Consider the following 57,671-nt stretch of genomic DNA (forward strand, 5'->3'; position numbering starts at 1 on the left):
AAGCCGGTGGTATCGGCGGCCACGTCGAGGTCAACAATTACGGCGGCATTCTCACCCACGCCGATGATTCCGTTGGAATTTTCGCCCAGTCGATCGGCGGCGGCGGAGGTGCCGGCGGTTCGCTCGGCATCAGCGCGATCGCTGTCGGCGGCGCCGGCGGGGCAAGTGGTAACGGTGGCCAGGTGGATGTCGTCAACAGTGCGATGATCGAGACGCATGGCATCGATTCCTACGCGATCCAGGCGCAGTCGGTGGGCGGCGGCGGCGGTTCGGGCGGCGGCAAGAATGGCGGTATAACCGGCTCGATCCCGGCCCTGATCTCGATCGGCGGCGCCGGCGGCTCGTCCGGTATCGGCGGCATCGTCAACGTCACCAACAACAACAGCCTGCACACCTATGGCGCCGGCGCCGACGGCATCAATGCCCAGTCGATCGGCGGCGGCGGCGGTTCCGGCGGCCGCGCGATCGGCTTTATCGCCGTTGGCGGCAAGGGCGGCGATGTCGGCAACGGCACCATGGCCGGCAGCAACGGCGGGGGCGGCGCGGTCACCGTCAACAATAGCGCCAATGGCACGATCACCGTCGAAGGCGTCGGCGCGCATGGCATCTTCGCGCAGTCGGTCGGTGCCGGCGGCGGCTCGGGCGGTGGCGCCTTCGGCGTCAGCATCGTGCCTGTCGCGATCGGCGTCGGCGGCGGCGGCGGCAGTTCGGGCGATGGCGGCGTCGTCACCGTCAACAACCATGGCGACATCACGACGGTGTCGGCCTCGTCGGTCGCGATCTTCGCCGAATCCATCGGCGGCGGCGGCGGCACGGGCGCCATGAGCGTGGCGGCAAGCCCGGCGCCTGGCGCCTTCACCTTCGGCATCGGCGGCGATGGCGGCGCCAATGGCAAGGGCGGCAACGTCAATGTCACGAATTTCAGCGACGGCATCATCCACACAAAGGGCTTCGGCTCGACCGGCATCATGGCGCAGTCGGTGGGCGGCGGCGGTGGCGCCGGCGGTGCGTCCTATTCCGTATCGGGCGGCCCGCCCGGACTTGCCATCGCGCTCGGCGGCAAGGGTGCCGCCGGCGGCGACGGCGGCTTCGTCACCGTCATCAACAATGGCGCCATGCAGCTCGACGGCGACAATTCCGTCGCGATCTTCGCGCAATCGGTGGGCGGCGGCGGCGGCTCGGGCGGCACCGCGATCGCCGCGGCGATCGGCGTGCCGGTGTTCATCGGCGGCGACACCGGCGCGACCGGCAAGGGCGGCGACGTCACCGTCACCAATACGGGACAGATCAGGCTCACCGGCAACGGCTCGGTCGGCATCTTCGCGCAGTCCGTCGGCGGTGGCGGCGGCGTGGTGACGGCGGGCACCGACGGCATCGTCCAGGCCGTCGCCGGCGGCAGCGGCAATGGCGGCGTCGTGACCATCAACAGCAATGTCGCCATGCTCATCACGGGCGACAATTCGGTCGGCGTGTTCGGCCAGAGCATCGGCGGCGGCGGCGGCGTCGGCGGCTTTTCCGGCAACTATCTCGGCCTCGACCAGGCGCCGGCCACAAGCAGCATGATGATGGCCATGGCCCCGCAAGGCTTCATGGGCAGTGCCGGCGGCGGCGGCACCGGCGGCGCCATCACCTTCACACAGACGGCCGATCTCGCGGTCATAGGCAAGAACTCCTTCGCGCTGATGGAGCAGAGCGCCGGCGGCACCGGCGACATATCGGACAATGGCGACATCAACGTCACCATCGCCAAGGACGTGACGATCACCGGCGGCTCGGGTGCCGGCGGCGGCATCAGCTACAAGGACGGCAAGAACAATGTGCTGACCAACAACGGCACGGTCCGTTCGGTGTCGCTGATCGACGGCTATGCCATGCGCGGCGGCGTCGGCAACGAGACGTTCGACAACAAGTTCCTGACAGTCGGCTCGATGGATCTCGGCGCCGGTCTCAACATCTTCAACAACAAGACCAGCGCCGTCTACCTGATGGGCGACACCGTCTATCTCGACCTGCCGGGCCAGTTCAACAATGACGGTTTTGCTGCTCCCGGCGGGCTCGACCGGGTGATGACAACCGACGTCACCGGCAACTGGTCGCAATCGCTTGGTGGCGTCTATCTGCTGGACCTGGACCTCGATCCGGAGGCGGACCGCATCAATGTGAGCGGGACGGCCGACGTCAATGGCCTGGTCAGCATCAACATCATGAACCCGGGCGCGGCCTCGCCCGGCAACGAGGACTACATCATCCTGCACGCGCTGGGCGGTGTCACCGACAATGGGCTGAAGCTCGATACGATCCCGAGCGCGGTGGCGCAGTATTCGCTCAAATATCCGAACCCGGAGGATATCGTCCTCAATGTCGACATCAATTTCGCCCGTACCGGCCTGACCGAGAACCAGACGGCGGTGGGTTCAGCGATCAACGCCATCCAGACCGATCTGACGTCGCCGAACTTCACCCAGATCGCCAATGCGATCTTCTATATCCCGACGCTCGATCAGCTTGGCGCCGTCTATGACGCGATCTCGGGCGAGGGCGTCAGCGGCTTCCAGCAGCCGGAGTTCGACGCCAACAGCACCTTCCTGGCGCAGATGAACCGGCAGTCCGACGCCTGGCGCATGGGCCTCACGACGGACCCGATGAGCCAGTCGCTGAAGCCGTCGGAGGCGGCCTATGCCGAACCGCCCGGCAAAGCCAATCCGTTCGATTCCTTGACCAAGGCGCCCAACGAGCAGCGCTGGAGTTACTGGGCGACGGCGGGCGGTAATTCGGGTGCAGTTACCGGTGATCCGGTGGTCGGCAGCGCGGCCCTTGGTTACAAGTCCGGCAACTTCGCCGTCGGCCTGGACTCGCAGGGCGATCCCGATGTCCTGATGGGCTTCGCGCTGGGTGGCGTCGCCGGATCCTTCGCCGTGCCCGACCGTGAAACCTCCGGCAACATCATTGGCGGCCATGCCGGCGCCTATGGCGCGCGCAAATGGGGCCAGTTCTATATCAACGGCTCGCTGGCGATGGATCTCTACAGCAACACCATCGACCGCTTCACCTCGGTGCCTGGCGCGCCCAATCCGCTCAATCCGGTGCCGGCAATCACCAGGGAACACTGGACCGGTGATTTCATGAGCGCCGGCTTCGGCACCAGTCTCGAGGCCGGCTGGCGGCAGCCTTTCGGCGCCGGCGCCATCACGCCGTTCGCCGGGCTGCAATTCCAGGCTCTGGCGATGCAGGCCTTCTCGGAGAAGTCGGCCAGCGACGGAGCGCTGGGCCTCGACTTCGACAGCCGCACGGTCATCTCGCTGCCGGTCTCGCTCGGCCTGCAACTCGACACGACGATGGCGATCGGCGAGAGCAGGACGCTGCAGGCCTGGGGCCGCGCCGCCTGGCTGCATGAGTTCAGGCCGGACCGCTCGGTGGAGCCCACCTTCCAGGCGGCACCTGGCTATGCCTTCGTCGTTCAAGGGGCAGGGGCGGCCGAGGACGCGATCACCGTCAACGCCGGCGTCAAGCTGAACTGGAGCGCCAACACATCGGTCTTCGCCACCTTCGACGGCAAGTTCGCCGATAGGGCGCAGACCTATGGCGGCAATGTCGGGTTCAGGCTGAACTGGTAGGCGAGGGCACGATCGCTCGCCTGTTCAATACCGGCGACCTTACCGCCGGCAGGCAACTCCGAGGCATCGATGCTTGCCTCCGCCGCCGGGCTGCGTGATCACCGGCCCTTGGCGCGCAATCGCGCGCCAGGGGCGGGCAGACCATGCTCGGCATACCGGCGGGGCGGGAGTTGTCGAGATGCCTGCTTGCGGAGGTCGGCCAACAGCTGGCCATTTGAAAGCCAATCGAAGCCGTCATCAAAAATGAACGGAACTTTTTAGCCGTTCCTTCATATATGCATGCTTTCTAATTTAAGCTATGGCTTTCAATCGCTTCACCCGAATTCGGCTCGTCGCGACCGGTATACGCCGGAGCACAAGGGCGAATGTTGCCACCATCTTCGCCCTCAGCCTACCGATCGTCGTCGGCGCAGCCGGCTTCGGTGTGGAAACCTCCTACTGGTACTACAACAGCCTGAGACTGCAGGCGACGGCCGATGCCGCGGCCTATGCCGGCGCGCTTGAACAGATCTCGGGTTCCGACAAGCCGACGATCGTCGCGGCCGCGACGCAGTCGGCAGCGACGAACGGGCTGGGCTCCGGCACGATCACCGTCAACACGCCGCCGGCGTCCGGGCCGAATACGGCGAAGAAAGCGGTCGAGGTCATCGTCGGCCAGAACCTCAACAGGATGTTCACCTCGATCTTCACCCAAGGCCAGGTGCCCGAGCAGGCGAGGGCGGTGGCTCTAATCATCAACGCTTCGAAGGCCTGCGTGCTCGCGCTCGACCCATCCGCCTCGCAGGCGGCGCTGTTTTCCGGCAACACCAGCGTCAAGATCATTGGCTGCTCGGTCATGGCCAATTCGATCGCATCGGATGCCATCAAGCTCCAGGGCTCGGCGGCCCTCCAGGCCGATTGCCTGATATCGGGGGGCGGTGTTTCTCTCAGCAATCCCGTTACGACCGTCTGCGCGGCCCCGATAACCCAGGCGCTGCCTGCCGCCGATCCATTTGCCGACCTGCCGGCCCCGGCCGCTTCGAACCCGTGCCAGAACGCCAACAAGTCGACGTTGAAGCCCGGCACCTACTGCAGCGGGCTCAGCCTCAGCGGCACCGTCACGCTGCAGCCCGGCGTCTATGTCATCCAGAGTGGCGATTTCAAGGTGAATGCGAACGCCAATGTCTCAGGTGACGGCGTCACGATTTACCTCGCCGGCGGCTCGCGCGTCTCGATGAATGGCAACGCCACCGTGTCCCTGAGCGCGCCGACGTCCGGCATCTATTCCGGCGTGCTGATGTATGGCGACAGAACGAGCACCGGCGGACAGAGCACCTTCAACGGCACGGCGGATTCGCTGCTGACGGGCGCGCTGTATTTCCCCAAGCAGCAGGTCAATTATCTCGGCAATTTCTCCGGCAAGAACGGGTGCACCCAGGTCGTTGCAGATCTGATCCAGTGGTCCGGCAGCTCAAACATCAGCCAGGATTGCACGAGCCTGGGAATGCGCGACATTCCGGCGACGCAGTCCGTCGCGCTGGTCGAGTAGCCTCCGTGAAACGTCGATCAAAGCGAATCCTTGGCGACGCTTCAGGTGTTGCCGCGGTCGAGTTCGCGATGGTGCTGCCGTTCCTGTGCGCGGCGCTGCTCGGTATCATCGACGGCTGGTCCTATGTGACGAGCTCGCTGTCGATGCGCGCCGGGGTGAAGACCGCCGCGAACCTGATCATGGAAGGATCGGCCAATGACACGGCGACGCAGGCCGTTGCCATTTCGAGCTGGGAGAAACGGCCGGCGGATGGCCAGGTCACGCTAAGCCGGATCTATATGTGCGGGACGACGGTGGTCGACGCCTCCACTCTATGCAGCGGGCCAAAGGTGCCGTCGGTCTATGTTCAGATCCAGGCATCCGCTACCTGGACGCCGCCCTTCACCTTCGGCGTCTTTTCCGCTTCCAGCGTCATCGGCCATCTGGAGGTGATCCGTGTTCGCTAGGGCAGGCATCTTCAGGCAGGATCGATCGGGCGGGGCCGGGTTGGAGTTCGCGCTGATCGCGCCGTTCCTGATCATATTGCTGTTCGGGATCTTCGCCTTGGGCTGGTCGATGCATTCGGTGTCCAGCGTTCGCTACACGCTTGAGACATCATCGCGCTCGCTGCAGCTTCAGAACACGCTGACCCAGGCGGACATCCAGTCGATCGCCACGCAGAAGTTGCAGGCATTGGGTCTGAAGGATGTGAACGTGACGATCGCCATCGACCCGGTGAGCGGCGGCTTCCGCATGGCGCATCTGACCGCCACCTATGCCTTCGTCGTCGATTTTCCTTACCTCAGCACCTTTCCGATCAACTACGCCACGACCGTTACCGTGCCGCTGGTCGGCGGTTAGGCAATCGGACGCTGACCAGGGCTTGCGCGTTTCAGCCCGCATGGTCCAGCAGTCTTGTCGTGGTGTCACGGCGATGTTCGGAATTGGCGCGATCGATGCCTTCCACGGTGATCGCGAAGGTTCCGTTCTCGATCCTTCCAATCCAGCCCTTGGCCTTCAGATACCAGAGATGAAACTCAAGATGCTCTCGTGGACAGCCTGACAGACGTTCGATCTCTGTATCGCCGATGCCGGGATTGTTTACGTCCTGTCGGCGTTTGACGTAGAGCAACGAGAGCAATTTTGCCTGAATGGCCACATCACGTTTGATGGTTGTATTGCTGCTGGCATCCCCGATCAGCTCTGTGCGCAGGTTCAAATGCTCTTTGTGCTGAATGTCATACCGCGCGCGCTTGACCGGATCCTTGAGAACATTGTGGGCTTCCAGGATTTCGCTGAAGCGCGATTCATTGCCGGTGTCCTGATTGTCAGGATGGTAGCGCATGGCAAAATAGCGGAATACCCGTTCTATCGTTTCCGAGTTGGCGTTCGGGCTGATTTCCAGAAGTTCGTAGTAATCAACGAACAAGATGGCGCCCCCTCAACATCGCTATTGCGCATACCGTCGAGAGCATGACCGCTGACGGCAAGAAACCACCGTCCTCAACTTGCGGGGCGGATCGGCGCGAACTGGAGCTGGTCGAGGGAATCCGAGCGTGACATTGCAATCAGCCGCGCCGCGGCGAAGGCGGCCAGAATGATCAAAACAGCCGTGAGGTTAAGGAAGGCGGGTGATGCAAAAATGCTCCCGCTCGGATCATAGCAACTCAGTTCCATGGCGCTCTACCCCTTCAGCGACCTGATGGTTGGATAATGATCCGGCATTACGAGGAATACAAGCACTTGCTAATAAGATGGTTGACGCGGTTGCTCTGGGCTCAGCCAAGGGCGTCTGAGAGACGACTGAATATTCTGCAAATAGGGGATGGAGCTCAGCGCTCGAAAGCCTGGTACGCCCAAGGGGAATCGAACCCCTGTTACCGCCGTGAAAGGGCGGTGTCCTAACCGCTAGACGATGGGCGCGCTCAGACGAAGCGGCTTATACTGACGTTGTGCGCAACCGGCAACCCGTCAGGTGCCGCCTTGGACAACTTTTTTGCGGGGCTTTGGAATTAGGGGTTTCACCGCGACCGCATGGCTTGTGGAGACCCCCCATCGCTCCGCCCGTGGATGACGAAGTTGAGGACGCTTCGGCCAATCTCGAATGTTTGCGGATGTTCCACTGGAGCGATGTTGGCGGAACAATCCTGGCAGCCAACAGCCTTTGGCCCGTCAAATCGTGCCTTTAGCCGTCGCCACCGCCGCTGCGCCGGCGGCAGCGCCAGTTCCAGTCGCGCTCGGGGCCGACGTCGACATGGACCGATTCGGTGTGGCAATAGGTGCCGACGCCACCGCGGCCGGGCATGGTCCTGATGTAGTTCGCCAACTCCCATTTGGAGACGCCCGGCACCTGGATGTCGGCGGCGGCGCAATACATGTGCAGCGAGTTCTTGGCGCCGTTGGCGCGGCGGTTGCGGGCCGGGTCGCGGTAACCTGATGTGACCACCATCTTGCGGCCGTAATGGCCTTCGATCGTCTTCAGTACGCGCACCAGCGACGGCTTCAGGCAGGCGACGTCGACGGTTTCGTTCTGCTTCAGCAGGCCGTTGGGCGCGAGACGGGCCATGCCGGCGGCGGACGCAACCTGATAGCTGCCGCCGATCGGACCCTCGTCCTCATTGAGATCGACGTCGCTTTCGTCGTCGAGGCCGGATTTGCGCTTGATCTCGAACAGGGCGGTCTGGCGCACGCCGGGCAAGGCATCGCTGCCGGTGATGTGGCCGGCATCGTCGCCGGTCGAGGCCAATTGTATCGGCTTTGCCGTGGAGTCGGCCGAGGCCAAAGTGATGATCGGCTTTGCCGCCGCAGGCGCGGGCTTGGCCTGTGCGGCCGGCTGTTCGCCCGATCGCGTGTTGATCAGCGGAGCCGGTGTGGCCGAAGCGGGCGTGGCGCCGAACATCGAGGCCAGGAAGCCCCGTTTCTTCGGCGCGTCGGCTTGTGGCGGCTCACCCGCGGTCACATAGACCGGATTGTTCATCTCCGGCGCCGCGGCCGGCTTTGGCGTTGTCACCGCGGCATCGGCGGCGGCGATCTTCTGGGCGACCGCGTCGGTCTGCTGCGCCGTCTGGGTCGGCTGCTGCAAGGCCTGCGGCGTTTGTCCCGCGATCGTTTCAGCGCCGGCCGGCGTTGTCAGCGGAAAGGCGGCCTGCGGCTTGGCCACCGGCACGTAGGCGACTTTTTCGGGCAGCGCCGTATCACCTTCGCTCATCACGGTCGTTTGTGTGGCTGTTGTCTGCGATGTCGAATCGGCGGTGGCGACGGGCTTGCCGGTGGCGGCCGCGTTGATGTCCGAGGAAGAGGCGTTGTAGCCGGGCATTCCGACCGACATTGTCGGGTCGCCGGCCGATGTGCAGGAGGCCAGGAGCACGCAGAAGAGCGCTGCCAAGATGGCGCTGCGTTCTCCCTTTGCGAGGCTCCATCCTGCTGATTTCAAAGTCAAATTCCCCCTCGATGTCCGGTCGGTACGTCCTTGGCGAGGCACTGGAAGCCGCTGTCCAAGGTGACCTTTGTCTCCGATCCGGAAACGAGACCTGTGTCAAATCCGCAAGCCTGGAAGTATTTTTGCAGTGATTGCCAAATTGCGGCTGCTAGATGGTTGACGACACCATTTCGCCCGCTTTTGACAAGCCGTCAACTCACCACACATTACAGTCCGTTACACACGCACCTTCACGTAGCTGCCGGGGGCATCGCCCAAGGTTTTCATATGCTTGCCGGGTTTGCGGGCAGGCACGCGGGTGTTGTCCTTGGCCTCGATCCAGCTTTGCCAATGCGGCCACCAGGATCCCGGATGTTCGGTTGCCTTGGCCACCCACTCGCCGAAATCACCGGTCGGCGTGCCGCCGGTCCAGTACTGGTATTTGTTGGATGCGGGCGGATTGACGACGCCGGCGATATGGCCGGAGCCCGCCATCACATAGTCGACCTTGCCGCCGAAATATTTCGAACCGAGGAAGACGGACAGCGCCGGCGCGATGTGATCTTCCCGCGAGGCGAGGTTGTAGATCGGAATGGTGACATCCCCCAGCGAGACCGTATGCCCGGCCAGTTCCATCGTGCCGCGCGAGAGGTTGTTCTCGAGATAGCAATTGCGCAGATAGAAGGAATGGTTGGCCGCGGCCATGCGGGTCGAATCGGCATTCCAGTAGAGCAGGTCGAAGGGCAGGGGGTCCTTGCCACGCATGTAGTTGTTGACGACATAGGGCCAGATCAGGTCGCCTGAGCGCAGCATGTTGAAGGCGGTCGCCATCTTGGTGCCGTCGAGATAGCCCTTTTCGTTCATCGACTTTTCCACCGCCGCGACCTGTTCCTCGTCGACGAAGACTTTCAGGTCGCCGGCATGGGTGAAGTCGACTTGCGTGGTGAAAAGGGTCGCCGACTTGATGCGGTCGTCGCCTTCCCTGGCCATCAGCGCGAGGGCCGCCGCCAGCAGCGTTCCGCCGACGCAGTAGCCGATGGCGTTGACGTCCCGTTCGCCGGTGGCCTTCTCGATTGTGTCGAGGCCGTATTGCAGGCCTTCCCTGATATAGGCTTCCCAGTTCTTGGCGCCGTGGCGCTCGTCCGGGTTGATCCAGGAGATGACGAAGACGGTGTGGCCTTGCTCGATTGCCCAGCGGATGAAGGATTTCTGCGGGTTGAGGTCGAGTATGTAGAACTTGTTGATCCAGGGCGGGCAGATCAGCAGCGGGCGTTTCAGCACCGTATCGGTCGCCGGATCATACTGGATGATCTCGGCGACATCGCTGCGGCCCACCACCTTGCCGGGTGTGGTGGCGATGTTCCTGCCGATCTCGAAGGGCGAATAATCGGCCTGGCGCAGCTTCAGGTCGCCCTTGCCGGCGGCGATGTCCTCGGCCAGCATCTTCATGCCGCGCACCAGGTTCTCGCCGTTGGAAGCGACGGTCTCGCGGAACAGTTCCGGGTTGGTCAGGATGAAATTCGATGGCGAGATGGCATTGGACACCTGCTTGACGTAGAAGCTCGCCTTGTGGCGGGTGTGCTCGTCCAGACCTTCGGCGTGCTCGACCAGTTCGGACGCCCAGCGCGAGGTGACGAGATAGGCCTGCTTGAGGAAATCGAAGAAGGCGTTGCGGCCCCATTCCGGGTCCTGGAAACGCTTGTCGCCGCGCTCCGGCTTGACGGCGTCGTCAGGACCTTCGGCGTTGGGGCTGACACGCTGGATGGCGTTCGCCCACACGGTCATGTAGCCGGCGAACAGCCGCGTCTGCGCTTCGAGCGCGCGCTGCGGGTCGGCGAGCCAGTATTCGCTGAGCTTGGAAAACGTCTTGACCATGTCGACGACCGGCTCGGCGACGTGGTCGCGCACTTCGCCGCGCTCGCGCGGCTCGGCCCAGGCGGACGCCGCCTTGCCGGCCTGCTCGATCATGCGCGCCATGTTCAACGCGAAGCGCTCCGGATCCTTCACCAGATATTGCTCGACGGTCGAAGGCTCGTCATCTTCCGTTTTGCCCGAATCGGGTGTTTTGGACATGGTTCGCGGGGTTCCTCCCGAAGCGTTTTCTTGACATATTAACATGGGACATCCGACAGGGTCCAATCTCGCTCTACCCCGGCTGCCAAGGAAACAATATGACGATTAATATTGGCGAGAATGTTTTTTTTGCTGCCGTACGGTTTTGCCGCGTCGGCGCGGCGATCGTGCTTGTGGGGATCGCCGGGTGTTCTAGCACGAATACCAGCGGTCCGGTGCCGATGGCCGCGAATGCCGGCCCAAAGGATACCGGCACCTTTCCGAACCTCAACATCCCGCCCAAAGTGGCGAACAAGCAGCTGACGGAAGCCGAGACGAACGCCAAGCTCGCCGAACTCAAGGCTGACGGCAGCGCGCAGGGGGCCAAAAATAGCGGCGGCGCCGGGGTTGCCAACCAGGCGGCGCTGACGGACCTGGCCAAAAAGCATGGTCCGCAGACGCTGAAGCAGATCGAAGGCAAATGCGATCCCGCCCTCGACCCTACCTGCAAATGAGTATATAGCGCGCGCCCAACACTCCTTTTGCTGTCTGGAACTGCCATGGAAGAGTTTCACAAGGTCCGCCGGCTTCCGCCTTACGTGTTCGAGCAGGTCAACCGGCTCAAGGCCAGCGCCCGTTCGCGCGGCGCCGATATCATCGACCTCGGCATGGGCAATCCGGACCTGCCGACGCCCAAGGCCATCGTCGACAAATTGTGCGAAGTGGTGCGCGATCCGCGCACGCATCGCTATTCCTCCTCGCGCGGCATTCCCGGCCTGCGCCGCGCCCAGGCCGCCTATTATCAGCGCCGCTTCGGCGTGAAGCTCAACCCCGACACGCAAGTGGTGGCCACGCTCGGCTCGAAGGAAGGCTTCGCCAACATGGCGCAGGCGATCACCGCGCCTGGCGACGTCATCCTGTGCCCGAATCCGACCTATCCGATCCACGCCTTCGGCTTCATCATGTCGGGCGGCGTCATCCGTTCGCTGCAGGTCGAGCCCGACGACGGCTTCATCCCGGCGCTGGAACGCGGTGTTCGCCACTCGATCCCGAAGCCGCTGGCGCTGATCCTCAACTATCCGTCGAACCCGACGGCGCTGGTCGCTTCACTCGATTTCTACAAGGACGTCGTGGCGTTCGCGAAGAAGAACGACATCATCATCCTGTCCGACCTTGCCTATTCGGAGATCTATTTCGACGGCAACCCGCCGCCTTCGGTGCTGCAGGTGCCCGGCGCCATCGATGTCTGCGTCGAGTTCACCTCGATGTCGAAGACCTTCTCCATGCCCGGCTGGCGCATGGGGTTCGCGGTGGGCAACGAGCGGCTGATCTCGGCGCTGACCCGGGTGAAGTCCTATCTCGACTACGGCGCCTTCACGCCGATCCAGGTGGCGGCGGCGCATGCGCTGAATGGCGATGGCGCCGATATCGCCGAGGTGCGCGAGGTCTACCACAAGCGCCGCGACGTGATGGTCGATTCGTTCGGGCGCGCCGGCTGGAACATTCCGGCCCCGGCCGCCTCGATGTTCGCCTGGGCGCCGATCCCCGAGCCGTTCAAGCATCTGGGCTCTCTCGAATTCTCCAAGCTGCTCATCGAGCACGCCGATGTGGCGGTGGCGCCCGGTGTCGGCTTCGGCGAACATGGCGACGATTTCGTGCGCCTGGCGCTTGTCGAGAACGAGCACCGGATCCGCCAGGCGGCGCGCAACATCAAGCGCTTCCTGTCGACCAGCGCCAAACAGCCCAACAATGTGGTGCCGCTGTCCGCCCACCGCTAAGCAAAAATTCGATCTGATTTTGAGGGACGTCGCCTTCCATGGCTGAAGCTCTGCGTGTTGGAATTGCCGGACTTGGCACGGTCGGTGCATCGGTGGCGCGCGTGCTGCGCGACAAGGCGGCGGAACTGACCCGGCAATGCGGGCGCGACATCGTCGTGTCAGCGGTGTCGGCGCGCGACCCGAAACGCGACCGTGGCGTCGATGTCAGTTCGGCGAAATGGTTCGACGATCCGGTCAAGATGGCGCAGAGCGCCGAGATTGACGTGTTCATCGAACTGATCGGTGGCGACGAGGGGCCGGCGCGCCTGTCGGTGAAGGCGGCGCTCGAAGCCGGCCGCCACGTCGTCACCGCCAACAAGGCGCTGCTCGCCAAGCATGGCGTGGCGCTGGCCGAGATCGCCGAGAAGAAAGGCGTGCTGCTCAACTACGAGGCGGCGGTGGCCGGCGGCATTCCCGTCATCAAGACGATGCGCGAGGCGATGGCCGGCAATTCGGTCACCCGCGTGTTCGGCATTCTCAACGGCACCTGCAACTACATCCTGACCCGCATGGAGGCCGAGGGCATCTCGTTCGACGCTTGCCTGAAGGATGCGCAGCGGCTGGGTTACGCCGAGGCCGACCCGACCTTCGACATCGAGGGCCACGACACCGCGCACAAGCTGTCGATCCTGACCAGTCTTGCCTTCGGCACCAAGATCGCCGCCAACGACATCTATATGGAAGGCATTTCCAACATCACCCAGGCCGACATCCGCGCGGCCGGCGATCTCGGCTACCGGATCAAGCTGCTGGGCGTCGCCCAGCGCACCGAAAGCGGCATCGAGCAGCGCGTGCACCCGACCATGGTGCCGACGGCTTCCGTCATCGCGCAGGTGCATGGCGTCACCAATGCGGTGGCGATCGAGACCGACATCCTTGGCGAATTGTTGCTTTCAGGCCCCGGCGCCGGCGGCAATGCCACAGCCTCGGCCGTCATTGGCGACGTTGCCGATATCGCCAAGAGCCGGCCCGGCTTCCAGCATGGCCCGGTCTTCGGCCGGCCGGCGAAGGAACTCAGGCCCTACAAGAAGGCGCAGATGCGCAGCCATGCCGGCGGCTACTTCATCCGGCTGACCGTGCATGACCGCATCGGCGTCTTCGCCGCGATCGCCAAGCGCATGGCCGACAACGATATTTCGCTGGAATCGATTGTCCAGCACGCGGTCAATGGCGAGGCCGAGGCGCAGCAGAAGACGGTGATCCTGGTAACGCACGAGACCACCGAGGCCGCCGTCCGCAAGGCCGTCGACGGTATCACCAAGGACGGTCACCTGACCGACAAGCCGCAGGTCATCCGCATCGAGCGGGCAGGGTAACTTCGTCCCCAAGGGGAAGAATCCCGCCATCGCTCAAGCCGATGGCGGCCTGCCGCGAATAGACCGGAACGAATTCGTTGCGGCGCCGTTCTCTTGGTCAGCAACCAAGGGAGCCACTTCATGGCCGATACCAACAAATCCGACACGCCAGCCATCGACGACATCCAGAAAACCCTGGAAAAGCAGATCGCCGAACTGCGCAAGGAGATCACCAAGATCAACAAGAGCATTTCGGCGCGGGGCGCGGAAATGCTCGATGACGCCAGCGAGCAGGCTTCGGATTTCTACGACACGGCCGCGGCGCGTGCATCGCGAACCGCGCAGCAGCTCCGCAGCCAGGCTCAGGCGGTTTCGGACGTGGCGCGCGACAACCCGGGCACGACGACCGCCGTGGTCGGGGTGATCGGCCTGCTCGGCTTTCTGGCCGGGATTGCGGTCGGTCAGTCGTTGAACAACGACACGTCGCGCCGTTGGTATTGAGCGCGCCGGGCTTGAGCCGGCGTTGCCGGCTCTCATTTCAGAAAATCATTTCAAGGAGGGCACCGTGGCTTCATCCATGCTGATCGGCATTTTGATCACATTTCTCGTCATCATTCTCGTTCTCTATCTGGTGCAGCGCCTGCCGCTCGACGCCAAGATGCGACAGATCGTGCAGGTTATCGTCATCATTATCGGCATCATTTCGCTGCTCAAATACCTCGCGGTTTTCTAGACCGCGAAACCCACAATTGGGTGTCTTCAGGGTGGCTCGGTCGCTTGCGACCGGGCCGCAATCGTTTCGGAAATGCGGTTCAATCGATTGATATTGCTGGCCTTTCGATAAAACATCCGGCAGGTCTTGCCGTTGTCATGCTCGTTTGACAAAACAGGCCCGCCTCCGGCGGGAGGCGTTTGCGAACGAGGATTTCCCGAACATGAATGTGGCCCAGAACATCGTCGCCGGCCTTGACCGGATACTCACCATGGAATTGGTGCGCGTCACCGAAAGGGCCGCCGTGGCAGCCGCCAGGCTGCGCGGCCGTGGCGATGAGAAGGCTGCCGACCAGGTCGCTGTCGACGCCATGCGCCAGGAGCTCAACCGCCTTGCCATCAAGGGCACGGTGGTGATCGGCGAGGGCGAACGCGACGAAGCGCCGATGCTCTATATCGGCGAGGAGGTCGGCACCGGCAAAGGTCCGGCCGTCGATATCGCGCTCGATCCGCTCGAAGGCACGACGATCTGCGCCAAGAACCTGCCCAACGCGCTTGCCGTCATCGCCATTGCCGAGAAGGGCAGCCTGCTGTTCGCGCCTGACGTCTATATGGACAAGATCGCTATCGGTCCGGGCTATGCCGAAGGCGTCATCGATATCGACGCCTCGCCGGCCGAGAACATCGCGAGCCTGGCGCGGGCCAAGGGCGTCGCTGTGTCCGACATCACCACCTGCATCCTCGACCGGCCGCGCCACGCCAAGCTGATTGATGCCGTGCGCGCCACGGGAGCCGCGATCCGGTTGATCGGCGACGGCGACGTTGCCGGCGTCATCCACACCACCGATCCGGAGGAAACCGGCATCGATCTCTATCTCGGCACTGGCGGCGCGCCCGAGGGCGTTCTGGCCGCGGCCGCATTGCGCTGCACCGGCGGCCAGATGCAGGGCCGGCTGATCCTTGATACGCCGGAAAAGGTCGCGCGCGCGGCGAAGATGGGGATCTCCGACCCGAAGCGGATCTACCATGCGGAAGACATGGCGCGCGGCGACGTGCTGTTTGCCGCCACCGGCGTCACCGACGGCAACATGCTGGCCGGTGTCAAATTCGGCCGTACCTACATCACCACGCACACCATCGTCTTGCGCTCCTCGTCACGCACCGTGCGGGAGATCAAGGCCCGGCACCAGGATCTGGATAAGTTCTAGACCTGCTTGCGAAGCCGCATCGCAGTTGCTAGCCCTTGGCTGCATCTGAACCTGGTCGCGCAAGGATTGATGATGAAAGCCTTCGACTGGCACGCGGATCCGATTTCGCGTGCCACGCCCATCACCAAGTCCTATCGCAACACCCAGAATGTCCGCCGCTTCTTCACCCGCGAATGCGGCGATAGCTTCAGGTTCGACCGGCTCTTCATGGCCTGGCTCAAGGACGGCCGGGAAAAGACGATGGGGGACGCCGCCGACGAATGGATCAGGCGCCAGGCTGAAAAGCGGAAAGCGTAGTTTTTCTTGAATTTTCCTGCGACGCCACCCGCCGCGAACCGCCTGGCTTTACCAGACTGTGCATATCGTCATCCCGAAACCACTGCAGACTTTTGGGCGACATGCATTATCGTGCGGCCAATCATGAATTGGCAAAGCGCATAATGGGCGAAAGGCGCCTCTTCCTCGATGTCAGGCAGTCGGCCACCGGTCTCTCCTGGGAGCACCGGCTGACCGAACGGCAGGACATGGTCGCGCTTGCCATTGCGCAAGGCCATGGCGTGCCCGACATCGTCGCGCGCGTTCTGGCTGGACGCGGCGTTACCGCCGATGAGACCGAGCGGTTCCTCGACCCGACGATCCGCGACCTGCTGCCCAATCCCGCGTCGCTGACCGACATGGACAAGGCGGCCACCCGCATCGCGGCAGCGGTGATGGCGCGCGAAAAGGTGGCGATCTTCGGCGACTACGATGTCGACGGCGCCGCCTCGTCGGCCTTGCTGAAGCGGTTCCTGGCGCATTTCTCCATACCGTCGGAAATCTATATTCCGGACCGTATCTTTGAGGGGTACGGGCCCAATCCCGATGCCATGCGCGAACTCGTCTCGCGCGGCGCGACGCTGATTGTCACCGTCGATTGCGGCACCAACAGTGCCATTTCCGTCGATGCGGCCAACGAAGCCGGCGCTGACGTCGTGGTGCTCGACCACCATCAGGTCGGCGGCGCCTTGCCAGCGGCGATCGCTGTCGTCAATCCAAACCGTGACGATGATCTTTCGGGGCAGGGTCATCTGTGCGCCGCCGGTGTCGTCTTCCTCGCCCTGGTGCAGACCACAAAAATCCTGCGGGGGCTGAGCGATGTCGCGCCGCCCGACCTGCTGTCGCTGCTCGATCTCGTCGCGCTTGCCACCGTTTGCGATGTCGTGCCGCTCACCGGCGTCAACCGCGCCTTCGTCGTCAAGGGGCTCCAAATGGCGCGCCAGCAGAAGAACGAGGGGCTGGCCGCATTGGCGCGGGTATCGCGTATTGGCGAGCCTGTCAGCACCTTCCATCTCGCCTATCTGATCGGGCCGCGCATCAACGCCGGCGGGCGCATCGGCGATGCAGCACTTGGCAGCCGGCTGCTCGCGACGGACGATCCGGTCGAGGCGCGGACCATCGCCGAGACGCTCGACCGGTTGAACCAAGAGCGGCAGCTAATGGAGCAGGAGATGCTGGCCGCGGCGCGCGCCGAGGCCGATGCCGAGCTTGCAGGCGGCAGCGGCCCGGCGATCGTCGTCACCGCCAGCAACAACTGGCATCCCGGCATTGTCGGCCTGCTTGCCTCGAGGCTGAAGGATCATGCCCGCCGGCCGGCTTTCGCCATTGCCTTCAACGCCGTGGGCATCGGCACCGGTTCGGGCCGTTCTGTGTCGGGCTTCGACCTTGGGCGACTGGTGCGCGAAGCCGCCGACGCCGGGCTGATCGTCAAGGGCGGCGGCCATGGCATGGCGGCCGGCATCACCGTGGAGCGCGCCAGGCTGGGCGAACTCAGGGCGTTCTTCGAGGAACGGGCGGCTGCCGACGTGTTTCGGCTGCAGGACGAGGAAAGCCTGGCGATCGACGGGGCGCTCGCCGCCGAAGGCGCGACGCTCGGCCTGCTCGACGCGCTGGAAAAGGCCGGCCCCTTCGGCGCCGGCCATGTCGCGCCGGTCTTCGTGCTGCCGCGTCATCGGTTGGCCGATGCCCGGTCGGTCGGCACCAACCATATACGCTGCGAATTGCAGTCGGACAGCGGCGGCCGCATCCAGGCGATCGCCTTTCGTGCCGTTGATACGGTGCTTGGCGAATTCCTGTTCAAGCATCGGGGCAAGAGCGTACACGTCGCCGGCTCGCTGTCGGGCAATTACTGGAACGGCAACCGCACGGTGCAATTCCGCATTGTCGATGCGGCGCGGGCGTGAGCGCTATCGGGACTTGATCAGGCGAGAACGGTCTGCAGCCGAGTCAGTTCGCCGATCTGCGCCATTGTCGCCTGATAGCCGATCTGGATTGCCTCGTCGGCGCGGTGAAACTCGGTGAGGCCAATATGGCTGAGCTTGGGCTGCAGCGACATGTCGGGCGGATCGCCGGCCAGCCTGGCGCGCGAAATGCGGTCCTGGATGATGTTGAAGGCCTCGACCATGACGCCGGTGATGCCTAGGCGTGACTGATGCGACTGGTGCCCGGCGTCGACATGGCCGGGGCGCGGCGCGTCCCTTTCGACAACCAGTTCGCCAGCACTGTGTTTGATCACGGCGGCCCGGCCAAACAGGTCGTAGTGGAGGTTGACAGCCACGACGAGCGGCTGTTCGTAAGCGCGGCAAACCGATACCGGCACCGGATTGACCAGCGCGCCGTCGACCAGCACGCGGCCGTTGCAATTCACCGGCTCGAACACGCCAGGCAATGCGTAGGACGCGCGCATGGCCGTGATCAGCGAGCCGTTCGACAGCCAGATCTCGTGGCCGGTGCGGATTTCCGCTGCGACGCTGACGAAGGGTTTTGGCAGGTCCTCGAAACGGACGCCCGCCACATGCTCACGCAGGCGGGCGTCGAGCTTCATGCCGCCGAACAGGCCGCTGCCACGCAGATTGAGATCGAGCAGGCCGAAAATGCGCCGCTTGGTGAGGCTGCGGGCGAACTCTTCCAGCTCATCCAGTTTGCCGGCGAGATAACAGCCGCCGACCAGCGCGCCGATCGAGGTGCCGGCGATCATCGAAACTTCGATGCCGGCTTCATCGAGCGCGCGCAGCACGCCGATATGGGCCCAGCCTCTGGCGCAACCGCCGCCCAAAGCGAGCGAAATGCCTGTTTTCTTGGGAGATTTCGTTTCGGGCGCGCCGCCGGAAGAGGTCAGGCCGTTGGCCTCCCTGACATCTGGTCTGTTCCGCAATGACGCCCACTCGAGCATCATGATCTCCCTTGTCCCAAGACTAATATACGGACAGGCCGTATCGAAATGATGAATCTGTGTGGTTGGCGTGAAGGAGAAGGTTCAAGCTGATGGCTTCCGATACGTGATTTCCGCATCGAACAGCGGCTTGCTGCCGTCGTCAACAAGCGTCGCCTTGCCGTCGACAAGCCCCGCCGTCCGATAAAAACATGAACGCCGGCCGGTGTGACAGGTTGCGTCGTGGCCCAACACTTTGACGCGCAGCCACAATGCATCCTGGTCACAGTCGGTGCGCATCTCGACCACATGCTGGAAATTGCCCGAGGTTTCGCCCTTCTTCCAAAGCGCGTTGCGCGACCGCGACCAGTAGTGGGCGATGCCGGTTTCCAGTGTCAGCGCCAGGGCTTGCGCATTCATATGCGCGACCATCAGCAGCATGCCGTCTTCGGCGTCGGTGACGACGACGGTGACAAGGCCGGCGGCGTCGAAGCGCGGCGAGAACGCCGCGCCTTCCTCCAGGGCCTTCTTGTCTGACGGAGTTTTGGGAAATTCCAGTGCCGACATCGCCGGTCTATTTTCCTTTTGACCGTGACGCCGGTGAGGGGCTTACGCCCCGCCGCGCACCATGGTGACGAAACGAACCTGCTCTTCGGGCGTGTCCTTGAAAACGCCGGTGAAGGTGGAGGTGAGCGTGGTAGAGCCCTGCTTGCGGATGCCGCGCATGGCCATGCACATATGCTCTGCCTCAATCATGACGGCGACGCCGCGCGGGTTGAGCACATCCTGGATGACGCCGGCGATCTGTGCGGTGAGCGCTTCCTGCGTCTGCAGGCGATGGGCGAAGATATCGACGACGCGCGCGATCTTCGACAGGCCGACGACCTTGCCGTCCGGCAGATAGCCGACATGCGCCTTGCCGATGATCGGCACCATGTGGTGCTCGCAATGCGAATGGAATTGGATATCCTTGACGATGACGAGATCATCGTAGCCGGCGACCTCCTCGAAGGTGCGGCCGAGTTCGTCCGCAGGGCACATGTCGTAGCCGCCGAACATTTCGCGGAAGGCCTTGGTCACGCGCTTGGGCGTATCGATCAGCCCCTCGCGGTCCGGATTGTCGCCGGTCCAGCGCAGCAATGTGCGCACGGCGGCCTCGACCTCGGCTTCGCTCGGCCGGTCGGTGACCGGCTTTTCCATATAGGCGGACTGGGGCATGAGTTTCTTGATGACGGCATCCATAAAAGGCGTCTCCCGTAGTTCCTCTCCAGGAGGAACGAGTTGAACGGACCACGACCTTTCGGTGTCGGAAACTCGCCCCGTTTCCAGCCCCGTAAGCGGCGTGAACTTCCCGGCTGTAACAGCGACGCTCATCGCCTTGTCGTTACCGGACTGCCAGCATTATATAAGGTCGTAGCGAGCGAAAGGAAGACGCAGCAGCGGCAATCACTGTTCGCTTGGCGGCGACGGATTGGAAAATAATGATCAACGATGTCTACAACGCGAAAATTCTCGGTTTTGCCGGAAATATCGCCCGCATCGGCCGGCTCGATCATCCGGACGCGACCGCCAAGGCGCATTCAAAGCTGTGCGGTTCGACCGTTACCGTCGATCTCAAGATGGAGGACGGCGTGGTCACCGACTTCGCCCATGACGTGAAGGCCTGCGCGCTCGGCCAGGCGTCGTCCTCGATCATGGCCCAGCATGTCGTCGGCGCGAGCGCGGAGGAATTGCGCACGGTGCGCGACGCCATGCTGAAGATGCTGAAGGAGAACGGCGCGCCGCCGGAAGGCCGCTTCGCCGACCTGAAGTACCTCGAGCCGGTGCGCGACTACAAGGCACGCCATGCCTCGACCATGCTGACCTTCGATGCGGTGGTCGACGCCATCGGCCAGATCGAGAAGAAGCGCGCCGAACAAGCGGCCTGACCGTGCGCTCTTTCTTGATGCGCCGGCTTCGCCGCCGCCCGCGACTTATTCCTTTCATGGCCTGATGTTCATTTCGGGACTTGCCGGCGTGCTTGTGTCGAGCGGCGCGAGCCGCGCCGACGTGGCAGTCGCGCGCGATGTCAGCGACTATCTCATGAAGGCGATCCAAGCCTGTTGGAATATGCCTCAAAACACCACGAGCTTCGCACGTGTCCGGATCAGCCTGAACAAGGACGGTTCGCTCGCCGGCCCGCCAAAAATCCTCGATCCGGTGACGCCGCGACGAGAGAAGGTTGCCGAGGCCGCCGTGCGGGCGATCGCGCGCTGCGCGCCATTTCCCGGGCTAATACCATACGCGGCGCATTATGATCTGTGGCGCGATGTCGTCCTCACATTCAACCCGGCACAGGACCCAGAGGGCGGACCTCCGGCGGTCGGGGTAAACGACATCGACAAGCTTCTCGAAAAATACAAGAAGGCAGAGTAGCGGGAGCCCTGGAAGGGGCTTAGGGCTTGGCTTCCAATGTTCGTCTGCTTTCGGCGAATTCGTTTCTGACCCAGTCGGCGAATGCGGCGGCCGGCTCGGAAAGCTCCTTCAAGCTCCTGGCCACCAGCCAGTAGGCGCCGGACGCCACGTCGATGTCGAACGGCTTGATCAGCGCGCCGGTTTGGAGTTCGTTGCCGATCTGCAAGAGATCGCCCAGCGCCACACCATGTCCGAGTAGGGCGGCCTGCTTTGAAAGCGATATATCCGCCAGCATCGGCCCCCGCGCGGGCACGACATCGGCGGGCACGCCGGCCGCTTCGAACCAGCGCGTCCAGCCCTGGCGATTCTCCTCATGCAAAAGTGTGTAGCGGGCAAGGTCGATCGGCTTCTCGAGAGGAGGGCCCGAGGCGAGCAGCGCCGGCGACAGAACCGGTGAATCGACCGTGGAGGCAAGCCGCTCGGCCTGGCTGCGGGGCCAGGAGGTCGCGTGCGCGCTGAAGCGCAAGGCAAGCTCGGGCTGATCGCTGCGGAATTCGATCAGCCTGACATCGACTTCGAGGGACACGTCGATGTCGGGCCGCAGCTGGCGAAACCGGTTGAGCCGGGGCACCAGCCAGACGGAAGCAAGCGACGGCTCGACGCTGACACGAACCACGGATTGCGCGGGGGCGGCGACCAATTCCGACAGCAGTTTGTCGATGTCGTCGAAACTCCTGACCAATTGGGCGAGCAGCCGGCCGCCGGCATCGGTCAGTTCGACGCGGCGATGATGACGTTCGAACAAGGGCTGGCGCAGAAAGGTTTCGAGCTCGCGGATCTGGCGGCTGATCGCCGCCTGGGAGACGAAAAGCTCCTCGGCGGCCTTGCTGAAGCTCAGTTGCCGGCCCGCCGCCTCGAAACTCCTCAATGCCGTCAACGGCAGCCGCCCGCGCTTCATTCGCATAATCCAAGGTTATCCGAAGTGGAAATTATACTCGTTTGAAGGCCAAGGCCAGCGGCGGTCTAATCGCATCAAAGGAGATCGACCATGACCCAGTTCCTGAGCATTTTCGGCGATGTCATGCGGATCGCGACGTTCCAATGGCGTGACGACAGGCACCACACGAAGTGCGGCGAAGAACCCGTCCGCCCCGGCCGCTGGGCGTCTCCGTTCGACAGGCAACCGTCTCGGCGCTCCCGCCCATGACGGCAAGGACGACAAGGACGACAAGGGGCGGGGATTGCGTTCTCCAGTCGAAGCTCACATCTATCGCGAGGAAGAACGCGATACGGAGACTGCGGTGCACGACCCGCATGGGCATGCCCACACAGCCAGGCCGCCGGGGCGCGGCCGCAACTGGCCCGGCCCGTGGCGCAAGACGCCTGGCCGTCTCCTCGGCACGTCGTTCGTGCGTCTCTACCAGCTGACTTTATCTGGCTTTGTCGGCAATTCCTGCCGGCATCTGCCGACCTGTTCCGAATACGCGCATGAGGCGATCGCCCGCCATGGCCTGTGGGCCGGCGGCTGGATGGGCTTTTTCCGCGTGCTGCGCTGTGGGCCATTCGGCACGTACGGCATCGATCTGGTACCGGAAGTGCTGGCGGATCGTTACGTCTGGTTCATGCCCTGGCGATACTGGCGGATCGGCCGCAAGCGCGCCGAAACGAAGACCTGATTGCACCGGGCCACGCGTCGGGGGGCAGTTCGCGTTTACGATCCGGTAGGGTTAATGCAAGCCTGCACAAAGACTGCGCATTTGAGACAAAATCGAGACAAGAGACCTCGCTAAGCCCGCTCGCGAACACCTTCTGGAGCGAGCATCAATGCGTAACATCGACCGTCTTCCCTTTATCCTGGCTGGAGTCCTCTTCCTGCTCGCCTGGCTGCTGGGGTTCCCGATGCGCGCGCAATCGGCGCCGCTTGGGGATGTGCAGTGCACGCTGATCGCCGACGCGGCGAGCGGCAAGGTGCTTTACCAGGATGGCACCTGCGACCAGCGGTTCAGCCCGGCCTCGACGTTCAAGGTGCCGCTTTCGCTGATCGGCTATGATGCCGGAATCCTGAGCGACGAGCACACGCCGAGCTGGGACTACAAACCCGAATTCAACGCCGTGAAGCGGGACCAGAAGACAGTCGACCCCACGATCTGGGAACGCGATTCGATTCTCTGGTATTCCCGGGAGATTACGCGCCGGCTCGGAGCCGAAAGCTTTGCCGGCTATGTTTCGAAATTTGATTACGGCAACAAAGATGTTTCCGGCAATCCCGGCAAGAATGACGGGCTGACCCATTCCTGGGTAAATTCCTCGCTCAAGATCACGCCGGTCGAGCAGATCGATTTCCTGCGCAAGCTGCTGGCGCGAAAACTGCCGGTCTCGGCCAAGGCCTATGACATGACATCAGCCATCATCCCGACGTTCCAGTCCGGAGGCTGGACGGTGCAAGGCAAGACCGGCAGCACAAGGCTCGCCAATGATGCCGACAAGATCAGGGACAAGCGTTCGCTCGGCTGGTTCGTCGGCTGGGCAAAAAAGGACGGCCGCGAGATCGTCTTTGCCCGCCTGGTTGTCGATGCTACCCGCACCGACATGCCAAAAGGCCTCAAGACACGGGCGGCGTTCCTGAAAGACCTGCCGCTGCTGCTGAAATAATCCGTCAGGCGGTTCGGCGCGCGCGGATGATGTGGCCGCCGGAATTGTTCGTCATTCCCTTCGGGGCTCCGGTAAAGCGGGCGGCGATATCGCCGCTCCCGATGTCTTCGATCTCGTCGAAACCGAGTTCCCACATGGATTTCGCCAGCTCGCTCGGAACGAAGAAGCTGATCCATGGCTCCCCGACGGACGCGACACGCGCCGCATGGAAGGCCAGCGCCGCGTGTCCCGCCGCGTCGCGCTTCTCAGCCGGCTCGCTGTAGTCGAACACGACCTCCGAGCCCGGAATGCCAGCGATCCAGGTCAGCGTGTTGAAGATCGCTTCCTTCGTCAGGTAGGGCACGACCCCGAGCCAGATGAAGAAGCTCGGCTCGGTCGACCGCAACCCGGCCGCGGCCAGTTCCGCGGACAGGCTTTGCCGCTCGAAATCGACCGGCACGAATCTGGTGGCGGGAGGCTCGGCAAGACCGCTATCGGCAATGCATTTGCGTTTCCAGGCTTGCGTGGCCGGATGGTCGACTTCGAACACGCTGAGATCCGGATACGGATTGCGCAGCGAAAACGTATCGAGGCCGGCGCCAAGCACCACGAGTTGGCGGACACCGCGACGCACCGCCGCCGCCAGCCAATCCTCGGCGAAGCGGGCGCGCGCTGCCACGAACAGGCGCATGCGCCGGCGGCGCTCGTCTTCCTGTTCAAGCTCCTGCGCCGCGGGAGCGGCTTCACCCAGAATGGCGATCGCGTAGGGATCGCGAAACAACCCCGCCTGCGGCGAAAATTGATGCAGAGCCCTCATACGGGCGACGCCAAGGGCGGTTCGGCTGGGTGTTGCGTTTTCCATATCGACAATTCCATGCGATTGCGGCGATATTCGCAAGGCTTGATAGCTGCCTGCGACATCTTTGGCGACATTTCCTGACGGCCAAGCCAATCAGCACTCTTTACCTGACGCGGCACTGCCTCTAAAACCCGCCCGCTGCCGTTTGTCCCTGTGATTGGCGCATCCGGCCCCACGACCACCCGCGCTCGTTTGCGGGACTGGATAGGAGAACCTTATGCTGAATTCCGTTTCCCTGACATTTCCCGACGGCTCCGTCCGCGAATACGACGCGGCGATGACCGGCGCCGGCCTTGCCGAATCGATCTCGAAGTCGCTGGCCAAGAAGGCCGTGGCCTACGCTATCGACGGCACCGTGCGCGACCTCTCCGACCCGCTCGGCAAGTCCGGCAAGGTCGAGATCATCACCCGCGACGACGCGCGTGCGCTTGAGCTTATCCGCCACGACGCAGCACACGTGCTGGCGGAAGCCGTGCAGGAGATATGGCCGGGGACGCAGGTGACCATCGGGCCGGTGATCGAGAACGGGTTCTATTACGACTTCGCCCGCAACGAGCCGTTCACGCCTGACGATTTCCCGGTGATCGAGAAGAAGATGCGCGAGATCATCGCGCGCAACAAGCCGTTTACCAAGGAAGTCTGGTCGCGTGAGAAGGCGAAAAAGGTGTTCGCCGACAAGGGCGAGCGCTACAAGCTTGAGCTGATCGACGCCATCCCCGAGGATCAGGATCTCAAGATCTACGCCCAGGGCGACTGGTTCGATCTCTGCCGTGGCCCGCACATGGCCTCGACCGGCCAGATCGGCAACGCCTTCAAGCTGATGAAGGTGGCCGGCGCCTATTGGCGCGGCGATTCGAACAACCCGATGCTGACGCGCATCTACGGCACCGCCTGGGCCGACCAGGCGCAGCTCGATGCCTACCAGACGATGCTGGAAGAGGCCGAGAAGCGAGACCACCGCAAGCTTGGCCGCGAGATGGACCTCTTCCATTTCCAGGAAGAGGGGCCTGGCGTCGTCTTTTGGCACGCCAAGGGCTGGAAGATGTTCCAGAATCTGGTCAACTACATGCGCCGCCGCCTCGACGAGCAAGGCTACCAGGAGGTCAACGCCCCGCAGGTGCTCGACAAGAGCCTGTGGGAAACGTCAGGCCATTGGGGCTGGTATCGCGACGCCATGTTCAAGGTGACGGTCGCCGGCGACGATACCGATGACGACCGCGTCTTCGCGCTGAAGCCGATGAACTGCCCGGGCCATGTCCAGATTTTCAAGCATGGGTTGAAGTCTTACCGCGATCTGCCCGTAAAACTTGCGGAATTCGGCAATGTGCATCGCTACGAACCGTCGGGCGCGCTGCACGGGCTGATGCGCGTGCGCGGCTTCACGCAGGATGATGCGCACATCTTTTGCACCGAAGAGCAGTTGGCGGCGGAATGCCTGCGCATCAACGATCTGATCCTGTCGACCTATGCCGATTTCGGTTTTGAAGAGGTCAGCGTGAAGCTGTCGACGCGGCCGGACAAGCGGGTCGGCACCGATGAGGCCTGGGATCATGCCGAGGCGATCATGGGCAATGTGCTGGAGACGATCAGGACAAGGTCCGGCAACCGGATCAAGACCTCGATCAATCCGGGCGAGGGCGCCTTCTACGGGCCGAAGTTCGAATATGTGCTGAAGGATGCCATCGGGCGCGAATGGCAATGCGGCACCACGCAGGTCGATTTCAACTTGCCGGAGCGCTTCGGCGCCTTTTACATCGGCTCGGATTCGGAGAAGAAGCAGCCGGTCATGGTGCATCGCGCCATCTGCGGTTCGATGGAGCGTTTCCTCGGCATCCTGATCGAGAACTATTCCGGCCATTTCCCGCTGTGGTTCGCGCCGCTGCAGGTGGTGGTGGCGACGATTACCTCCGAGGCGGACGGTTACGCGACCGAGGTGGTGGCAAAGCTGAAAGCCGCCGGTCTGCTGGCGGAAGCCGATCTGCGCAATGAGAAGATCAACTACAAGGTTCGCGAACACTCGCTGGCCAAGGTGCCGGTCATCCTCGTCTGCGGCAAGCGCGAGGCGGAGGAACAGACGGTCAACATCCGCCGGCTCGGCTCGCGCGACCAGGAATCGCTTGGCCTTGCCGAAGCGATCGCGCAACTGACCGAAGAGGCCGTCACGCCGGACCGCAGGCGCAAACGCGCTGCCTGATCCGCATGGTCCCCAGGAATGGCGGTGGAGCGATCCACCGCCATTTTCATATCCCTGTCACGCCAACCTTGTAACGAGCCCGCATGCTCAAGCTGAAGACGCGCGAAAAACCGTTTCCCGAGCTTTCCTATGCCAATCCGCGACAGCCGGCGCTGACGCGCTGGGTCATCCATTCGATTGAAGGCCTGTCGGGACGCGATCGCTATGCGGCGCTCTACGATTTCTGGCGCCGCCAGGTGGTGCCGTCGGGCGAGCGCGTGTTCAGCCGCATGCTCGACCTGATCGACGTGCGCATACGAACCGCCGACCAATGGCCGCCTTCGCCATTGCCGGACACACCGCTGGTGATCGTGGCCAACCATCCGTTCGGCATCGGCGACGGCATTGCCGTGCTATCGCTGGTGGAGCAATTGGGGCGGCCGTTCCGGGTGATGATCCACAAGGATCTCCTCAAGATCCGCGAGATGGAACCCTATTCGCTGCCGATCGACTTTTCCGAGACCAAGGAAGCGCTGAAGAACAACATGGCCGTGCGCCACGAGGCGGTGCGGCTGTTGAAGGAGGGCGTCACCATCGTGGTGTTTCCCGCCGGTGGCGTCGCCACCGCGCCGAAAGGTTTCGGCCGGGCGCGCGACCTGCCCTGGAAGATGTTTCCGGCACGCCTGGTCCAGGATGCCAAGGCATCCGTCATTCCGATGCATTTTTCCGGACAGAACGGCAGGCTGTTCCATCTGGTCAGCGGACCGATGAACATGGCCGAGCGTGATGGCCGCGTGGCCAAATTCGTAGGCAAGGCCTCGCTGACGCTGCGCCTTTCGATGCTCATCCACGAATTCGCGCGGCTGTCTGGCAAGGCGATCGACGTGCGCGTCGGCGATGTGCTGAGCTGGAGCGAACTGGAGCCGCTGCGCGACCGTAAGGCGTTGCTCGACCGGCTTTACCGTGGTGTGTTCGACCTGGCGCCGCAGGCGCCGCGCCGCCGGATTCCGTTCCTGCCGGCGCGAACAAAGCTGGCGGCCTAAAGGCTAATCGGCGCCTTCCTCAGGATCCATCGCCGCGGCTTCGGTGGCGAGAACCTCAATCTCCTGGTTCTGGCCGGCCACGACCGTGAAATCCTTCTGGTAGATGCGGTCGCGGTTCTTGGCGATGATGGTGTAGTCGCCTTCTGCGAGCACCATCGAGGCGAAGGCGCCGACGGTCTCCTTGATCGGATCGCCGGATTCGTTGAGCAGCGACCAGGACGTGTCGGCGATGGCTTCGCCGCCGGCTTCGCGCACCAGCTTCATCGTGATCTCGGCGGCGTGATGCTCGACGGTGGCCTCGGTCAGCTTGCCGGCCTCGACGCGAATGTCGGAGCGGATGACCGCGTTGACCGCGCCGTAGGTCGAGACGACATGGTAGATGCCGGCATTGAGCCGCACGACGCTGTTGGGCTCGACATCGGGAATGATCAGCGCGCGGTCGCCATTGGCCTCGGCGGTGCCCTCGTAGATCGAGAAGCGCAGTTTTTTCGGCGGAATGCGCACGCCGCCGGACAGGACCGCGTCGAGCTTCAGGCCGCCGGCATCGAGCACAAGGCTTTCGCGCTTGGCTTCCTTGCCCACAGTGATGCGCTTGGTGGCGCCGGCGCGGCCATAGGAGGCATGGACCAGATAGCTGCCGGGCTCGAGTTGGAAGACGGCGCTGCCGCCATGCGCGGAGGCGACCATCGGCAATTTGCCGTTGACGGGTTCGGGCTTGAAGACACGCCAGACGAGGCCACGGGTGATGTCGGTGCCCTTGTCGGTCAGCTGGGCCGACAAGGTGATGGCGCCACCGCCGCCAAGCGCCAGCGGGGCTTCGCTCTTGGGCGTCGCATAGCTCGAAATTCCGGGGAGTTTCAGGTCGCCCACGCCGTCCTTTTCCTGCGCGGCAGCCATGGAGACCGGCAGCAGGAAAAGCGCGGCGCAGAGCCAAACCAGGAAAAGACGCAGTCGCCCCTCAAACATGCCTTGCGTTGAAGCCCATGGCGGTGGCAATTTCAAGGCTTAAGAGTCCGATCCAAGGACTCTTCAGCCCGGCGCTTGCGCGCCTTTGCCCGAGCCGCCCGAATTCCCGATGGTGCGCTTCAGCTCAAAACAGAGTGTTTCAGGAGACTTGCGCCCATGGCGTCGCCGATCATCGACTTCCTGCTGACCCGAAATTCAGCGCCGATTCCGGACCTCAAGGAGCCGGCTCCGAGCGATGCCGATATCGCAACGATGATCGCCGCCGCCACGCGCGTGCCTGACCATGGCCGGCTGGAACCCTGGCGCTTCATCCTTTATCGCAGCGATGCCCGCATCGAGATCGGCAAAAAGCTGGCGGCGCTTGCCGAACAGCGGGAAGGACCGCTGCCCGAAGGCCGCCGCAACCAGGAACTGGCGCGCTTTTCGCGCGCACCGCTGGTGATCGGTGTGGTGTCGGTGCCGAAGGAGAACCCCAAGATCCCGCAATGGGAGATGTTCCTGTCCGGCGGCATGGCGGCGATGAACCTGATGATTGCAGCCAATGCGCTGGGCTACGGCACCAACATGATCAGCAACTGGTATTCCGACGTGCCGGAGGGCAGGGCGATCCTCGGACTGGCGCCGCAGGAGCGCGTCGTCGGTTTCGTCCATATCGGCTCCTATGCCGGCCCGGCGCCGGAGCGGCCACGGCCCGATCCGGCAAAGCTCTACGCAGATTACTCAGGACCCTGGGCTGGCTGAATGTTCTACGAGCCATCCAAGGGGCACGGGCTGCCGCACGATCCGTCGAAGGCGATTGTGGCGCCGCGGCCGATCGGCTGGATATCGACGCTGAACGGGGCAGGCGAGATCAATCTGGCGCCATACTCCTTCTTCAACGCCCTTTCGACCCGGCCCTTCATCGTCTGGTTCTCCTCGGAGGGCGAGAAGGACAGCGCTTCCTTTGCCCAGGAGACCGGTGAGTTTGTCGCCAATCTGGTCGGCCGCGATCTTGCGGAGAAGATGAATTATACGTCCGTCAACGCGCCGCGCGGCGTCAACGAGTTCGTCTATGCCGATCTCGCCATGGCGCCTTCGCGTCTCGTCAGACCGCCGCGCGTGGCGGCGGCGCCGGCGGCACTCGAATGCCGGGTCACTGAAGTCTTTCACCCGAAGGCACTGGACGGAACGTCGACCAGCGCCGTCGTCGTCGCCGGCGAGGTGGTCGGCGTGCATATTGACGACGCTTTCCTGAAAGACGGCCTGTTCGACATCACCAAGGCCGGCAATGTGGCCCGTCTCGGCTACATGGACTACGCCAGCGTCGACGAGGTCTTTTCGATGCGCCGGCCACGCTGGGGCAAGGAGTAGGTCCCAGACATGGCTGATCACCGCGCCTTGTCGGCTTTCCGCCGGGCTGTCATGACGGCTCTGATATAGCCGGGCTCGCCGATCCGAATGCTGCCGTCGGGAAGGCCGAGGATGCGGTCGAGAGCGATCTCGTAGAGCTTGACGCGTTTCTCCAGAACTTCGATCGCGACCTCCATGTCGGCATCGCTGCCGCCAGCGATCGCCTTGGCGACGACATCATGGGTAGCCATTCCAAATTGCATGACGATGTCGGCGACACCCTCCGGATCGAAGGTCCTGAAGGTACCGTCTTCGACACCCTGCCGGATGATCCTGACCAGCAGGGGCGAAAACGACGCGTTGGCCGCCAGGTTGATGCGGTGGAACAGCACCAGATTCTCCGGCCGAAACATGGTTTCGAAAAGAGCCCAGGCCTCCGCCGCTGTCTCGATCTTGGCCTGCCGCGACTGGCTGAGCAGCCCATTCAGGCGGCCAAGCGGGTCGAGGCCGGGATCGTCGACGACACCCTGGACCCCAGCCAGCGCCTGCCGCGCGAAACGGTCGGCCAAGGCCTCCAGAAGAGCCTCCTTGGAGGCGAAGTAGTGATAGAAGGCGCCCTTCGAGATGCCGGCCGAGGCAATCACGTCATTGAGGCTCGCTCTGTCATAGCCCTGCGTCAGGAACAGCGCCTGGGCATGGTCCAGGATGTCTTCTCGCCTGATCTCGGGATGCTTGATGACACGGGGCATGACGAAATCTTCTGCACGCGATGGCCGTTCCCGTCCAGCACGGATATCAGATACGCCGCTTGAAAGATAGACCACTGGTCGGTATGATAGACTATTGGTCTATTCCGGCCAATGCGGGCGAGGGGTATAGCGCGGAAGGTCGATCATGATCGCGAAATTGGTGCTTCAGACATTCATCTGGTTCGGCGTCATGGGCGCCTTGTTCTTTCTGTCGGCGGGCACCTTCGCCTGGCCGGGGGCCTGGGTCTATCTGGTGGTGATGGTCGGGCTCAGTTTCACCCTTGGCATGACGCTGGCGCAGCGCGATCCCGGCCTGATGAATGAGCGGCTGCGGTCTCCGATTCAGAAGAACCAGACCGGGGCCGATAAGGTCCTGCTCTCCACACTTCTCATCGGCATCTTCGGCTGGCAAATCTTCATGGGGTTCGACTTCCGTTTCGGCTGGTCGCCGGTTCCCGTCTGGGCGCAGGTGGTCGGCGCGCTGGTCATGATAGTCGGAATCTGGATCTGCTACCTGACCATGCTGGAGAACAGTTTCGCGGCACCCGTGGTGAAGATCCAGGACGAACGCGGACAGCGCGTGATCACCACGGGGCCCTACAGCTATGTCCGCCACCCGATGTATGCCGGCGCCATCCTTTTCTTCGCCGGCACGGCCCTCCTGCTTGGCTCCTGGTGGGGGCTGGTATTGGTGCTCGGATTCATCGCTCTTCTGGCCATCCGCACCTTCATCGAGGAAAATACCCTACGCACCGGCCTACGCGGCTATGACGACTACGCGACCCGGGTCCGCTACCGCCTGATTCCGATGGTCTGGTAGCGGCCGTACCAGGCCAGGTTTCGCCATCGCGGCGGATTCCTTAGCCGTGACCACGCGAAAGCGATTCCCCTTCCTCTGAACACACGCTAAGAGAGCGATTGCGGCGATGCCTTGGGTTGGCGCATCGGCCTTGGGGATAGTGCGGGGGCACCGGCGGCATGAAGAAACGAGATTCGCTGGGAACCCGGCTGCGCTACGGCTTCGACAAGAGCATGGCTGCCGGTCCGATTGCGCTGATCGGCTGGCTTGCCGTGGTTTCCCTGCTGATCATCATCGCCGCCGCGGCTTTCCTTGCCGTGACCCGCATCGCGCCGGAGGGCGGCGAGCCGCTGGGCTTCTTCGAAGCGTTCTGGGAATCGCTGATGCGCACGCTCGATTCGGGCACGATGGGCGGCGACACCGGCTGGGCCTTCCGGCTCGTTATGCTGGTCGTCACGCTGGCCGGCATCTTCGTCGTGTCGGCCCTCATCGGCGTGCTCAGCGCCGGCGTCGACGGCAAGCTCGATGAATTGCGCAAGGGCCGTTCTCGGGTGCTGGAGAGCGACCATACCATCATCCTCAACTGGTCGCCTTCGATCTTCGACGTGATCTCCGAACTCGTCATTGCCAATGCCAGCCGCCGCCGTCCGCGCATCGTCGTCATGGCCAATATGGACAAGGTGGCGATGGAGGACGAGATCGCGGCCAAGGTCGGCAGACTGGGCAATACGCGCATCATCTGCCGCAGCGGCGATCCGACCGATCTCTATGATCTGGCCATCGTCAATCCGCAGACCTCGCGGTCGGTCATCGTGCTGTCGCCGGAAGGCGACGATCCGGATTCTCAGGTCATCAAGACGGTGCTGGCGCTGGTCAATGATCCGAGCCGGCGCACCGACCCCTACAACATCGCGGCCGAGATCCGCGACGGCAAGAATGCCGAGGTCGCCCGCGTCGTCGGCGGCGCCGAGGTGCAGCTCGTGCTGGCCGACCAGCTGATCTCACGCATCGTCGTGCATTCGAGCCGGCAATCGGGCCTCAGCGGCGTCTATTCGGAGCTGCTCGATTTCGACGGCTGCGAGATCTACACGACCGCTCAGCCGGAGATATCCGGCAAGACCTTCGGCGAGGCGGTGATGGCCTATGAGCATTGTGCGCTGATCGGGCTTTGCGACCAGAACGGGCGCGTCTATCTCAACCCGCCGTCGGATACGGTGATCGGCAAGGATATGCGCGCCATCATCATCGCCGAGGACGATGCCGCGATCAGGCTCGGAAGCACCGGTATCAAGATCGACGCGGCGGCGATCCGCGGTCCTCGATCCATAGAGACGAAGCCGGAGCGCACGCTGATCCTCGGCTGGAACCGGCGCGGCCCGATCATCACCTACGAACTGTCGCGCTACGTCGCGCCGGGTTCGATCCTGACCATCGCCGCCGATACGCCAGGCCTCGAGCAGGAAGTTGCCGGACTGCCGGTCGCCGGCGACAATCTGGCGGTTTCCTGCCGCATCACCGACACGTCGAGCAGCACGGCGCTGGCGAGCCTGGACGTGCCTTCCTACGATCACGTGCTTGTCCTGGGCTATAGCGAAACCATGGCGGCGCAGCCAGCCGACACGCGCACGCTGGTGACGCTGCTGCATCTGCGCAAGATCGCCGATGATGCCGGCCTGCACATCTCCATCGTCAGCGAGATGATCGATGTGCGCAACCGCGAGCTTGCGGCGGTGACCAAGGCCGATGATTTCGTCGTCAGCAACCGGCTGGTCAGTCTGATGCTGGCGCAGGCGTCCGAGAACCAGTATCTCGCCGCGATCTTCGATGATCTGCTCGACGAGCAGGGCTCCGAAATCTACATGCGTCCGGTCGCCGACTATGTCGCCATCGACCAGCCATTGACCTTCTGGACGATCGCGGAATCGGCACGGTTGCGCGGCGAGATCGCCATAGGGTACCGGCGCATCCGCGCTGGAGATGCCGACCAGCGGGCGCTGGGTGGCGTCACCGTCAACCCGCTGAGGTCGGAGGCGCTGGCCTATCAGCCGGAGGACCGGATCATCGTGCTGGCGCGGGACTGAGCGCCAGAGGAGCGCCAGACGCTTCGGCGAACTGGCCGGCGCGATCGAACATCCGGGCAAGTGACGAATGGCCCACGCCAAGCCGGGCAGGTGCGATCGCCGCCTGGCTGGCCTTCTTCGTTTCCATCGCCGTTATCGGCGAATTCAAGCCGACAGACGAAGAGTGATCTGTCGCGCACTCCTTGGTCTTTTAATTAGCGTCTGCTAATATTCTTTTTGTGCTTGGAGCAGGTGGCGCAATGTACGCCTGCACGCTTTCCGAGGATAAAATGATCAAGCGGAGACGCATGTGGGTGATGAGGGCTTCGTGGGTCCTTTGGCTTTTTACGCTTCCCGCCCAGGCGAGCAATTTGGGTGATCTTGTTAGGAATGGCGACGTCGCAGGGGTGACTTCCGCCTTGGACAACGGCGCCGCCATCAACGAAATTGACGGTGTTACGGCGCTCTATATCGCCTGCGAAGGCGGAAACGTCGAGTTGGCGAAACTTCTGATCAAACGTGGAGCGGACGTTAACCTGCCCGTCAGTTGGCAAAGAACACCGCTCTACGCCGCCAACAAGGCCGGGCACGCCGACATCGTGAAGCTGCTGCTCGACAATGAGGCCAATCCAAATCAGTTGGCGAAATCGCAGACCCCGCTGCACGTGGCTGCCGAGAACGGCTGCCTTCAGTGCGTCATCCATCTTGTGGATGCTGGAGCAGAGGTCAATGCACTGACATCAAATGGAAATCCGCCCATACATTTGGCCAAGCTCAGTGGTCACGAGGACATCGTGGCCTACTTGCGCAGTCATGGCGCCGGACGACCGGCCCTGGCGCCGATTTCGGCACGACTTGCATCGGCAGACGCTGAATCAGGCAAAGAGATTTTCGGCAGGACGTGCGGGGTGTGTCATCTCGCAGCGCCGGGGGTGAAGGTTTCCAAAAAGGCCAATCTGTGGGGCATCGTTGGGCGGCGGAAGGCTTCGCAAAACGATGTCGAATATTCAACCAGTCTAAAGGAGGCTGGTGGCGATTGGACCTTCGAGGAACTCAATTTTTTTATCTCAAACCCCGCATTCACTTTGCCCGGAACAGATATGATTTTCCCCGGTCTGCAAGACGAGAATCAGCGAGCAGACCTCATCGCTTACCTGCGGACCTTGAGTGACACACCGTTGCCGCTTCCCGAGAATTGACCCTCAAGGCGTGTCCTGCTGTCTAAAACTAAATCCCGGCCGCCTTCGCGCGCGCCAGCAGCCGTTCGGCCAGCCGCAGATGCGGGCGGTCGAACATCTTGCCGTCTATGCCGACGACGCCGGGATTCCCCGCCGCCTCGAACGCCGCGACAATCGCCGCCGACTGTTTCACCGCCTCGGCCGAGGGCGTGAAGGCGGCGTTGATGACAGGCACCTGATCGGGGTGGATCGCCATCTTGCCGGTGAAGCCGTCCCGCTCGGCTTCCGCGCATTCCGCCGCGAAGGCGGCCATGTCACGAAAATTCGGGAACACGGTGTCGATCGCCGCGACCTCCGCGGCTGCGGCCGCCAGGATGGTCGTCAGGCGAGCATGGCGGAACAGGTCGGTGTAGCGGCCGTGCTCGTCGCGGGCCGCGCGCGCGCCGATTGCAGCCGACAGGTCTTCCGCGCCCCAGGTGAGGCCGGCGAGCCGCGCGCTTGCGCCGGCATAGGTCGCGGCGGCGAGCACACCCGCCGGCGTTTCGGTGATGATCGGCAGGATTTTGATCGAGCCGTCGGGCAGGCCGTTCTCGGCCTCGCGCACCCTGAGTTTTGCCGAGAGCTGCTGCACATCCTGGCCGCTGTTCGACTTCGGCAACATGATGCCGTCCGGCTTCGCCGGAATGAGCGCGGCAAGGTCGTCATCCGTCAGCCCGGTCGAGAGGTCGTTGACCCTGATGTAGATCGCCGAGCCGGTTTGCCCCCTGCGTTCGACGATAAAGCCTGCCGCGACCGCGCGTGCATTCGCCTTGTTCTGCGGCGCCACGGAATCCTCGAGGTCGACGATCACCACGTCGGCGCCGGCGCCAAAACCCTTTTCCAGCTTGCGCTCGGAATCGCCGGGAACGAACAGCAGCGAGCGCATCAGGCGGCCTTTTTCAGCATCATCGCCTGCCTGATGCATTTGGCGACGAGGTTGCCATTCTGGTTGTAGGCGCGGTGCTCGAATTCGACGATGCCACGATCGGGCTTCGACTTGGATTCCCGCACCGAGATCACCGTGGTCTCGACGCGGATGGTGTCGCCATGGAAGACCGGATGAGGGAAGGTGGTTTCCTTCATGCCGAGATTGGCGACGGTCGTGCCGACCGTGATGTCGTTGACCGAAATGCCGATCATCAGGCCTAGCGTGAAAAGCGAATTGACCAGCGGCTTGCCCCATTCGCTCCTGGCGGCGAAATCGAAGTCGATATGCAGCGGCTGCGGGTTCAGCGTCATCACCGAAAACAGCATGTTGTCGCTCTCGGTGACGGTCTTGCGCAGCGTGTGCTGGAAGACATGGCCGACGACAAACTCCTCGAGATATAGGCCGGGCATTTTCAGTCTCCTGCGCTGATTGACGGTTGATAGGCGCTGCATCCGGCGCTCGCAAGCCAGTTAATGAACATGGTGAACCGTTCGTAAACCATTTCTGCCTACCGTCTCCAGCGGGGCCGGAAACCCTCCGGCAAGGGGCGTAAGCAGACGGGCATGGTTGTTGTTTCGCATTTCCTGAAATGGATCTACACGGCAAGAGTGTCCGAGCGCGCCGCCGCGGCCAATGCGCTGGCCCGGGCCTATGTCAATTCCGAATTGCCGTTCGAGGACCGCTGCGCGGCCGAAGCGGCGCTGACGCTGCTGCTCGACGATGCCTCGTCGAAAGTGCGGCTGGCAATGGCCGAAGCGCTCTCCATGAGCCATCACGCGCCGCTGCAGATCATCAGCGCGCTGGCGTCCGATCAGCCTGAGGTCGCCGGTGTGGTGCTGGCGCGCTCGCCGCTGCTCACCGACGCCGATCTGATCAACCGCGTGGCGGCAAGCCAGAAGGCGACGCAGAAGCTGATCGCCGACCGTCCTGTCGTCTCGATGGCGCTTTCGGCGGCGATCGCCGAGATCGGCGAGGCGGAAGCCTGCGCGGTGCTGCTCGCCAACAGCGGCGCCGATATCGCTTCGCTCAGCTTCCGCCGCATGGCCGAACGCCATGGGCATCTGCCGCAGGTGCGCGAGGCGCTGATATCGGATAGCAGGCTGCCTGCCGACTGCCGGCACATGCTGCTGATCAAGCTCGGCGAGACGTTGAAGACATCGCCGCTGGTCATGGCATTGATGGGCGCTGCGCGGGCCGATCGCGTCCTGCGGGACGCCTGCGTGAAGGCCTCGGTGACGCTGATCGAGGGTACGCGCCAGGAAGAACATGCGGCACTGATCGAGCATCTCAGGCTGCGCGGCGATCTGACCGCGAGCTTCCTCATCCGCACCATTGCGCATGGCAAGGTGGATTTCTTCGGCTCCACGCTGGTGGCACTCGGCCAGCAATCCGAGCCGCGGGTGAGGGCGTTGCTGGCCGGCGGCCACGACGTGGCCTTGCAGGCATTGTTCCGCGGCGCCGGCCTGGCTGTTCCCACGCATGCGATCATCCTGCGCGCGCTGAAAATCTGGCGCGAGGTCGCCAACGGCAAGCGTGTCGCGGGCGTGCAGGAAGTCAGCTGGCTGATGCTCAAGGAGCTGGGCGGGCAAGCCGCGGAAGGCGATCTCGCCGCCCTGGTCAAGTCGATCCATCTCGACGCACTGCGCGAGAACGCGCGGGGTCACGCACTGGCGATCGCGGCGGCCTAGGCTTTATCCCGCGCGAAAAAGTCCGGAAAATCCTCCATCGCGGCGGCAATGATGCGCAGGGATGCTGCGATCTGCAGCATGTCGCCAGGGGCATTCCGCTGAGCAATGCTCGCCGCATACTGCCGGGCGATGGCGATGGTGGCTGTCTGCGGATCGCCGGGGGCACGGAACAGCAGTTCGCGCGCCAGTCCTCTGAGGAAGTTGGCGATCGAACCTGTGGTTTCGGGCGGGATGGCGTGGTTTTGGCTTGAACCGCGCAGCCGCAGGATTTCCAGGCCGACCGTCACGGCGGCGACGCTGCCGCCCAGCACCGCCTCGCCCTTCCTGCCGGAATTCTGCACCAGCGGCATCAGCTGGTTGATGCGGTCATAGGCGAGGCTCTCGAAGGCCGAACGCCTCGGCACGCGCTCGTGCAGGCAAAGCCGTGCCAGATCCTCGCGCATGGCCCGCACGATCCGGTTCGCCGCAAGCCACGGATCGGCGGGCAGCACGACAATGAAGACGCCGATGGCCAGCAGAATACCAACCAGCACCGACGCCGAGCCGGCGAAGAACGGGCCGGGATCGTAGGTCATCGCCTGATGCGGGCTGAGGAAAGCGAGGAAGTTGATGGCGAAGGCCGTGGCGACGCCGACATAGCGCGGATTGGCCATGCCCAGCGCCGTCGGCACCAGGATCGGCACGACAAACAGGACGAACCAGCCGAAGCCGGGCAGGGTAGGCAAGGCGATCTGGCCGACGAGGAAGGCAAAGGGCAAGGCCAGCAGCGTCCCCTTGAAGAAGCCCCAGGAAACCTGCACCGGATCGGGGCGAGCGGCGAAAAGGCTGGATACGACGGCAACGAGAATGACCGTGCCCGCCGCCTCGGACCATTTCGTCGTCAGCCAGAAGGCCGCGACCAGCAGCGTGGCAAGGGCGGCGCGAACGGCATTGCGCAGCGCGCCGGGGTAGTCGCGGTGCACCACCAGCGCAGGCTGCCTGCCGGCGCGGCCCGTGCGTGTGGCCGGCGCGCGCAAGGCGTCGAGCCCGCGCAGCACCTGCTTGAGCGCCTCGGCGAAATCTGCGGCGATGGTGAGGCGGGTAATGGTGCCGACCCTGTCGTCGCCCTGGTCGGTCGAGGCATCGGGTGTTTGCCGGGCCTTGGCCGAGATCGCGTCGAGCTGTTCCACCCATGGGGCCGTATCGTCCAGTGCGCCTGGCTTTGCCGCCAATTCGCTGACAAGCGCCTGCAATTCCGAACGCACCGGGACAAGGGCGGCGTTCTTCGGCGCGGCGTGCGAATGCAGCGCGCGTGCCGCCGACAGGGCCGAGAGCAATTGTCCGATGGTGCGCCGCACCGGGTGGGCACGCGGCGCGAAGCTTGGCGCTTCCAGCCTGGCATAGGCGCGCATTTCGCCGAGTGTCTGGGTGTCCGCGACGAGTTTGCGATGCAGTGCGGAAAGTGTCGCCGTATCACCGCCCGAGAAAGCGCCGGCGGCATAGGTGGCGAGATCGAGAATGCAGCGTTTCAGCCGCGAAATGATGGCATCGCTGGCCAGTTTCGGCAGGATCAGCCGGCTGGTCACGCCCGCGCAGACGATGCCGAGCACGATTTCCGCGCAACGCGCGACAGCGAGATCGACGACCAGATGCGGCTGTCCAAAGGCAGGCAGGCCGATGATCATCGCCGTGTAGCCGGCAAGTGCCGCACCATAGGCTTCGGGATTGCGCAGCAGCGAGGAAACGAAGGTGCAGATGCCGATCCAGACGGCGAGCACCGTCACCAGTACCCATGGATTGGTGCCGAAGACAGTGGTTATGGCGATCGCCGCCAACCCGCCGGCCAGCGTGCCGAGCAAGCGGTAGAAGCCTTTCGCCAGCACCATGCCGGCGACCGGCTGGGCGACGATGAACACCGTCATCATCGCCCATTGCGGGTGGTCGAGCTTGAGGGCGTAGGCGGCGAGCAGCGCGATCAGGCCAGCCGAAACGGTGCGCAGGGCGAAAATCCAGTCGGAGCGCGTCGGCTGCGTCAGACCGGCCAGGCTCGTGTCGAAATAGGCTTTCAGCCGCGCCCAGGTCACATGCCGGTCTCCATATCGGAAGCGCAAGCTAAACTGGCCTGCGGCTAGATATCCAGCACTTCCGTCTCGGCGAATTCGGCACGTTCCTGGATGAAGCGGAAGCGGGCTTCCGGCTTGGTGCCCATCAACTCATCGACCCTGTCCTTGGTGGCCGAATCTATTTCGTTCACATCGACCCGCAGAAGCGTGCGCTTCCTCGGATCCATGGTGGTCTCCTTGAGCTGCGAGGCCATCATCTCGCCCAGGCCCTTGAAGCGGCCAAGCTCGACCTTGCCGCGCCCGGTGAATTCGGTGCGCAGCAGCTCGTCCTTGTGCGCGTCGTCGCGGGCGTAGGCGACCTTGCCGCCTTGCCGGATCGAGTAAAGCGGCGGCACCGCCAGATAGAGGTGACCGCCGCGCACCAGCGCCGGCATCTCCTGGTAGAAGAAGGTGATCAGCAGCGAGGCGATGTGGGCGCCGTCGACGTCGGCGTCGGTCATGATGATCACGCGGTCGTAGCGCAAATCCTCGTCGCGGTACTTTGAGCGCGTGCCGCAGCCGAGCGCCTGGATCAGATCCGATATCTGCTGGTTGGCGGCCAGCTTGTCGTTGCCGGCGCTGGCGACGTTGAGGATTTTTCCGCGCAATGGCAGTACTGCCTGGCTGGCACGATCGCGTGCCTGCTTGGCCGAGCCGCCGGCGGAGTCACCTTCGACGATGAACAGTTCGGCACCGGCCGCCGCGTTCTGTGTGCAGTCGGCGAGCTTGCCCGGCAGGCGCAATTTGCGCACCGCGCTCTTGCGCGACACTTCCTTTTCCTGGCGCCGGCGCACCCGCTCGTCGGCGCGCGCGATCACCCATTCCAGCAGTTTCGAGGCTTCCTGCGGATTGTCGGCCAGCCAATGGTCGAACGGATCGCGGATCGCGGTCTCGACGATGCGGATTGCCTCGATCGTCGCCAGCCTGTCCTTGGTCTGGCCGACGAATTCGGGCTCGCGGATGAACACCGACAGCATGCCGGCCGCCGAGATCATGACGTCTTCGGAGGTGACGATCGAGGCGCGCTTGTTGCCGACCAGATCGGCATAGGCGCGCAAGCCGCGCGTCAGCACGTTGCGGAAGCCGGCCTCGTGGGTGCCGCCTTCGCCGGTCGGGATGGTGTTGCAGTAGGAATTGATGAAGCCGTCGCCGCCGAACCAGGTCACCGCCCATTCGAGCGAGCCATGGCCGCCTTGCTTTTCGCTTTTCCCCGCGAAGATTTCGCGTGTCACCTGGAAGTCGTCGCCGAGCGACGCCTTGAGATAATCCTTCAGGCCGCCTGGGAAATGGAACTCCGCCTTGGCCGGCGTCTGGTCCTTTTCCTTGATCAGCGAGGGATCGCAGGTCCAGCGGATTTCGACGCCGCCGAACAGGTAGGCTTTCGAGCGCGTCATGCGGTAGAGCCGCGCCGGTTCGAAGGCCGCGCCCTTGCCGAAGATCTGCTCGTCGGGATGGAAGCGGATTTTCGTTCCGCGCCGGTTGTGGACCTCGCCGAGCTGCTCAAGGCCGCTTACCGGAATGCCGCGCGAAAAGCGCTGGCGGTAAAGCTGGCGGCCACGCGCGACCTCGACCTCGAGATGGTCCGACAGCGCGTTGACCACGGAAACGCCGACGCCGTGCAAGCCGCCCGAGGTTTCATAGACCTTGGAGTCGAATTTGCCGCCCGAATGCAGCGTCGTCATGATGACTTCGAGCGCCGGCTTCTTGAATTTCGGATGCGGATCGACCGGGATGCCGCGGCCATTGTCGGTAACGGTCAGAAACCCGTCGGCCGACAGTTCGACATCGATGAAGGTGGCATGGCCGGCAACCGCCTCGTCCATCGAATTGTCGATGACCTCGGCGAACAGATGGTGCATCGCCTTGTCGTCGGTGCCGCCAATATACATGCCTGGCCGGCGGCGCACCGGCTCCAGGCCTTCCAGCACCTCGATGTCGGCGGCGCTATAGCCTTCGCTGCCATCCTTGGTCGCCGCAGGACGCTTGGCTGCGGCCTGCACCAGCGGGTCGGCCGGGCGCGCGGGTGTGCGAACAGGCTGCGGCTGCTTGTCCATATTGCCGAAGAGATCGTTGTTGTCGTCCATGCCTGCCATCGGGTCCGATGCTGCGAATCACCCGTCGATACTGCCACGCTTTGCGGCGCCAAGCGACGGAGGTTCCTGTTACGTTCGGGGATTTGACCCGTCTTATCCTAAAACCATTCGATAACCAAGCGGGCGGAAATAGGTCGAATGCGCCCGTTAGACATTCCTGATTCTTTAACAAAGCGGACTAGCGTGAGCCCAACATAACAAGAAACGACGGGCACCAGGGGTTTTCGGCGTGAGGGGCAAGGCCATAACGATGATCGGTATCGCCGCCGTTTTCGGCGCGATCTCGATCTTTGCCGCGGATTTCTGGGTCAAGAGCCAGGCCAAGGCCGATGCCGAGGAGAAGACGGCGTCGATCGCCGCTCCGGCACCGCCCAGGATCGAGTTCAAGACCATCGTGGTTGCGAACGCGCCGTTGCGCTACGGCATGGAGCTCGACCGCACGAAGCTGATCGAAATCCCCTGGCCGGAGGATTCCTTGCCGCAAGGCGCCTTTGCCACCATCGATGGATTGCTCGGCGAGGGCAATCGCATCGTGCTCTCGCCGATCGAGGTCAACGAACCGGTGCTGCTGACCAAGCTGTCGGGGCCGAACGGCCGCGCGACGCTCTCCAACATGCTGACGCCCGGAATGCGGGCCGTGACCATCCGCACCGACGAGATCGCCGGTGTCGGCGGCTTTGTCACGCCGGGCGACCGCGTCGATGTGGTGCTGACGCGCGATGCCGGCGAGATCCAGGAAGTCGCCAAGAACGCGCAAGGCGCGGCCGGCTCGACCATCACCTCCGAGATCGTCGTTGCCGACGCCAAGGTGCTGAGCGTCGGCCAGGGCGCCGACGAGCGCCAGACGACGCCGCAGATCACCAATTCCGTGACCATCGAAGTGACGACCGAAGGCGCGCAGAAAGTGGCGCTCGCCCGTACCGTCGGTACGCTGTCGCTGTCACTGCGCTCCGCCAGCGAAGGCGGTGACGGCAAGAACGGCGTCACCACCATCTCTTCCTTTGGCGGATCGGTGGCGGCCAAGGCTCAGGCCGCGGCAGGCTCGCTGTTCGATGCGATGACCAAGGAGCCGGAGAAGCCAAAATTCAAGACGATCATCGTGACGCGCGGCACGAAGGCCGAGGAATATCAGGTTCCTGCGCGAGACCAAAAGTAAAGGCCGGTGGGGACCGGACGGGACATGGCAATGGTGATGCGTACCCTATTTCGAGTGACGGGCCGGTTGCGCTTCGGGTGCACGCTGGCTATGGCGGTTGCGCTGGCTGCGAGCGGGACGCTCGCTCTGCCCGGCACGGCCAAGGCCGACAATGAAATCGTCTATGTCTCGGCGACCAAGAATGCGTCGATCAAGGTCGCCAAGGGCAAACCCAAGACGATCGTGACGAGTGCCGCCTTCTACCAGATCGTCATCGGCGATCCCGAGATCGCCAACGTCAATCCGCTGACCGACAAATCCTTCTACGTGCTCGGCAACAATCTCGGCACCACCGGCATTGCGCTGTTCGACGAGAAGAAGCAACTCGTCGGCACCGTCGACATCGAGGTGACGCTCGATACGGATCAACTGGCCAGCACCATCCGCGCCAGCGTGCCGGACGCCAAGATCAAGGTCGGTTCAGCCAATGGGCGTGTCGTGCTGTCGGGCGAGGCGGATGATGCGGTCGCCGCCGAAAAGGCAAACAAGATTGCCAGCCGTTTTTCCGGCAATGAGGAGGTTATCAATTCGGTCAACATCTCGTCGTCGCAGCAGGTTCAGCTCAATGTCCGCTTCGTCGAGATCAACCGTCAGGCAGGGCAGGACCTGGGCGCCAAATACAGCGCCAATTTCGCCTATGGCCTCGGCGGGCGCGATGTCTCCATAGATCCGGGAACCGTGCCGACGGCCGGCACCGGCGAAATCATCGGCCGTCTGCTGTCGAACGGCGTGTCGATCGATATCGCCATCAAGGCGCTGGAAGAGCGCGGCCTTGCCCGACGGCTGGCGGAACCGAACCTTATTGCCCGCTCCGGTGAGACAGCGAGCTTCCTCGCCGGCGGCGAATTCCCGATCCCGGTCTCGGAAGACAATGGCAAGATCTCTGTCAGCTACAAGAAATACGGCGTCAGCCTGGACTTCACGCCGACCGTGCTCAAGGACGGGCTGGTCAGCCTCGACATCGCGCCGGAAGTCTCTTCGATCGACGCGTCGGCCTCCTACAATATCGGCAGCATTTCGGTGCCGGGCTTCATCGTGCGCCGCGCCAAGACGTCGGTCGACCTGAAGAACGGCCAGAGCTTCATGATCGCCGGCCTGCTGCAGTCGCAGAACGACATCACCACGTCGCGCATTCCCGGTCTCGGCAAGATGCCGGTGCTCGGGGCGCTGTTCTCGTCGAAATCCTACCAGCGGCGCGAGACCGACCTCGTCATCATCGTCACGCCCTACCTGGTCAAGCCGGTCGATCCGTCGAAGAAGATGGCCGAACCGACCGATGGCACGCAGCCGGCCAGCAATGTCGACTATTTCCTCAACAACACCGAGGAAGTGAAGGCGTCTGACGGCGGTCGCGCGCTGGCGCTGGCCGATGGCAATGCCGCACGGACCGCTCCCGCCACCACGGTCGGGCACTTCCTCGACCTGCCGAAGGACTGAAGCCATGCGTGTGGCCTTGAGATCGAGCGTCGCCTTGCTTCTTGCCGGTCTGGCCGGCGGCTGCACCAGCGATGATTACATACGCAGCGAAGGGGTGACGCCGGGCTCCGGCGAAGCCCAGGCCGCCAACACCGTCATGCAGATGGTCGATCCCTGGAAATACGGCGTTCAGAACACAAGGCTTCTCGTGCCTGCCAAGCGCGGCGACGCCGTGCCGGTCACGCCGGATCAGGCCGCCGCTTCGAAGGCATCGCAGACGACCACGGGCAACTGACCCCAAAGGGCGATCGAGCCCACAGGCTGACAAAAATGGCAAACGGCATCAAGACCAAGAAGATCCTGCTCGTATCGACGGACAGGACCTTCGTGCAGGACACACGGACCGCATTCGCCGCCTCCGAGATCATCCAGCTCTCGACGGTGGAAAAGAATGTCACCGAACTGCGCGGCGAGGTCCAGGAGGCGGAGTTCGGCGCCATCATCGTCGACATGGACGCGGCGAGACTGGAGGAGGTCGAGTCGCTGCAGCGCATCATGCGTCGGCTGGAGGGCAAGGCGCCGGTGGTCGTGGTCACCCAGGAGTTCAATGCCGCCGCCGTGCGCATCCTGGTGCAGCTCAAGGTCGCGGACTTCCTGGTCAAGCCGATCACCACGGCCGATCTGGTGCGCTCGGTTGTGCGGGCCCTGCAAGGGCCGGGGCGCGAGGAAAACACCGAGTCGCAAATCTACACCTTCATGCCGGCCGCCGGCGGCGTCGGCACCACGACACTGGCGCTGCAGACCGCGTTCCAGCTGCATCACTCGGTGACGCGCGGCGCCTCGACCTGCGTGGTCGACCTCAATTTCCAGCAGGGCGCCTGCGCCGAATATCTCGACCTCGAACCGCGTTTCGACATCACCGAGATCGAGAACCAGCCCGAACGCCTCGACCGGCAGCTGCTCGACGTGATGCTGTCCAAGCATGCCAGCGGACTTTGCGTGCTGGCGGCGCCGACGCATCCGGCGGAGATGCGCTCGTTCAAGACCGATGTCGTGGTGCGAATGCTGGACCTCGTCTCGGCCTATTTCGACAATGTCGTCATCGACATGCCGCGCACCTGGTTTCCCTGGACGGAGACCGTGCTGCTGGGCTCCAACAAGCTCTATATCGTGGCCGAAATGACGGTGCCGTGCCTGCGCCATACGCAAAGGCTGATCCAGGCGGTCTACGAGACCGCCGGCAAGGAGGTGAAGCCGAATGTCATCGTCAACCGGTTCGAGCAGAAGATGTTCGACAACGGCATCAAGCAGGCGGACGTCCAGGAGATCCTTGGCGAGCATTTCGTCGGCGGCATTGCCAACAACTACCGGCTGGTGCGCGAGGCGGTCGATCGCGGCGTGCCGCTGCACGAGATCGATCCCAATGCCAACGTCGTCAATGATCTGAAGAAGATCATCCTGCCGGAGGAGGCCGTTGCGACCGGAGCCAAATCGAAGTCGCTGTTCGGCCTCGGCAAAAGCTTCTTGACGAGGAAGGCCGGATGACCAGCCGTTTTTCCACCCTGCAGAACCGCGACGCGCGTCCGCAGCGTCCGGCAGACTCTGCGCCGGTCGCGCATCATGCGGTCGTCATCCCAACGAGCCGGAAGGCTTTGCCGGCAAAGCCTGATGTCGCGCCGGCAAAGAGCGCCAACAAGGTGCTCGATGCGCGCGTGCGCATTCACCGCATGCTGCTCGAAGAAATCAACCTGGTGGCGCTGGAGCGTTTGCCCAAGGAGGAAATGCGCCGGCAGGTGCATGATTTCGTTTCGGAAAAAACCCGCCAGGAGCGGATGGCGATCAACACCGTCGAACTCGAAGCGCTGGTCGACGATATCGTCGACGAGATGGTCGGTCTTGGCCCGCTCGAGCCGCTGCTCAAGGATCCGGACATCAACGACATCCTGATCAACGGCCACCAGAACTGCTTCATCGAAAAGAAGGGCAAGCTGCAGCAGGTCCATATCCCGTTCAAGGATGAGGCGCATCTGCTTAGAATCATTAATAAAATCGTCGCCGCGGTTGGCCGCCGCGTCGACGAATCGCAACCGATGGTCGATGCCCGCATGCTGGATGGCTCGCGCTTCAACGCGGCCATCCGCCCTGTCGGCGTCGACGGGCCGCTGGTGTCGATCCGCAAATTCTCCAAGAACAAGCTCGGTCTGCACAAGCTGGTCGAATTCGGCGCCATCACCCAGAACATGGCCGAAGTGCTGGCGGCGGCGGTGCACGCCCGCAAGACGACGATCATTTCGGGCGGCACCGGCACCGGCAAGACGACGATGCTCAACGCGCTGTCGGCCTTCATTCCCGAGGACGAGCGGCTGATCACCATCGAGGACGCGGCCGAACTTCAGCTGCAGCAGCCGCATGTCGCGCGCATGGAAACGCGCCCCGCCAACATCGAGGGGCATGGCGAACTGAAGCAACGCGACCTCGTCAAGAACGCGCTGCGCATGCGTCCCGACCGCGTCATCCTCGGCGAGTGCCGCGGCGAGGAGGCCTTCGACATGCTGCAGGCGATGAACACCGGCCATGAAGGGTCGATGGCGACCATCCACGCCAACACGCCGCGCGACGCCATTTCGCGCCTCGAACAGATGCTGGGCATGACCGGGATGCCGATGACTGTGCAGTCGATCCGCAGCCAGATCGCCAGCGCCATCGACATCATCGTCCAGCTGACCCGGCTTTCCGACGGCAAGCGCAAGGTGACGAGCGTCGCAGAGGTAACCGGCATGGAAGGCGACGTCATCCAGATGCAGGAGATCTTCCGCTTCGTGCGCACCGGCATGGATGCCGATGGCGGCATTCTCGGCTATTACGAGGCGACGGGCATCCGGCCGCGCTTCCTGGAGGATCTGCGCGCCATGGGCATCGACTTTCCCGGACGCTATTTCGAACCCGGCCGGCCGCAGGAGTAAGCCAGGTGTTCGACGGGCTGAGCGCGATCTATGTCGTCTATGCGGGGGCAGCGCTCACCGGCATCATGATCGCCGAGGCCTGTTATCTCCTCTATGCCGGCCGCAGCGACAAGCGCACCGCCATCAACCGGCGCATGAAGCTGCAGGAAAACAAGATCAGCCAGGAGCAGGTGCTGATCCAGCTGCGCAAGGAGCGCGGCCTCGACGCCGGCACCTCGCTGTTCTCGCCGGACCGGTTCCGCGCGCTGCGCACGCAATCGGGCATGATCATGCCGCTGTCGAAATTCCTGATGATCACCTCGGGCGTGGCGATGGCCATGACCCTGGTCGCCATCTGGTATGGCTTGCCGCTGCTTATGGGGCTTCTGCTGTTCGTCGTGCTGCTGCCGCTGGTGCCGGTCATGGTGATGCGTTCCATGCGCAAGCGCCGGCTCAAGCGCTTCGGCATGCAGCTGCCCGAGGCGCTCGAACTGATCACGCGCGGCCTCAAGGCCGGTCACCCCGTGCCGGTGGCCATCGCCATGGTGTCGCGCGAAATGCCCGATCCGATCGGCACCGAGTTCGGCGTCATCGCCGATGAGGTGACCTATGGTTCCGATCTGGTCTCGGCGTTGAATTCGCTGTTCGACAGGGTCGGTCACGAGGATCTGCCGTTGTTCATTACTGCCGTCTCCATCCAGTCCAGTTCGGGCGGCAATCTGCGCGAGATCCTCGACGGGCTGGCGTTGACGATCCGCGAGCGCGGCAAGCTGCGCCGCAAGGTGCGCGCCATCTCCACCGAAGGCCGCATGTCGGCCTACATCCTGACGGCGATACCGGCGCTGTTGTTCGCCGGTATCATGGCGCTGATGCCGGGCTTCTACCGCGATGTCTGGGACGAGCCGAAAACCTGGTACCTGATCGGCGGCTCGGTGACCTGGCTGATGCTGGGCAATCTGATGATGTTCAAAATGTCGAATTTCAGGTTCTGACATGCAGGGCTTCATCGAGTTCCTCGCTTCGCTTGCGCCGACCTCGCTGACGCCGGTGGCGATCCTGCTTTTGGCCTTGGGCAGCGGCGCGGTGGCCTGGCCGATGGTGGCGGCGAAGGGCGACCGCAATGACGTGAAGCGCCGGCTCAAGGTCGACCATGGCGCCGTGGCCGCGAGGCCGGAGCCGCTGCAGAAGAAGAACGCCGATGTCGTGCGCGAAAAAGCAGTGAAGCGGGCGCAGGAATTCTATGCCAAGAGCGATCCGGAAAATGTCGCCCGGTTGCGCATGAAGCTGATCCAGGCCGGGTACATGGAGCCGCGCGCCGTCGGCACGTTCTTCATCATACGCTTCTCGGCGCTGCTCGGCACCGCGATCGGCGCCTTTGTCCTCAACCAGTGGCTGGCCAGCCCCGAAGCGACGATGACCAGCCGGTGGGCATTCGTCATCCTGTCGGGCGTGGCCGGCTATTTCCTGCCCGGTCTGGTGCTGACCCAGCAGGTGCGGGAGAAGATGCGCGAGTATCGCAACGGCTTTCCCGACTTCATGGATCTGATGATCGTCTGCTCGGATGCCGGCATGAGCATGGAGGCCGGCATCGAGCGCGTCTCGAAGGAACTCGCCAAGACCTATCCTGCGCTCAGCCAGAATTTGCAGCTGGTGTCACTTGAACTGAGGGCCGGACGCAGCCTCGATGACGCGCTGAAGGCACTCGCCGACCGCCTCAGCCTGGATGAGGTGCGCTCGTTCGCGACGCTCTTGCAGCAGTCGAAGGAACTCGGTACCAGCCTGTCCGGCGCGCTGCGCGTCTTCTCCGACGAAATGCGCCACAAGCGCATGTCGCTGGCCGAGGAAAAGGCGCACGCCTTGCCGGCCAAGATGTCGATACCGGTGACAGTGTGCATCCTGCCGGTGGTGCTGATGATCGCGATCATACCGATCATCGTCAAGATGACGGGCAGCCATTAGAACTACGGTTGCGGGCTGCGAACGCTGGCAATTCAGACAGCGTCGGGATCTGCAAACTCAGCAATGAGAGTCGACAAATCCAGAGCAGTGACGGACAACCGTCATTCTGCCTAAACGCGGCCCCGCGACGTGAGAACCCCATGCGAAAAGTGTTGTGTGCCGCCGCTCTCGCCGTCGCCAGCCTGTGGTCCGGCCAAGTCGCGGCCGACGATTGCGGCGATGCCGCCGCGCTGGTGCAGCAAGCCTATCCCAAGGCACGACTGAGCGCCGACGGCGCCTCGTTTACGCTCGAACCCCATACCAGTATCGTCTCGACGCTCCGGTACGGCGAAACGCCTTTCGGCGTGATCTGCAAGATCTGGCCAGCCCATGACGACCTGCTACTGGTCGCGGTGCCGCTGATCGACAGCTCTCAATCCGGCGACGGCGCGCATGTCGGCGACATCGAGCTTCTGGTCGTCGACAGGAACAGCCGGCAGGTCCGCCAGCGCCTGCTCCAGCCCGGGCTGATGGACGATGATGCCATCGCCATTGACAAGATCGAATTCGATACCGGCCGCTATGGGCTGGCGCCTGGCATCACGGCGTTCGGCCTGCGTATCGATATGCTGGGCAGTTCGCGGCCCAATCCGTTCCGAGAAACCGATTTGCGGCTCTATGTTCTCTCCGGCAATGCGCTGCGCGTGATGCTCGACGGCCTCGTCGTTGCCGGATACCATGGTGAAGGCGACGCCAGTTGCGCGGGGTCCTTCTATTCCAACCGGGTCAGCCTGACGATGGGCACGACGAGCCATCACGGCTATCGCGATATCATTCTGGCGGAGCGGAACGACACCGACGAGCCGTCCGTCGACGAGAATGGCGAGTGCCAGTCCCATCCCGGCAAACCCGTGAACAAGACCTACCGGCTGCGCTATGACGGCAGCCGCTATCCGGTTCCAGAAGCGCTCAAGATCCTGGAGCGGTGACACCGCTGCTCGCCGCCTTGATGAGGTGGCGGTGCCGGTGGTTAATGGCCGGTATACCGGGAACCAAATTTTAGGCGCATTTCAGCACCGAAGCTTAATCGCTCGCATGTATCGTGTTTCCTGAACAACGACCCGGCAAATCGGGCGACGGGGCAGGGCATGCGTCACAAGAGTTTCACCGCAATGGCCGCAATGGCGGCCGTCTTGATTGTGTCCGGGTGCACGACGAACAACAACGTCGACACGACCAAGACGACGGCGATCCAGCCTGCGGCGAAGGATGTCGACACATCCGACCTGGCGCAAGGCAAGGCACAGTTTCGCGACGCCAATTATGGTCTCGCCGAACAGCATTTCCGCAAGGCCGTCGAGCTGAAGGCCGACAATGCGGAGGCCTGGATGGGGCTGGCCGCCTCCTATGACGAGCTCGGCCGCTTCGACTTTGCCGACCGCGCCTACGGCCAGTTGCTGAAAGTCGCCGGCCGCAAACCGCAGATCGTCAACAATATGGGCTATTCGCAACTGCTGCGCGGCAACAAGAAGAAGGCCAGGGCACTGCTGCTCGAGGCGAAGGCCGGCATGGCCGACCCGACGGTCGTCAACGCCAATCTCGCACTGCTGAACAAGGGCTGATGCGCGTTTGACCTTTGCGCCGGCCAAGGGGCGATTTCCGCACAAGCACTGTCGACGCTTTGTAAACCGTAACCGCAGCTTGGATCGAAAGATCGGCTGAAAACCATGTTCGAGGGCTGCCGCTGACCTAGAATGCGGCGTAACCGCCGACGCTGGAGAGGCCGCCGCCCGATATGCTGGATTTCAGTTCGCTCCTGCTCGCGGCCGCGCTGTCGGGCACATGCCTGGCCGTCACCATGTTTGCCATCTGGCTCACTGCGCCGCGGGCGCGTTTCGTGCTGACGGTGGCGTGCGGCATTATCGTGCTTGTCGCGCATGTGATCCTGTTCTGGCGCTACACCAAGGAGCCCGATCCGCTGCTTTGCCAGATCGCGCTGGCGCTGCTCAGCCTGGGCTTCCTGATCATCTGCCTTTCGGCCATGCAGTATCTCGGCGTGCCGGACCACAGGCGTGCGATCGTGCCGACACTTGCCGCCATGGCTGTCTGCGCGGCCGTGACCTTCCTTGGCCTTGACGGCGTCGGCTTCATCATCACCTACGCGACGGTCACCGTGCTGCTGTCGACGATCGGGGCCATGTTCTGGGTCAATGGCAGCCACGATCGCCGGATCCTGCTGGTGGTTTCGTTCCTGAGCGGCACCTGTGCGGTGTCGTTTGCCCTTTGCGGCGTGGTTCTGATGGCCAAGGGGCAATGGACGCTCGGGGCGGCGCCGGACAACTGGGCCGAACGTCTGAATTCGGTCGTTGCGGTCGCCTGCATGACCGGCCTCGGCGCCTTGACGCTCTCGCTTCATCACCTGCAGGCGCAGATCGAGTTGAAGGCCGAGACGATGACCGATCCATTGACCGGGCTGATGAACCGTCGCGGGTTGATGTCGCTCCATGGCGAGCGCCCCTTCGGCCCCTTCATGGCGGTCGTCATGTTCGACCTCGATCACTTCAAGCGGACCAACGACATCTATGGCCACCCGGTCGGGGACCAGGTCCTGTGCCGCTTCGCCGCCGTCATCCGGAAATATGCCAGAACCGGCGTCGACGCCTTTCGCCTGGGCGGCGAGGAGTTCGCCATCGTCATGTCGCGGATGACGGAAGAGAGGGCCCATGATCTTGCCAGCAAGATCGGCGTGGCCTTCGGCACTGAAATCGTTCCTACCCCGCTCGGTCCATTGCGCAGCACGGTCAGCGGCGGCATCGGCTTTGGCGCCGCCGACGGCAGCCGCCTCGACGAGGTGCTGGCCGAGGCGGACGCCGCACTCTACGCGGCCAAACGCGCTGGCCGAAACTGCGTCATCAGCCACAAAAGAATGGGCAAGGCCGAGCCGGTCAAGCCGGCCTTGCGCTCGGCATAGGCCGAGAGGCGGCTATTCGGCCGCCCCGAGATAATCCGACAGCGGCGGGCAGGAGCAGACCAGATTGCGGTCGCCGGCGACATTGTCGATGCGCGACACCGGCGGCCAGTACTTGGCTGCCGTATCGGCATCGCCGGCCGGATAGGCCGCTTCCAGACGCGAGTAGGGGTGGGTCCATTGTCCGGCCAGCGTCTCGGCGGCGGTGTGCGGCGCGTTGACCAGCGGGTTGTCGGCCAAGGGCCAGTCGCCCCTGGCGACTTTCGCCGCTTCGCCGGCAATGGCGATCATCGCCTCGCAGAAGCGGTCGAGTTCGCGCTTCGGCTCGGATTCCGTCGGCTCGACCATCAGCGTGCCGGCTACCGGGAACGACATGGTGGGCGCGTGAAAGCCGTAGTCGATCAGGCGCTTGGCGATGTCGTCGACGCTGATGCCGGCGCTCTCCTTGAGCACGCGGGTGTCGAGGATGCATTCATGCGCGATGCGATCGTGCCGGCCCTTGTAGAGCAGCGGGAAGTGCGGCGCGAGCCGTGTCGCCACATAGTTGGCCGAGATGATGGCGGTCTCGGTTGCATGCTTCAGTCCGGCGGCGCCCATCATGCGGATGTACATCCAGGTGATCGGCAGGATGGAAGCGCTGCCGAAGGGTGCCGCCGACACGGCATGCGCCGAGCCTTCGGTGACATGGCCCGGCAGATAAGGCTTCAGGTGCGCCCTGACGCCGATCGGGCCGATGCCGGGGCCACCGCCGCCATGCGGGATGCAGAAGGTCTTGTGCAGGTTCATGTGGCAGACATCGGCGCCGATATCCGCGGGCCGGGCGAGCGCGACCAGGGCGTTGAGGTTGGCGCCGTCAAAATAGACCTGGCCGCCATGCTCATGGATGAGGGCGCAGAGGTGGCGGGCGCCTTCTTCGTAGACGCCATGCGTCGAGGGATAGGTGAACATCAGCGCCGCGAGGTTCTTGGAATGCTCGTTGGCCTTGGCCCGCATATCGTCCATGTCGATATTGCCGTCCTCCAGGCAGCGCACGACGACGACGCTCATGCCGGCCATCGCCGCGCTTGCCGGATTGGTGCCATGCGCGGAGGAGGGAATCAGGCAGACGGTGCGATGGCCTTCGCCGCGCGAGCGGTGATAGGCGCGGATGGCGAGCAGGCCGGCATATTCGCCCTGGCTGCCGGCATTGGGCTGCAGGCTGACCGCGTCGAAACCGGTGATTTCCGACAGCCAGCCTTCCAGCTCGCCGATCATGGCGCGATAGCCGGCCGAATGGCTGGCCGGCGCGAAAGGATGCAGATTGGCGATGCTTGGCCAGCTTACCGGCATCATTTCGGCCGCCGCATTGAGCTTCATGGTGCAGGACCCGAGCGGGATCATGGAGCGGTCGAGCGCCAGATCCTTGTCGGCCAGCCGGCGCAGCAGGCGCATCATGTCGGTTTCCGACTTGTTCTCGTTGAAGACCGGCTGGGTCAGAAACTCTTTTCCGCGCGGCTTGCCGGGAACGGTGCTGTCGGCCGAGGGAGCAGCCTTGGCGCCGAACAGGGAAGCGATCGCGTCGAGATCGGCGTCGGTCGAGGTCTCGTCGAATGCGATGCCGACATGGTCGGCGTCGAGGACGCGCAGCAGCCGGCCGGTCTTTTCGGCAGCAGCGGCGATTTGCGCGGCCTCGCCTTTCACCTCGACCGTCACCGTGTCGAAGCGCCTGGCGCCGAGCACCGACACGCCTGCCGCTTTGAGCCCGCTCGCCAGGCGATTGGCCAGCGCGTGGATGCGCCCGGCGATCGCCTGCAGCCCGGCGGGGCCGTGCCAGATGGCATAGGCCGTCGCCATGTTGGCAAGCAGCGCCTGCGCGGTGCAGATGTTGGAGGTCGCCTTGTCGCGGCGGATATGCTGTTCGCGCGTCTGCAGGGCGAGGCGGTAGCCGGGCCGGCCCTTGCTGTCGGTCGACTGGCCGACGAGACGGCCGGGCATGAGGCGCGTCAGTTTGTCGGAGACGGCGCAGTAGGCGGCGTGCGGGCCGCCAAAGCCCATCGGCACGCCAAAGCGCTGCATCGGGCCCACCGCGATGTCGGCGCCAAGTTTCGCCGGCGCATCGGTCAGCGTCAGGCCAAGCGGATCGGCGATGAAGACAACGATGGCGCCTGTCGCGCGAGCCTTGTCGATCGCGGCCTTGTGGTCGCCATAGACGCCGAACGTGTCGGGCCAGGAGACGAGCAAGGCGGCGGTGTTGTCGTCGATCGTCTCTCCGTCAATCTCGATGCCGAGCGGTTCGGCGCGGGTGCGCACCACATCCAGCGTCTGCGGATGCGGCGTGCCGGCGAAGGCCACCTTGGTGCGCTTGTCGCGGTGGTGGCGCAGCGCGATGCCGACCGCTTCGGCGACAGCGGTTGCCTCATCGAGCAGCGAGGCGGACGCCACCGGCAATCCGGTCAATTCTGCGACCAAGGTCTGGAAATTGAACAGCATTTCCAGGCGGCCCTGGCTGATCTCGGCCTGATAGGGCGTGTAGGCCGTGTACCAGGCCGGATTCTCGAACAGATTGCGCTGGATGACCGGCGGCACGTGGACGCCGTGATAGCCGGCGCCGATGAAGCTCTTCAGCACGGTATTCCCAGCCATGATCGCCGACAATTCGGCCAGCGCTTCGGCTTCGCTGGCTGGCGCGGGCAAGGTCAGCGGCATGTCGAGGCGAATCGACTGCGGCACGGCCTGGCTGATCAGCGTCTCGACGGAGGGAACGCCGATCACCGCAAGCATGGCTCTGACATCGTTGACACCAGGACCGATATGGCGGGCCGAGAAGGGGGTGAGTGCTGTGGTCATCATCTCTAGTCCTGATTTCAGGCGATATGGGCTTTGTAGGCGGCCTCATCCATGAGGCCGGCGAGCTGGCTTTCGTCGGCGAGCTTCATCTTCCACAGCCAGCCGGCGCCGGTGGCGGCCGAGTTGACCAGCGACGGGTCGGAAGACAGCGTGCCGTTGGCCTCGGTGATCTCGCCGTCAACCGGCGCGTAAACGTCAGAGGCCGCCTTGACGGATTCGACCACGACGGCGGTATCGCCCTTGGTCAGCTTCTTTCCGGTCTCCGGCAGTTCGACGAAGACGAGGTCACCGAGTTGCTCCTGCGCGTAGTCAGTGATGCCGACGGTGGCGATGCCGCCTTCGACGCGGAGCCATTCGTGATCAGCGGTGAAATAGGTCGTTGCCATGAAATCTATCCTTTGCGGTAGCGATGAGGGGTGAAGGGCAGGGAACTGATATCGACGGGAATCTTCGTGCCGCGCACATCGGCGAACACCCGTGTGCCAGGCTTTGCCAGCGATGCGGCGACATAGCCCATGGCGACCGGATGGCCGGCCGAGGGCCCGAACCCACCCGATGTGACATGGCCCGCAGGATTGCCGTCGGCGTCGAACAGCGCAGCGCCGGCACGCACCGGCTGGCGGCCGTCTGGTTTCAGCCCGACACGCTTTTGCGCCGGGCCGCGTTCGACGGCGGCGCGCAGGGCGTCTGCGCCGATGAAAGCGCCGGACGCGCGGATCTCCTTGGGGATTGCCCACATCAGCGCGGCTGCGGCCGGATCTGTCTCCGGGGTGATGTCCTGGCCATGCAGGCAAAGCCCGGCCTCGAGCCGCAGGCTGTCGCGCGCGGCAAGGCCGATCCATAGAACGCGCTCATCCTCGAGCAGCTTCGCGACAAGGGCGCGCGCATCGGCTTCTGGCAGGCCGATCTCGAAACCGTCCTCGCCGGTATAGCCCGACCGGCTCATGAACCAGTCTTTCCGCGGCTCGACCCCGTGCATGAACAGCAGCGCGCCGGTCTCGATGCCGGCACGGGAGAGTGCCGCCCAGGCTTCCGGACCCTGGATGGCCAGGAAGACGCGGTCGAGCGGCTCGACCTCGACATCGAAATCGGCGGCCAACTCACGCAGATGCTTTTCGTCGGCGACGGCGTTGCCGGCATTGGCAACCACCATGAACCTGGTATCGCCGAGCCGGGTGACGATCAGGTCGTCGAGGATGCCGCCGGCCTCATTGAGGAAGAAGGACAGTTTCGACTGCGAGATTTCGAGCACGCCGGCATCCAGCGGGCAAGCGCGGTTGAGCAGCGCAACCGCCTGCGGCCCGCTGACCTCGAACAATTTCATGTGCGAGATGTCGAAGAGGCCGGCATGCTCGCGGGTATGCAGATGCTCCTTCATGACACCGGCCGGATAGGTCAGCGGCATCGACCAGCCGGCAAAGGCGCCGAACCGCGCACCAGCGGCTGTGTGGATATCTTCGAGGGGAAGGTGTTTTGAGTCGTCGCCCGTCATGTCGTCTCCAGAGTCGCACGCAATCGGCCGCGAATGGCGACCAGTCCGTGCCCCTCTGTCTGAAGCCTGAGAGACTCGCGCAGCCGGAACTCTGTCAGCGGCGCTTACACCTTCGGCGCGGGGGCAAGCCCCGACTTTCCAGAGTGTCTTTCCCGTCTACGGTTCTTTTGCCTGAGAGATTTCGGGCGATTTCCCCTTCGGCGGCAGCTCTCGCTGCTCTCTCCCGCAAACAGGTAGGACTCAGAACCCCGAGCCCTCGACGCGCCATCCATAGCCCGTCGGCGACACCTTGTCACCTCCCAGCGACATTTAAAGCGCGTCGCTGAAACGGATCGAGCCCATGCGCTCTGGCTGCGCATTTCGGGCGACATGCCTTGGCAGGCAAGTCTTCGCTAACCACGCCGTTTGCCGGTTTTTCAAGACACTCCTGATATAGCAGGCACGATGTAAGGCTTCGGGGCGGACGGGGACGACAGATGGGCGAATTGATCATGAGCGCGCCGGTGGCGGGGCTGACCTCGAAGAATCGCATCGCCTCGGAGGACGTGGCGATGCTGCGTCGCGACGTGTTCGCCGATGGCGTGGTGACACGAGGCGAGGCCGAGGCGCTGTTCGCTCTTGACCAGACAGCCCAGGACAAATGCGCGGAATGGGCACCGTTCTTCGTCGAGGCGGTGACCGACTACATCGTCCATCAGGAAAAGCCCTCGGGCTACATCTCGCAGGAGAATGCCGACTGGCTGGTCCGCACCATTTCGCGTGACGGCATGGTCGACAGCCGCACCGAACTCGAATTGCTGGTCCATGTGCTGGAAGAGGCGAGGTCCTCGCCGGGCAAGCTTTGCGTCTACGCGCTGGAGCAGGTTGCGCACGCCGTCATCGACGGCAAGGGACCGCTGATGCTGGGCGGCGCGCTGGTGCCCGGACTGATCGCCAAGGCGGAAGTCGAATTGCTGCGGCGTATCCTCCACGCCCATGGCGGCGACGGCAACATCGCCATCACCCGCGGCGAGGCCGAGGTGCTGTTCAGGATCAATGAACAGACCGCCCAGGCCAAGAACGATCCGTCCTGGAA

Annotated in this window: 52 protein-coding genes, 1 tRNA gene and 1 riboswitch (2 of these 54 running past the window's edge); of the genes, 35 read left to right on the top strand and 18 right to left on the bottom strand. The window is 63.6% G+C overall.

Annotation, left to right across the window (positions count from 1 at the left end):
- The 4 genes from JG746_RS18615 to JG746_RS18630 all read left to right on the top strand — a co-directional run.
- On the top strand, window positions 1-3,614 hold the 3' portion of the coding sequence (locus JG746_RS18615; protein ID WP_202354134.1) for an autotransporter outer membrane beta-barrel domain-containing protein. Its footprint begins 7,468 nt before the window's first position; only the last 3,614 of its 11,082 coding nucleotides appear in the window; the start codon falls outside the window, past its left edge; the stop codon is at window positions 3,612-3,614.
- Window positions 3,615-3,912: 298 nt separating this feature from the next.
- Window positions 3,913-5,142: a pilus assembly protein TadG-related protein gene (locus tag JG746_RS18620; RefSeq protein WP_202354135.1), complete on the top strand. Its 1,230-nt coding sequence runs from the start codon at window positions 3,913-3,915 to the stop codon at window positions 5,140-5,142.
- Between the two features lie 5 nt (window positions 5,143-5,147).
- Window positions 5,148-5,588, top strand: a complete 441-nt coding sequence (locus JG746_RS18625) for a TadE/TadG family type IV pilus assembly protein (protein ID WP_202354136.1) — start codon at window positions 5,148-5,150, stop codon at window positions 5,586-5,588.
- Window positions 5,578-5,982, top strand: coding sequence for a TadE/TadG family type IV pilus assembly protein (locus JG746_RS18630; RefSeq protein WP_202354137.1), 405 nt, complete (start codon window positions 5,578-5,580; stop codon window positions 5,980-5,982). Before JG746_RS18625 ends, JG746_RS18630 begins: the two co-directional genes overlap by 11 nt.
- A 31-nt stretch (window positions 5,983-6,013) precedes the next feature.
- On the opposite strand, the gene JG746_RS18635 is transcribed toward JG746_RS18630, so the two are convergent.
- The 4 genes from JG746_RS18635 to phaC form a co-directional block, all read right to left on the bottom strand.
- The gene (locus JG746_RS18635) at window positions 6,014-6,550 is read right to left on the bottom strand and encodes a DnaJ domain-containing protein (protein ID WP_202354138.1); all 537 of its coding nucleotides are present in this window, start codon (window positions 6,548-6,550) and stop codon (window positions 6,014-6,016) included.
- Window positions 6,551-6,969: 419 nt separating this feature from the next.
- Window positions 6,970-7,044 (bottom strand) — tRNA-Glu (locus JG746_RS18640).
- 262 nt (window positions 7,045-7,306) lie between these two features.
- On the bottom strand, window positions 7,307-8,560 hold the full coding sequence (locus tag JG746_RS18645; protein WP_202354139.1) for a YcbK family protein: 1,254 nt from the start codon (window positions 8,558-8,560) through the stop codon (window positions 7,307-7,309).
- 216 nt (window positions 8,561-8,776) lie between these two features.
- Window positions 8,777-10,612 (bottom strand): class I poly(R)-hydroxyalkanoic acid synthase, encoded by a 1,836-nt coding sequence (phaC, locus tag JG746_RS18650; RefSeq protein WP_202354140.1) that lies wholly within the window; start codon window positions 10,610-10,612, stop codon window positions 8,777-8,779.
- Window positions 10,613-10,710: 98 nt separating this feature from the next.
- On the opposite strand from phaC, the gene JG746_RS18655 reads away from it, so the two are divergent.
- The 8 genes from JG746_RS18655 (at window position 10,711) to recJ (ending at window position 17,841) form a co-directional block, all read left to right on the top strand.
- On the top strand, window positions 10,711-11,106 hold the full coding sequence (locus JG746_RS18655; protein ID WP_244730323.1) for a hypothetical protein: 396 nt from the start codon (window positions 10,711-10,713) through the stop codon (window positions 11,104-11,106).
- Window positions 11,107-11,151: 45 nt separating this feature from the next.
- Window positions 11,152-12,369, top strand: coding sequence for an LL-diaminopimelate aminotransferase (locus tag JG746_RS18660; RefSeq protein WP_019858471.1), 1,218 nt, complete (start codon window positions 11,152-11,154; stop codon window positions 12,367-12,369).
- A 38-nt stretch (window positions 12,370-12,407) separates the two neighbouring features.
- Window positions 12,408-13,724, top strand: a complete 1,317-nt coding sequence (locus tag JG746_RS18665) for a homoserine dehydrogenase (RefSeq protein WP_202354142.1) — start codon at window positions 12,408-12,410, stop codon at window positions 13,722-13,724.
- A gap of 120 nt (window positions 13,725-13,844) precedes the next feature.
- Entirely contained in the window at window positions 13,845-14,204 is a 360-nt protein-coding gene (locus JG746_RS18670) for a hypothetical protein (RefSeq protein WP_202354143.1), read from the top strand.
- A gap of 64 nt (window positions 14,205-14,268) precedes the next feature.
- A complete protein-coding gene (locus JG746_RS18675) occupies window positions 14,269-14,436 on the top strand; it encodes a Thivi_2564 family membrane protein (RefSeq protein WP_172228433.1) in 168 nt (55 codons plus the stop codon).
- Window positions 14,437-14,638: 202 nt separating this feature from the next.
- A complete protein-coding gene (glpX, locus tag JG746_RS18680; RefSeq protein ID WP_010909766.1) occupies window positions 14,639-15,622 on the top strand; it encodes a class II fructose-bisphosphatase in 984 nt (327 codons plus the stop codon).
- Window positions 15,623-15,694: 72 nt separating this feature from the next.
- Entirely contained in the window at window positions 15,695-15,919 is a 225-nt protein-coding gene (locus JG746_RS18685) for a DUF6434 domain-containing protein (protein ID WP_202354144.1), read from the top strand.
- Between the two features lie 143 nt (window positions 15,920-16,062).
- Window positions 16,063-17,841, top strand: a complete 1,779-nt coding sequence (recJ, locus tag JG746_RS18690; protein ID WP_446721036.1) for a single-stranded-DNA-specific exonuclease RecJ — start codon at window positions 16,063-16,065, stop codon at window positions 17,839-17,841.
- A 17-nt stretch (window positions 17,842-17,858) separates the two neighbouring features.
- On the opposite strand, the gene JG746_RS18695 is transcribed toward recJ, so the two are convergent.
- From JG746_RS18695 to folE, 3 genes are all read right to left on the bottom strand, one after another.
- Window positions 17,859-18,830 carry a patatin family protein gene (locus JG746_RS18695; RefSeq protein ID WP_202354145.1) on the bottom strand — a complete coding sequence of 324 codons (972 nt, stop codon included), beginning with the start codon at window positions 18,828-18,830 and terminating at the stop codon, window positions 17,859-17,861.
- Window positions 18,831-18,914: 84 nt separating this feature from the next.
- Window positions 18,915-19,376: a phosphoribosyl-AMP cyclohydrolase gene (gene hisI / locus JG746_RS18700; RefSeq protein ID WP_202354146.1), complete on the bottom strand. Its 462-nt coding sequence runs from the start codon at window positions 19,374-19,376 to the stop codon at window positions 18,915-18,917.
- Between the two features lie 42 nt (window positions 19,377-19,418).
- Window positions 19,419-20,051 carry a GTP cyclohydrolase I FolE gene (gene folE, locus JG746_RS18705; protein WP_202354147.1) on the bottom strand — a complete coding sequence of 211 codons (633 nt, stop codon included), beginning with the start codon at window positions 20,049-20,051 and terminating at the stop codon, window positions 19,419-19,421.
- Between the two features lie 239 nt (window positions 20,052-20,290).
- Between folE and JG746_RS18710 the strand changes: the two genes are divergently transcribed.
- Together JG746_RS18710 and JG746_RS18715 are read left to right on the top strand one after the other, a co-directional pair.
- A complete protein-coding gene (locus JG746_RS18710) occupies window positions 20,291-20,737 on the top strand; it encodes an iron-sulfur cluster assembly scaffold protein (RefSeq protein ID WP_202354148.1) in 447 nt (148 codons plus the stop codon).
- A 64-nt stretch (window positions 20,738-20,801) separates the two neighbouring features.
- Entirely contained in the window at window positions 20,802-21,224 is a 423-nt protein-coding gene (locus JG746_RS18715; RefSeq protein WP_202354149.1) for a cell envelope integrity protein TolA, read from the top strand.
- Between the two features lie 19 nt (window positions 21,225-21,243).
- Here JG746_RS18715 and JG746_RS18720 read toward each other — a convergent pair whose 3' ends face one another.
- Window positions 21,244-22,161: a LysR substrate-binding domain-containing protein gene (locus tag JG746_RS18720; protein ID WP_202354150.1), complete on the bottom strand. Its 918-nt coding sequence runs from the start codon at window positions 22,159-22,161 to the stop codon at window positions 21,244-21,246.
- A gap of 343 nt (window positions 22,162-22,504) precedes the next feature.
- Between JG746_RS18720 and yidD the strand changes: the two genes are divergently transcribed.
- Together yidD and blaOXA are read left to right on the top strand one after the other, a co-directional pair.
- Window positions 22,505-22,879, top strand: coding sequence for a membrane protein insertion efficiency factor YidD (yidD, locus tag JG746_RS18725; protein WP_202359400.1), 375 nt, complete (start codon window positions 22,505-22,507; stop codon window positions 22,877-22,879).
- 148 nt (window positions 22,880-23,027) lie between these two features.
- Window positions 23,028-23,855 carry a class D beta-lactamase gene (gene blaOXA / locus JG746_RS18730; protein WP_202354151.1) on the top strand — a complete coding sequence of 276 codons (828 nt, stop codon included), beginning with the start codon at window positions 23,028-23,030 and terminating at the stop codon, window positions 23,853-23,855.
- A gap of 4 nt (window positions 23,856-23,859) precedes the next feature.
- On the opposite strand, the gene JG746_RS18735 is transcribed toward blaOXA, so the two are convergent.
- Window positions 23,860-24,696, bottom strand: a complete 837-nt coding sequence (locus JG746_RS18735) for an SAM-dependent methyltransferase (protein WP_202354152.1) — start codon at window positions 24,694-24,696, stop codon at window positions 23,860-23,862.
- A 214-nt stretch (window positions 24,697-24,910) separates the two neighbouring features.
- Here JG746_RS18735 and thrS point away from each other — a divergent pair, with 214 nt between their 5' ends.
- A complete protein-coding gene (gene thrS / locus JG746_RS18740) occupies window positions 24,911-26,887 on the top strand; it encodes a threonine--tRNA ligase (protein WP_202354153.1) in 1,977 nt (658 codons plus the stop codon).
- Between the two features lie 83 nt (window positions 26,888-26,970).
- Window positions 26,971-27,909, top strand: a complete 939-nt coding sequence (locus JG746_RS18745; protein ID WP_202354154.1) for a lysophospholipid acyltransferase family protein — start codon at window positions 26,971-26,973, stop codon at window positions 27,907-27,909.
- A gap of 3 nt (window positions 27,910-27,912) precedes the next feature.
- Here the strand turns inward: JG746_RS18745 and JG746_RS18750 are convergent, their stop codons facing one another.
- The gene (locus JG746_RS18750) at window positions 27,913-28,875 is read right to left on the bottom strand and encodes a hypothetical protein (RefSeq protein WP_202354155.1); all 963 of its coding nucleotides are present in this window, start codon (window positions 28,873-28,875) and stop codon (window positions 27,913-27,915) included.
- 156 nt (window positions 28,876-29,031) lie between these two features.
- On the opposite strand from JG746_RS18750, the gene JG746_RS18755 reads away from it, so the two are divergent.
- Window positions 29,032-29,616 carry a nitroreductase family protein gene (locus JG746_RS18755; RefSeq protein WP_202354156.1) on the top strand — a complete coding sequence of 195 codons (585 nt, stop codon included), beginning with the start codon at window positions 29,032-29,034 and terminating at the stop codon, window positions 29,614-29,616.
- Window positions 29,617-30,225 (top strand): flavin reductase family protein, encoded by a 609-nt coding sequence (locus JG746_RS18760; RefSeq protein WP_202354157.1) that lies wholly within the window; start codon window positions 29,617-29,619, stop codon window positions 30,223-30,225.
- 17 nt (window positions 30,226-30,242) lie between these two features.
- Here the strand turns inward: JG746_RS18760 and JG746_RS18765 are convergent, their stop codons facing one another.
- Window positions 30,243-30,953 carry a TetR/AcrR family transcriptional regulator gene (locus tag JG746_RS18765; protein WP_202354158.1) on the bottom strand — a complete coding sequence of 237 codons (711 nt, stop codon included), beginning with the start codon at window positions 30,951-30,953 and terminating at the stop codon, window positions 30,243-30,245.
- Window positions 30,954-31,098: 145 nt separating this feature from the next.
- On the opposite strand from JG746_RS18765, the gene JG746_RS18770 reads away from it, so the two are divergent.
- The 3 genes from JG746_RS18770 to JG746_RS18780 all read left to right on the top strand — a co-directional run bounded on the left by JG746_RS18770 (window position 31,099) and on the right by JG746_RS18780 (window position 35,011).
- Window positions 31,099-31,773 carry a methyltransferase family protein gene (locus tag JG746_RS18770; RefSeq protein ID WP_202354159.1) on the top strand — a complete coding sequence of 225 codons (675 nt, stop codon included), beginning with the start codon at window positions 31,099-31,101 and terminating at the stop codon, window positions 31,771-31,773.
- Between the two features lie 158 nt (window positions 31,774-31,931).
- Complete coding sequence (locus tag JG746_RS18775; RefSeq protein ID WP_202354160.1) at window positions 31,932-33,833, top strand: CASTOR/POLLUX-related putative ion channel; 1,902 nt, start codon at window positions 31,932-31,934, stop codon at window positions 33,831-33,833.
- 239 nt (window positions 33,834-34,072) lie between these two features.
- A complete protein-coding gene (locus JG746_RS18780) occupies window positions 34,073-35,011 on the top strand; it encodes an ankyrin repeat domain-containing protein (RefSeq protein WP_202354161.1) in 939 nt (312 codons plus the stop codon).
- Between the two features lie 28 nt (window positions 35,012-35,039).
- On the opposite strand, the gene JG746_RS18785 is transcribed toward JG746_RS18780, so the two are convergent.
- Complete coding sequence (locus JG746_RS18785; RefSeq protein ID WP_202354162.1) at window positions 35,040-35,915, bottom strand: HpcH/HpaI aldolase/citrate lyase family protein; 876 nt, start codon at window positions 35,913-35,915, stop codon at window positions 35,040-35,042.
- Complete coding sequence (locus tag JG746_RS18790) at window positions 35,915-36,409, bottom strand: MaoC family dehydratase (protein ID WP_446721037.1); 495 nt, start codon at window positions 36,407-36,409, stop codon at window positions 35,915-35,917. The genes JG746_RS18785 and JG746_RS18790 overlap by 1 nt, the downstream gene beginning before the upstream one ends.
- Before the next feature lie 111 nt (window positions 36,410-36,520).
- Here JG746_RS18790 and JG746_RS18795 point away from each other — a divergent pair, with 111 nt between their 5' ends.
- Complete coding sequence (locus JG746_RS18795) at window positions 36,521-37,645, top strand: DUF2336 domain-containing protein (protein WP_202354164.1); 1,125 nt, start codon at window positions 36,521-36,523, stop codon at window positions 37,643-37,645.
- On the opposite strand, the gene JG746_RS18800 is transcribed toward JG746_RS18795, so the two are convergent.
- Together JG746_RS18800 and parE are read right to left on the bottom strand one after the other, a co-directional pair.
- A complete protein-coding gene (locus JG746_RS18800) occupies window positions 37,642-39,708 on the bottom strand; it encodes an FUSC family protein (RefSeq protein ID WP_202354165.1) in 2,067 nt (688 codons plus the stop codon). The two genes, JG746_RS18795 and JG746_RS18800, sit on opposite strands and share 4 nt — an antisense overlap.
- 44 nt (window positions 39,709-39,752) lie before the next feature.
- Entirely contained in the window at window positions 39,753-41,810 is a 2,058-nt protein-coding gene (gene parE / locus JG746_RS18805) for a DNA topoisomerase IV subunit B (protein WP_010909743.1), read from the bottom strand.
- Window positions 41,811-42,069: 259 nt separating this feature from the next.
- On the opposite strand from parE, the gene cpaB reads away from it, so the two are divergent.
- The 10 genes from cpaB to JG746_RS18855 all read left to right on the top strand — a co-directional run bounded on the left by cpaB (window position 42,070) and on the right by JG746_RS18855 (window position 52,281).
- Window positions 42,070-42,975, top strand: coding sequence for a Flp pilus assembly protein CpaB (gene cpaB, locus JG746_RS18810; protein WP_202354166.1), 906 nt, complete (start codon window positions 42,070-42,072; stop codon window positions 42,973-42,975).
- Window positions 42,976-43,011: 36 nt separating this feature from the next.
- Entirely contained in the window at window positions 43,012-44,451 is a 1,440-nt protein-coding gene (locus JG746_RS18815) for a type II and III secretion system protein family protein (protein WP_446721038.1), read from the top strand.
- 4 nt (window positions 44,452-44,455) lie between these two features.
- Window positions 44,456-44,725, top strand: a complete 270-nt coding sequence (locus JG746_RS18820) for a hypothetical protein (RefSeq protein ID WP_202354168.1) — start codon at window positions 44,456-44,458, stop codon at window positions 44,723-44,725.
- Window positions 44,726-44,760: 35 nt separating this feature from the next.
- Window positions 44,761-45,975, top strand: a complete 1,215-nt coding sequence (locus JG746_RS18825) for an AAA family ATPase (RefSeq protein WP_202354169.1) — start codon at window positions 44,761-44,763, stop codon at window positions 45,973-45,975.
- Window positions 45,972-47,393, top strand: a complete 1,422-nt coding sequence (locus tag JG746_RS18830) for a CpaF family protein (protein WP_202354170.1) — start codon at window positions 45,972-45,974, stop codon at window positions 47,391-47,393. Before JG746_RS18825 ends, JG746_RS18830 begins: the two co-directional genes overlap by 4 nt.
- 5 nt (window positions 47,394-47,398) lie before the next feature.
- Window positions 47,399-48,364: a type II secretion system F family protein gene (locus tag JG746_RS18835; protein WP_202354171.1), complete on the top strand. Its 966-nt coding sequence runs from the start codon at window positions 47,399-47,401 to the stop codon at window positions 48,362-48,364.
- Window position 48,365: 1 nt separating this feature from the next.
- Window positions 48,366-49,331 (top strand): type II secretion system F family protein, encoded by a 966-nt coding sequence (locus tag JG746_RS18840; protein ID WP_202354172.1) that lies wholly within the window; start codon window positions 48,366-48,368, stop codon window positions 49,329-49,331.
- A gap of 140 nt (window positions 49,332-49,471) precedes the next feature.
- Window positions 49,472-50,299 carry a hypothetical protein gene (locus JG746_RS18845; protein WP_202354173.1) on the top strand — a complete coding sequence of 276 codons (828 nt, stop codon included), beginning with the start codon at window positions 49,472-49,474 and terminating at the stop codon, window positions 50,297-50,299.
- A gap of 159 nt (window positions 50,300-50,458) precedes the next feature.
- Window positions 50,459-50,932, top strand: a complete 474-nt coding sequence (locus tag JG746_RS18850) for a hypothetical protein (protein ID WP_202354174.1) — start codon at window positions 50,459-50,461, stop codon at window positions 50,930-50,932.
- 173 nt (window positions 50,933-51,105) lie between these two features.
- Window positions 51,106-52,281, top strand: coding sequence for a GGDEF domain-containing protein (locus JG746_RS18855; protein ID WP_202354175.1), 1,176 nt, complete (start codon window positions 51,106-51,108; stop codon window positions 52,279-52,281).
- A 12-nt stretch (window positions 52,282-52,293) separates the two neighbouring features.
- Here JG746_RS18855 and gcvP read toward each other — a convergent pair whose 3' ends face one another.
- From gcvP to gcvT, 3 genes are read right to left on the bottom strand one after another with little or no spacing between them, the layout of a single operon-like run.
- Window positions 52,294-55,107 carry an aminomethyl-transferring glycine dehydrogenase gene (gene gcvP, locus JG746_RS18860; RefSeq protein ID WP_202354176.1) on the bottom strand — a complete coding sequence of 938 codons (2,814 nt, stop codon included), beginning with the start codon at window positions 55,105-55,107 and terminating at the stop codon, window positions 52,294-52,296.
- A 14-nt stretch (window positions 55,108-55,121) separates the two neighbouring features.
- Window positions 55,122-55,490, bottom strand: a complete 369-nt coding sequence (gcvH, locus tag JG746_RS18865) for a glycine cleavage system protein GcvH (RefSeq protein ID WP_202354177.1) — start codon at window positions 55,488-55,490, stop codon at window positions 55,122-55,124.
- Between the two features lie 5 nt (window positions 55,491-55,495).
- Complete coding sequence (gene gcvT / locus JG746_RS18870) at window positions 55,496-56,596, bottom strand: glycine cleavage system aminomethyltransferase GcvT (protein WP_202354178.1); 1,101 nt, start codon at window positions 56,594-56,596, stop codon at window positions 55,496-55,498.
- Window positions 56,597-56,745: 149 nt separating this feature from the next.
- Window positions 56,746-56,832, bottom strand: a riboswitch (glycine riboswitch).
- A gap of 240 nt (window positions 56,833-57,072) precedes the next feature.
- Between gcvT and JG746_RS18875 the strand changes: the two genes are divergently transcribed.
- On the top strand, window positions 57,073-57,671 hold the 5' portion of the coding sequence (locus JG746_RS18875; protein WP_202354179.1) for a hypothetical protein. The gene runs 403 nt beyond the window's last position; only the first 599 of its 1,002 coding nucleotides appear in the window; the start codon lies at window positions 57,073-57,075; its stop codon lies beyond the right edge, outside the window.

Source organism: Mesorhizobium sp. 113-3-3, assembly GCF_016756495.1.
In the GTDB taxonomy this organism is placed as follows: domain Bacteria; phylum Pseudomonadota; class Alphaproteobacteria; order Rhizobiales; family Rhizobiaceae; genus Mesorhizobium.

Coding starts and splice junctions, on each gene's coding strand:
- JG746_RS18780 (WP_202354161.1), top strand. CDS start 34,073: ATGTACGCCTGCACGCTTTCCGAGGATAAAATGATCAAGCGGAGACGC.
- JG746_RS18775 (WP_202354160.1), top strand. CDS start 31,932: ATGAAGAAACGAGATTCGCTGGGAACCCGGCTGCGCTACGGCTTCGAC.
- JG746_RS18670 (WP_202354143.1), top strand. CDS start 13,845: ATGGCCGATACCAACAAATCCGACACGCCAGCCATCGACGACATCCAG.
- JG746_RS18845 (WP_202354173.1), top strand. CDS start 49,472: ATGCGAAAAGTGTTGTGTGCCGCCGCTCTCGCCGTCGCCAGCCTGTGG.
- JG746_RS18620 (WP_202354135.1), top strand. CDS start 3,913: ATGGCTTTCAATCGCTTCACCCGAATTCGGCTCGTCGCGACCGGTATA.
- glpX (WP_010909766.1), top strand. CDS start 14,639: ATGAATGTGGCCCAGAACATCGTCGCCGGCCTTGACCGGATACTCACC.
- JG746_RS18735 (WP_202354152.1), bottom strand. CDS start 24,696: ATGGAAAACGCAACACCCAGCCGAACCGCCCTTGGCGTCGCCCGTATG.
- JG746_RS18755 (WP_202354156.1), top strand. CDS start 29,032: ATGGCGTCGCCGATCATCGACTTCCTGCTGACCCGAAATTCAGCGCCG.
- JG746_RS18660 (WP_019858471.1), top strand. CDS start 11,152: ATGGAAGAGTTTCACAAGGTCCGCCGGCTTCCGCCTTACGTGTTCGAG.
- gcvH (WP_202354177.1), bottom strand. CDS start 55,490: ATGGCAACGACCTATTTCACCGCTGATCACGAATGGCTCCGCGTCGAA.
- recJ (WP_446721036.1), top strand. CDS start 16,063: ATGGGCGAAAGGCGCCTCTTCCTCGATGTCAGGCAGTCGGCCACCGGT.
- JG746_RS18820 (WP_202354168.1), top strand. CDS start 44,456: ATGCGTGTGGCCTTGAGATCGAGCGTCGCCTTGCTTCTTGCCGGTCTG.
- JG746_RS18765 (WP_202354158.1), bottom strand. CDS start 30,953: ATGCCCCGTGTCATCAAGCATCCCGAGATCAGGCGAGAAGACATCCTG.
- parE (WP_010909743.1), bottom strand. CDS start 41,810: ATGGACGACAACAACGATCTCTTCGGCAATATGGACAAGCAGCCGCAG.
- gcvP (WP_202354176.1), bottom strand. CDS start 55,107: ATGATGACCACAGCACTCACCCCCTTCTCGGCCCGCCATATCGGTCCT.
- JG746_RS18795 (WP_202354164.1), top strand. CDS start 36,521: ATGGTTGTTGTTTCGCATTTCCTGAAATGGATCTACACGGCAAGAGTG.
- JG746_RS18715 (WP_202354149.1), top strand. CDS start 20,802: ATGTTCATTTCGGGACTTGCCGGCGTGCTTGTGTCGAGCGGCGCGAGC.
- JG746_RS18790 (WP_446721037.1), bottom strand. CDS start 36,409: ATGCAGCGCCTATCAACCGTCAATCAGCGCAGGAGACTGAAAATGCCC.
- JG746_RS18745 (WP_202354154.1), top strand. CDS start 26,971: ATGCTCAAGCTGAAGACGCGCGAAAAACCGTTTCCCGAGCTTTCCTAT.
- JG746_RS18685 (WP_202354144.1), top strand. CDS start 15,695: ATGAAAGCCTTCGACTGGCACGCGGATCCGATTTCGCGTGCCACGCCC.
- JG746_RS18825 (WP_202354169.1), top strand. CDS start 44,761: ATGGCAAACGGCATCAAGACCAAGAAGATCCTGCTCGTATCGACGGAC.
- thrS (WP_202354153.1), top strand. CDS start 24,911: ATGCTGAATTCCGTTTCCCTGACATTTCCCGACGGCTCCGTCCGCGAA.
- JG746_RS18785 (WP_202354162.1), bottom strand. CDS start 35,915: ATGCGCTCGCTGCTGTTCGTTCCCGGCGATTCCGAGCGCAAGCTGGAA.
- gcvT (WP_202354178.1), bottom strand. CDS start 56,596: ATGACGGGCGACGACTCAAAACACCTTCCCCTCGAAGATATCCACACA.
- JG746_RS18770 (WP_202354159.1), top strand. CDS start 31,099: ATGATCGCGAAATTGGTGCTTCAGACATTCATCTGGTTCGGCGTCATG.
- JG746_RS18830 (WP_202354170.1), top strand. CDS start 45,972: ATGACCAGCCGTTTTTCCACCCTGCAGAACCGCGACGCGCGTCCGCAG.
- phaC (WP_202354140.1), bottom strand. CDS start 10,612: ATGTCCAAAACACCCGATTCGGGCAAAACGGAAGATGACGAGCCTTCG.
- JG746_RS18815 (WP_446721038.1), top strand. CDS start 43,012: ATGCGTACCCTATTTCGAGTGACGGGCCGGTTGCGCTTCGGGTGCACG.
- folE (WP_202354147.1), bottom strand. CDS start 20,051: ATGGATGCCGTCATCAAGAAACTCATGCCCCAGTCCGCCTATATGGAA.
- hisI (WP_202354146.1), bottom strand. CDS start 19,376: ATGTCGGCACTGGAATTTCCCAAAACTCCGTCAGACAAGAAGGCCCTG.
- cpaB (WP_202354166.1), top strand. CDS start 42,070: ATGATCGGTATCGCCGCCGTTTTCGGCGCGATCTCGATCTTTGCCGCG.
- JG746_RS18720 (WP_202354150.1), bottom strand. CDS start 22,161: ATGAAGCGCGGGCGGCTGCCGTTGACGGCATTGAGGAGTTTCGAGGCG.
- JG746_RS18750 (WP_202354155.1), bottom strand. CDS start 28,875: ATGTTTGAGGGGCGACTGCGTCTTTTCCTGGTTTGGCTCTGCGCCGCG.
- JG746_RS18850 (WP_202354174.1), top strand. CDS start 50,459: ATGCGTCACAAGAGTTTCACCGCAATGGCCGCAATGGCGGCCGTCTTG.
- JG746_RS18655 (WP_244730323.1), top strand. CDS start 10,711: ATGACGATTAATATTGGCGAGAATGTTTTTTTTGCTGCCGTACGGTTT.
- JG746_RS18855 (WP_202354175.1), top strand. CDS start 51,106: ATGCTGGATTTCAGTTCGCTCCTGCTCGCGGCCGCGCTGTCGGGCACA.
- JG746_RS18710 (WP_202354148.1), top strand. CDS start 20,291: ATGATCAACGATGTCTACAACGCGAAAATTCTCGGTTTTGCCGGAAAT.
- JG746_RS18695 (WP_202354145.1), bottom strand. CDS start 18,830: ATGCTCGAGTGGGCGTCATTGCGGAACAGACCAGATGTCAGGGAGGCC.
- JG746_RS18760 (WP_202354157.1), top strand. CDS start 29,617: ATGTTCTACGAGCCATCCAAGGGGCACGGGCTGCCGCACGATCCGTCG.
- blaOXA (WP_202354151.1), top strand. CDS start 23,028: ATGCGTAACATCGACCGTCTTCCCTTTATCCTGGCTGGAGTCCTCTTC.
- JG746_RS18840 (WP_202354172.1), top strand. CDS start 48,366: ATGCAGGGCTTCATCGAGTTCCTCGCTTCGCTTGCGCCGACCTCGCTG.
- JG746_RS18665 (WP_202354142.1), top strand. CDS start 12,408: ATGGCTGAAGCTCTGCGTGTTGGAATTGCCGGACTTGGCACGGTCGGT.